This window comes from Acidobacteriota bacterium (assembly GCA_040754075.1).
GTDB lineage: Bacteria > Acidobacteriota > Blastocatellia > UBA7656 > UBA7656 > JBFMDH01.
The window spans coordinates 57,672-114,023 of sequence record JBFMDH010000020.1 but is presented as its reverse complement, the minus strand read 5'-3'; the positions used below and the strand labels follow the sequence as shown (position 1 = coordinate 114,023).

Annotated in this window: 60 protein-coding genes and 1 pseudogene; 18 read left to right on the top strand and 43 right to left on the bottom strand. The window is 49.5% G+C overall.

The window, feature by feature from the left end; all coding sequences use genetic code 11:
* Positions 1-164 precede the first annotated feature (164 nt).
* The 3 genes from AB1757_20275 to AB1757_20265 form a co-directional block, all read right to left on the bottom strand.
* The gene (locus AB1757_20275) at positions 165-779 is read right to left on the bottom strand and encodes a lytic transglycosylase domain-containing protein (GenBank protein MEW6129388.1); all 615 of its coding nucleotides are present in this window, start codon (positions 777-779) and stop codon (positions 165-167) included.
* A gap of 19 nt (positions 780-798) precedes the next feature.
* Positions 799-1,824: a hypothetical protein gene (locus tag AB1757_20270; GenBank protein ID MEW6129387.1), complete on the bottom strand. Its 1,026-nt coding sequence runs from the start codon at positions 1,822-1,824 to the stop codon at positions 799-801.
* A 114-nt stretch (positions 1,825-1,938) separates the two neighbouring features.
* Entirely contained in the window at positions 1,939-2,721 is a 783-nt protein-coding gene (locus tag AB1757_20265) for an IclR family transcriptional regulator (GenBank protein ID MEW6129386.1), read from the bottom strand.
* A gap of 288 nt (positions 2,722-3,009) precedes the next feature.
* Here AB1757_20265 and AB1757_20260 point away from each other — a divergent pair, with 288 nt between their 5' ends.
* Together AB1757_20260 and aceA are read left to right on the top strand one after the other, a co-directional pair.
* The gene (locus AB1757_20260; protein MEW6129385.1) at positions 3,010-4,560 is read left to right on the top strand and encodes a hypothetical protein; all 1,551 of its coding nucleotides are present in this window, start codon (positions 3,010-3,012) and stop codon (positions 4,558-4,560) included.
* Between the two features lie 59 nt (positions 4,561-4,619).
* Positions 4,620-5,924: an isocitrate lyase gene (aceA, locus tag AB1757_20255; protein ID MEW6129384.1), complete on the top strand. Its 1,305-nt coding sequence runs from the start codon at positions 4,620-4,622 to the stop codon at positions 5,922-5,924.
* 183 nt (positions 5,925-6,107) lie between these two features.
* Here aceA and AB1757_20250 read toward each other — a convergent pair whose 3' ends face one another.
* From AB1757_20250 to AB1757_20205, 10 genes are all read right to left on the bottom strand, one after another.
* A complete protein-coding gene (locus AB1757_20250) occupies positions 6,108-7,124 on the bottom strand; it encodes a CsgG/HfaB family protein (protein MEW6129383.1) in 1,017 nt (338 codons plus the stop codon).
* Between the two features lie 31 nt (positions 7,125-7,155).
* Entirely contained in the window at positions 7,156-8,832 is a 1,677-nt protein-coding gene (locus tag AB1757_20245) for a VWA domain-containing protein (protein ID MEW6129382.1), read from the bottom strand.
* A gap of 41 nt (positions 8,833-8,873) precedes the next feature.
* The gene (locus tag AB1757_20240; GenBank protein ID MEW6129381.1) at positions 8,874-9,323 is read right to left on the bottom strand and encodes a hypothetical protein; all 450 of its coding nucleotides are present in this window, start codon (positions 9,321-9,323) and stop codon (positions 8,874-8,876) included.
* A gap of 89 nt (positions 9,324-9,412) precedes the next feature.
* Complete coding sequence (locus AB1757_20235) at positions 9,413-9,784, bottom strand: hypothetical protein (protein MEW6129380.1); 372 nt, start codon at positions 9,782-9,784, stop codon at positions 9,413-9,415.
* A 196-nt stretch (positions 9,785-9,980) separates the two neighbouring features.
* Complete coding sequence (locus AB1757_20230; protein MEW6129379.1) at positions 9,981-10,352, bottom strand: hypothetical protein; 372 nt, start codon at positions 10,350-10,352, stop codon at positions 9,981-9,983.
* Between the two features lie 101 nt (positions 10,353-10,453).
* Positions 10,454-13,345: a CHAT domain-containing protein gene (locus AB1757_20225; GenBank protein MEW6129378.1), complete on the bottom strand. Its 2,892-nt coding sequence runs from the start codon at positions 13,343-13,345 to the stop codon at positions 10,454-10,456.
* Positions 13,346-13,390: 45 nt separating this feature from the next.
* Positions 13,391-14,065, bottom strand: coding sequence for a hypothetical protein (locus AB1757_20220; GenBank protein MEW6129377.1), 675 nt, complete (start codon positions 14,063-14,065; stop codon positions 13,391-13,393).
* Between the two features lie 37 nt (positions 14,066-14,102).
* The gene (locus tag AB1757_20215) at positions 14,103-14,939 is read right to left on the bottom strand and encodes a sigma-70 family RNA polymerase sigma factor (GenBank protein MEW6129376.1); all 837 of its coding nucleotides are present in this window, start codon (positions 14,937-14,939) and stop codon (positions 14,103-14,105) included.
* A gap of 51 nt (positions 14,940-14,990) precedes the next feature.
* Positions 14,991-15,947, bottom strand: a complete 957-nt coding sequence (locus AB1757_20210) for an ornithine cyclodeaminase family protein (protein ID MEW6129375.1) — start codon at positions 15,945-15,947, stop codon at positions 14,991-14,993.
* Between the two features lie 134 nt (positions 15,948-16,081).
* Entirely contained in the window at positions 16,082-17,164 is a 1,083-nt protein-coding gene (locus tag AB1757_20205) for a VWA domain-containing protein (GenBank protein ID MEW6129374.1), read from the bottom strand.
* Positions 17,165-17,366: 202 nt separating this feature from the next.
* Between AB1757_20205 and AB1757_20200 the strand changes: the two genes are divergently transcribed.
* Together AB1757_20200 and AB1757_20195 are read left to right on the top strand one after the other, a co-directional pair.
* Positions 17,367-17,822 carry a peptidylprolyl isomerase gene (locus tag AB1757_20200; GenBank protein ID MEW6129373.1) on the top strand — a complete coding sequence of 152 codons (456 nt, stop codon included), beginning with the start codon at positions 17,367-17,369 and terminating at the stop codon, positions 17,820-17,822.
* A 12-nt stretch (positions 17,823-17,834) separates the two neighbouring features.
* The gene (locus AB1757_20195) at positions 17,835-19,964 is read left to right on the top strand and encodes a hydantoinase/oxoprolinase family protein (protein ID MEW6129372.1); all 2,130 of its coding nucleotides are present in this window, start codon (positions 17,835-17,837) and stop codon (positions 19,962-19,964) included.
* A 226-nt stretch (positions 19,965-20,190) separates the two neighbouring features.
* Here AB1757_20195 and AB1757_20190 read toward each other — a convergent pair whose 3' ends face one another.
* The 6 genes from AB1757_20190 to AB1757_20165 form a co-directional block, all read right to left on the bottom strand.
* A complete protein-coding gene (locus AB1757_20190; GenBank protein ID MEW6129371.1) occupies positions 20,191-20,601 on the bottom strand; it encodes a hypothetical protein in 411 nt (136 codons plus the stop codon).
* Positions 20,602-20,662: 61 nt separating this feature from the next.
* Entirely contained in the window at positions 20,663-21,031 is a 369-nt protein-coding gene (locus AB1757_20185; GenBank protein MEW6129370.1) for a VOC family protein, read from the bottom strand.
* A 38-nt stretch (positions 21,032-21,069) separates the two neighbouring features.
* Entirely contained in the window at positions 21,070-21,552 is a 483-nt protein-coding gene (locus AB1757_20180; protein ID MEW6129369.1) for an SRPBCC family protein, read from the bottom strand.
* A gap of 173 nt (positions 21,553-21,725) precedes the next feature.
* A complete protein-coding gene (locus AB1757_20175) occupies positions 21,726-22,109 on the bottom strand; it encodes a VOC family protein (protein ID MEW6129368.1) in 384 nt (127 codons plus the stop codon).
* A gap of 121 nt (positions 22,110-22,230) precedes the next feature.
* On the bottom strand, positions 22,231-23,019 hold the full coding sequence (locus tag AB1757_20170; GenBank protein MEW6129367.1) for a hypothetical protein: 789 nt from the start codon (positions 23,017-23,019) through the stop codon (positions 22,231-22,233).
* A gap of 72 nt (positions 23,020-23,091) precedes the next feature.
* Positions 23,092-23,550: an SRPBCC domain-containing protein gene (locus AB1757_20165; protein ID MEW6129366.1), complete on the bottom strand. Its 459-nt coding sequence runs from the start codon at positions 23,548-23,550 to the stop codon at positions 23,092-23,094.
* 101 nt (positions 23,551-23,651) lie between these two features.
* Between AB1757_20165 and AB1757_20160 the strand changes: the two genes are divergently transcribed.
* Positions 23,652-25,403, top strand: coding sequence for an NAD(P)H-hydrate dehydratase (locus tag AB1757_20160; GenBank protein ID MEW6129365.1), 1,752 nt, complete (start codon positions 23,652-23,654; stop codon positions 25,401-25,403).
* A gap of 200 nt (positions 25,404-25,603) precedes the next feature.
* Here AB1757_20160 and AB1757_20155 read toward each other — a convergent pair whose 3' ends face one another.
* Positions 25,604-26,104: a GNAT family N-acetyltransferase gene (locus AB1757_20155; GenBank protein ID MEW6129364.1), complete on the bottom strand. Its 501-nt coding sequence runs from the start codon at positions 26,102-26,104 to the stop codon at positions 25,604-25,606.
* 221 nt (positions 26,105-26,325) lie between these two features.
* Between AB1757_20155 and AB1757_20150 the strand changes: the two genes are divergently transcribed.
* Positions 26,326-26,805, top strand: coding sequence for a DUF1203 domain-containing protein (locus tag AB1757_20150; GenBank protein ID MEW6129363.1), 480 nt, complete (start codon positions 26,326-26,328; stop codon positions 26,803-26,805).
* Positions 26,806-26,865: 60 nt separating this feature from the next.
* Here the strand turns inward: AB1757_20150 and AB1757_20145 are convergent, their stop codons facing one another.
* The gene (locus AB1757_20145) at positions 26,866-27,759 is read right to left on the bottom strand and encodes a hypothetical protein (protein MEW6129362.1); all 894 of its coding nucleotides are present in this window, start codon (positions 27,757-27,759) and stop codon (positions 26,866-26,868) included.
* A 96-nt stretch (positions 27,760-27,855) separates the two neighbouring features.
* Here AB1757_20145 and tsaE point away from each other — a divergent pair, with 96 nt between their 5' ends.
* Complete coding sequence (gene tsaE / locus AB1757_20140) at positions 27,856-28,275, top strand: tRNA (adenosine(37)-N6)-threonylcarbamoyltransferase complex ATPase subunit type 1 TsaE (protein ID MEW6129361.1); 420 nt, start codon at positions 27,856-27,858, stop codon at positions 28,273-28,275.
* A 112-nt stretch (positions 28,276-28,387) separates the two neighbouring features.
* Here the strand turns inward: tsaE and AB1757_20135 are convergent, their stop codons facing one another.
* The 8 genes from AB1757_20135 to rplM form a co-directional block, all read right to left on the bottom strand.
* Positions 28,388-29,284: an ROK family protein gene (locus AB1757_20135; GenBank protein MEW6129360.1), complete on the bottom strand. Its 897-nt coding sequence runs from the start codon at positions 29,282-29,284 to the stop codon at positions 28,388-28,390.
* Positions 29,285-29,320: 36 nt separating this feature from the next.
* On the bottom strand, positions 29,321-30,712 hold the full coding sequence (sthA, locus tag AB1757_20130) for a Si-specific NAD(P)(+) transhydrogenase (GenBank protein ID MEW6129359.1): 1,392 nt from the start codon (positions 30,710-30,712) through the stop codon (positions 29,321-29,323).
* 291 nt (positions 30,713-31,003) lie between these two features.
* Positions 31,004-31,564: a ribosome recycling factor gene (frr, locus tag AB1757_20125; GenBank protein MEW6129358.1), complete on the bottom strand. Its 561-nt coding sequence runs from the start codon at positions 31,562-31,564 to the stop codon at positions 31,004-31,006.
* Positions 31,565-31,637: 73 nt separating this feature from the next.
* The gene (gene pyrH, locus AB1757_20120) at positions 31,638-32,378 is read right to left on the bottom strand and encodes a UMP kinase (GenBank protein ID MEW6129357.1); all 741 of its coding nucleotides are present in this window, start codon (positions 32,376-32,378) and stop codon (positions 31,638-31,640) included.
* A gap of 61 nt (positions 32,379-32,439) precedes the next feature.
* Complete coding sequence (gene tsf / locus AB1757_20115; GenBank protein MEW6129356.1) at positions 32,440-33,114, bottom strand: translation elongation factor Ts; 675 nt, start codon at positions 33,112-33,114, stop codon at positions 32,440-32,442.
* 105 nt (positions 33,115-33,219) lie between these two features.
* Positions 33,220-34,170 (bottom strand): 30S ribosomal protein S2, encoded by a 951-nt coding sequence (gene rpsB, locus AB1757_20110; GenBank protein ID MEW6129355.1) that lies wholly within the window; start codon positions 34,168-34,170, stop codon positions 33,220-33,222.
* A 177-nt stretch (positions 34,171-34,347) separates the two neighbouring features.
* The gene (gene rpsI, locus AB1757_20105) at positions 34,348-34,743 is read right to left on the bottom strand and encodes a 30S ribosomal protein S9 (protein ID MEW6129354.1); all 396 of its coding nucleotides are present in this window, start codon (positions 34,741-34,743) and stop codon (positions 34,348-34,350) included.
* 103 nt (positions 34,744-34,846) lie between these two features.
* Positions 34,847-35,281, bottom strand: a complete 435-nt coding sequence (rplM, locus tag AB1757_20100) for a 50S ribosomal protein L13 (protein ID MEW6129353.1) — start codon at positions 35,279-35,281, stop codon at positions 34,847-34,849.
* A gap of 143 nt (positions 35,282-35,424) precedes the next feature.
* On the opposite strand from rplM, the gene ffh reads away from it, so the two are divergent.
* The 11 genes and pseudogenes from ffh (at position 35,425) to AB1757_20045 (ending at position 44,027) form a co-directional block, all read left to right on the top strand.
* Positions 35,425-36,855 (top strand): signal recognition particle protein, encoded by a 1,431-nt coding sequence (ffh, locus tag AB1757_20095; GenBank protein ID MEW6129352.1) that lies wholly within the window; start codon positions 35,425-35,427, stop codon positions 36,853-36,855.
* Between the two features lie 92 nt (positions 36,856-36,947).
* The gene (gene rpsP, locus AB1757_20090; protein ID MEW6129351.1) at positions 36,948-37,208 is read left to right on the top strand and encodes a 30S ribosomal protein S16; all 261 of its coding nucleotides are present in this window, start codon (positions 36,948-36,950) and stop codon (positions 37,206-37,208) included.
* A 124-nt stretch (positions 37,209-37,332) separates the two neighbouring features.
* Entirely contained in the window at positions 37,333-37,578 is a 246-nt protein-coding gene (locus AB1757_20085) for a KH domain-containing protein (GenBank protein MEW6129350.1), read from the top strand.
* Positions 37,578-38,126, top strand: coding sequence for a ribosome maturation factor RimM (gene rimM / locus AB1757_20080; GenBank protein MEW6129349.1), 549 nt, complete (start codon positions 37,578-37,580; stop codon positions 38,124-38,126). Before AB1757_20085 ends, rimM begins: the two co-directional genes overlap by 1 nt.
* Before the next feature lie 45 nt (positions 38,127-38,171).
* Positions 38,172-38,906: a tRNA (guanosine(37)-N1)-methyltransferase TrmD gene (trmD, locus tag AB1757_20075; protein MEW6129348.1), complete on the top strand. Its 735-nt coding sequence runs from the start codon at positions 38,172-38,174 to the stop codon at positions 38,904-38,906.
* A gap of 95 nt (positions 38,907-39,001) precedes the next feature.
* A pseudogene (gene rplS, locus AB1757_20070) lies at positions 39,002-39,340 on the top strand (50S ribosomal protein L19).
* Positions 39,341-39,594: 254 nt separating this feature from the next.
* On the top strand, positions 39,595-39,906 hold the full coding sequence (locus AB1757_20065) for a tetratricopeptide repeat protein (protein MEW6129347.1): 312 nt from the start codon (positions 39,595-39,597) through the stop codon (positions 39,904-39,906).
* Between the two features lie 188 nt (positions 39,907-40,094).
* Positions 40,095-42,080, top strand: coding sequence for a S9 family peptidase (locus tag AB1757_20060; GenBank protein ID MEW6129346.1), 1,986 nt, complete (start codon positions 40,095-40,097; stop codon positions 42,078-42,080).
* A gap of 108 nt (positions 42,081-42,188) precedes the next feature.
* A complete protein-coding gene (locus tag AB1757_20055) occupies positions 42,189-42,485 on the top strand; it encodes a helix-turn-helix domain-containing protein (GenBank protein MEW6129345.1) in 297 nt (98 codons plus the stop codon).
* Entirely contained in the window at positions 42,485-42,904 is a 420-nt protein-coding gene (locus tag AB1757_20050; protein ID MEW6129344.1) for a PIN domain-containing protein, read from the top strand. The genes AB1757_20055 and AB1757_20050 overlap by 1 nt, the downstream gene beginning before the upstream one ends.
* A gap of 388 nt (positions 42,905-43,292) precedes the next feature.
* Positions 43,293-44,027: a hypothetical protein gene (locus AB1757_20045; GenBank protein ID MEW6129343.1), complete on the top strand. Its 735-nt coding sequence runs from the start codon at positions 43,293-43,295 to the stop codon at positions 44,025-44,027.
* Here AB1757_20045 and nagA read toward each other — a convergent pair.
* From nagA to AB1757_19975, 14 genes are all read right to left on the bottom strand, one after another.
* Complete coding sequence (gene nagA / locus AB1757_20040; GenBank protein MEW6129342.1) at positions 44,004-45,206, bottom strand: N-acetylglucosamine-6-phosphate deacetylase; 1,203 nt, start codon at positions 45,204-45,206, stop codon at positions 44,004-44,006. The genes AB1757_20045 and nagA overlap by 24 nt on opposite strands.
* A gap of 49 nt (positions 45,207-45,255) precedes the next feature.
* Complete coding sequence (locus AB1757_20035) at positions 45,256-45,690, bottom strand: hypothetical protein (protein MEW6129341.1); 435 nt, start codon at positions 45,688-45,690, stop codon at positions 45,256-45,258.
* A gap of 71 nt (positions 45,691-45,761) precedes the next feature.
* Positions 45,762-46,193 carry a hypothetical protein gene (locus tag AB1757_20030; protein MEW6129340.1) on the bottom strand — a complete coding sequence of 144 codons (432 nt, stop codon included), beginning with the start codon at positions 46,191-46,193 and terminating at the stop codon, positions 45,762-45,764.
* A gap of 72 nt (positions 46,194-46,265) precedes the next feature.
* Entirely contained in the window at positions 46,266-47,174 is a 909-nt protein-coding gene (murQ, locus tag AB1757_20025; protein ID MEW6129339.1) for an N-acetylmuramic acid 6-phosphate etherase, read from the bottom strand.
* A 139-nt stretch (positions 47,175-47,313) separates the two neighbouring features.
* On the bottom strand, positions 47,314-47,853 hold the full coding sequence (locus AB1757_20020; GenBank protein MEW6129338.1) for a redoxin domain-containing protein: 540 nt from the start codon (positions 47,851-47,853) through the stop codon (positions 47,314-47,316).
* Between the two features lie 25 nt (positions 47,854-47,878).
* Positions 47,879-48,853 (bottom strand): homoserine kinase, encoded by a 975-nt coding sequence (thrB, locus tag AB1757_20015; protein ID MEW6129337.1) that lies wholly within the window; start codon positions 48,851-48,853, stop codon positions 47,879-47,881.
* A 2-nt stretch (positions 48,854-48,855) separates the two neighbouring features.
* A complete protein-coding gene (locus tag AB1757_20010) occupies positions 48,856-49,506 on the bottom strand; it encodes a hypothetical protein (protein MEW6129336.1) in 651 nt (216 codons plus the stop codon).
* Between the two features lie 84 nt (positions 49,507-49,590).
* Entirely contained in the window at positions 49,591-50,622 is a 1,032-nt protein-coding gene (locus tag AB1757_20005) for a ThiF family adenylyltransferase (GenBank protein MEW6129335.1), read from the bottom strand.
* Between the two features lie 152 nt (positions 50,623-50,774).
* Complete coding sequence (locus AB1757_20000) at positions 50,775-51,659, bottom strand: class I SAM-dependent methyltransferase (protein ID MEW6129334.1); 885 nt, start codon at positions 51,657-51,659, stop codon at positions 50,775-50,777.
* Positions 51,660-51,742: 83 nt separating this feature from the next.
* Positions 51,743-53,641 (bottom strand): asparagine synthase (glutamine-hydrolyzing), encoded by a 1,899-nt coding sequence (gene asnB, locus AB1757_19995; GenBank protein MEW6129333.1) that lies wholly within the window; start codon positions 53,639-53,641, stop codon positions 51,743-51,745.
* Positions 53,604-54,236 (bottom strand): hypothetical protein, encoded by a 633-nt coding sequence (locus tag AB1757_19990; protein ID MEW6129332.1) that lies wholly within the window; start codon positions 54,234-54,236, stop codon positions 53,604-53,606. Before AB1757_19990 ends, asnB begins: the two co-directional genes overlap by 38 nt.
* Positions 54,237-54,299: 63 nt before the next feature.
* Positions 54,300-54,956 (bottom strand): hypothetical protein, encoded by a 657-nt coding sequence (locus tag AB1757_19985; GenBank protein ID MEW6129331.1) that lies wholly within the window; start codon positions 54,954-54,956, stop codon positions 54,300-54,302.
* Complete coding sequence (locus AB1757_19980) at positions 54,940-55,398, bottom strand: hypothetical protein (GenBank protein MEW6129330.1); 459 nt, start codon at positions 55,396-55,398, stop codon at positions 54,940-54,942. The genes AB1757_19985 and AB1757_19980 overlap by 17 nt, the downstream gene beginning before the upstream one ends.
* Positions 55,399-55,451: 53 nt before the next feature.
* Entirely contained in the window at positions 55,452-56,336 is an 885-nt protein-coding gene (locus tag AB1757_19975; protein ID MEW6129329.1) for a UbiA-like polyprenyltransferase, read from the bottom strand.
* Between the last annotated feature and the right edge of the window lie 16 nt (positions 56,337-56,352).

Sequence of the window (56,352 nt, the reverse complement as noted above, 5' to 3'; positions counted from 1 at the left end):
ACGGGCTGATTTTGCTTGGATTTAGTTTTTGATAAATCTGAAAACCTCTGTGCAACCGGAATTTTTATCAATCACCGTAACTTTTCATTTGAGGAAAAGGGCAAACGTCGGAAGTTTTTCAGAAGATTGAGGAAAAAATCTCACTGCCTATTCGGATAGATGAGTTATTTAAACGCCTTGGCTTGTTTATAGTTGCTGTAGCGTTCGATGATCTTTTTTACATAATTGCGGGTGACCGGAAATTCAATCCGTTCGATGAAATCTGTCTGCGAGAGTTTGGTAAGCTCCGCGTCATTTGCCCAGCGGTCAACATTCGAGGGACCGGCATTGTATGCCGCAAGCGCCACCGCAAGGGTTGCCGATTTATTGCGGTAGCGATTCAGCAGATTTTGCAGATACCAGCAACCGATGTGCATATTGATTTGCGGATTGATGAGCGCTTTTTCAAGTTGCGGGTCGCGCTGATTTTTATACTGGTCGGTAATGTTGGAAAGCGCGTCTGAGAGGTTGCGCGAATGGGTCGAATCAATCCATTCCTGAACCGCTATCGAGGTGACCTGCATCAGACCTATGGCATTTTGCGAACTGCGGGCTTCGGCATCGAAAAACGACTCTTCGTAAATTACCGCTTTGACGAGTTCGGGTTCGAGTTGATATTTCGGAGAGATTTCGGCAATCAGTTTGTCATAACGATGGGTGCGATAATAAAAAAGGCTGAAAGCCACAGCGATTGCAATGACTATCAGCACAACCAGAGCGATCAATATTTTGCGAAACATCGTGGGGCGTACTCGCGACCTATTTGAGTTTGAACAGTTCGGCAGATGCTTCCTGAGTAAAAGCCAGCGCCGTGGGGTCGGAAGGCACAAGTGAATCTAAATCCGTCGAGCGATACTTGTAACTGATTTTTCCATCGGCTGACAAATACAACCGCAAATCGCCTTGCTGCATATTCCCCGGCGCGGCGCTTAAAACAATAGTCTTGCCAACTTGACGGGGTTTGAATAACCCTTCGGCATTGCCCGCAATCACAATGTCGGCTTGCGGATTTTCGTTAGCCAGTTGCATCGCCGCAGCCATTTCAGCATGTGCCAGTATGACCAGCACATCGCAGCTTTTTCTTAGTTGCGGAAGATAACGGCGCGCCGTTTCAAACATACTTTTCACCGTCGCATCCATCATCCCCGAACCCACCCTGAGAGGTTCGGCTAAACCGAGAAAGCCGATTCGCAAAGATTTTTTTGCGCCCTTGATTCTTGCTCCCCGCACCTCTTTAATCAGGTAAGGGGCTGGCGGCGCGACGTTGTCTGCAAACACTCCATTGGCGCTGACCAGATTCTTGAGCATGGATAATTTAGCCGTTCTTTCCTTGATGCCATCACGCCCCAGCAGGCGATTGGCAAACAGCAAATCATAGCGTCCGAGATTGATCACATCCAATCCCCAAAAACTGTACGCCTGCGCCACCTGTTCGTTTTGCAGCACGATATAAGGGGTTTGGGTTTCACTGTTGTACCAGAATTGACCGACATCAACATTGAGCACAGGGGTTTCTTTAAATTTGTTTTTGAAGGCTTCGATATAACCGATGCGTCGCGCCAATCCGCCGCGCGGCACATTACAATCACAGAGTTCAAGATTGCCGCGCATATTCGCGCCAAAGAGTAGCGCCATCGCCGCGCCGTCGTCTGTGCCCAAACGCTCATCAAAACTCTGCGCTTTTGCGGTATCAATCAGAATGTCGCTATAGAGCGGCGCTTGCGCCAGTGCGCTTACCAGAAAAAAGGTCACAATAAAAAAACTGAAGAATAAATTTCTCACCATAAAATAAAGCCTATAAATTTATTTGCCTTGTGCGCTTTGATAGTTTGAATTCGCAATCACGGATTGTAAAGCCTACAGAGATTTTTGCCGCTGGAAAACGCCGGTTGAATAACCCTATCCTGTAACCGAGGTATGATAACCCAATTTGGCGGAAGCTTTTTCGGCGGCATCTTTAACCAGTTCGACGATTTTTGTAATCGAGGCTTTATTCACCTGTGCCGTGGTGCCGCTTACGCCGATTGCCGCAACCGCATTTCCCAAGCTATCAAAAACCGGTACAGCCACACACCTCGCGCCCAAACTGTTTTCCTCATCGTCAATCGCGTAGCCTTTGGCGCGCACCTTGTCGAGTTCGCGCAAGAAACTACTTTGTACGGTGATGGTTTTCACCGTACGTTTTTTCAAACCGTGTTGTTTAATGATGGCTTCGACTTCAGCAGGTGAAAGATATGCCGCAATGGCTTTGCCAACCCCCGTTGAGTTGACCTGCATACGTTTGCCGACCCAGGTATCCATGCGGATGAAACTGCGCGGTTCGACCTTGGCGATATAGACCGCTTCGCCGTGGTCGAGAACCGCAAGATGCGCCGTGAGGTTGGTTTTTTCAACCACTTTTTGAATGACCGGCAATGCCGCCTCTTTAACATCGGTGCCAATCTCGACGCGCTGCCCCAGACTCATCACTTTCAGTCCCAGTCGATATTTTCCGGTCGCCTGGTCAAGATTTAAATAGCCGAGATTTTTCAAGGTTCTTAACAGGTAACTTGCGGAACTTTTGGGAATCTCCAACTGGCGGCAGATATCCGAAAGCGTCAATCCGCTTTTACGCGCCGCAATCGCTTCAAATATCGCCATCGTCCGTTCAATCGCCGTTGACGAGGTCTCTTCTGTTTTCATTATCACCTCCGTTTATTTGTCCATAAGCCGAACAAAGATTTTAGCCGTTCATCGCCGTTTACAAAAGGCGGTAGACCATATTTTGAATTTTTGTTCGATATGTTGAACAACTCGAAAAAAGTTGTAGATTTGCCCCGGTCTGTACGGTATATTTTTACCCGTTCAAAATGTTATCTACTTGTTCGGTATATTGAACAGCTTATCAGATTATAAATTTTGCAAATGAGCAAAGCCTGATTGCCAAAGCGGCTTGATACCAAACAAGGCTCCGGCAGTAAAGGAAGGGTTATGGCAGATAAACGAATCAATTGCGCTCCGGGCGGCATTGGACTGCCGAACGGATTTCTGGAATTTTTATTGCCGCTTCATCGCGAGTTTACCCCGCGTCAGCAGCGACTTGCGGCAAACCGCAGTGAAGTGCTTGCCCGCGCGCATCAGGGTGAATTGCCCGATTATCCTCCTCTCTCCCAAGCGCGAACCTCTGATTGGCAAATCGCATTGCCCAAGTGGTGCAACGATCAACGCAATCAAATGACCGGTCCCGCCGATGACAGCGAACTCGTGGTCAAGATGTTGAATTCGGGCGCGCCCGGCGTCATGCTCGACCTCGAAGATTCGATGGCAAACACCTGGGATAACCTCTTGCTCGGCTTTGCAAATATCTTTAAAGCTCTGGACGGCACCCTCACCTATTTTGACAGTAAGCGCAACCAAACCGTCGCCATTAAAGAAAGCCGCACGGTCATCTGGTTGAGAGTTCGCGGCTTGCACCTCAATCAAGCTGGACTTTTCCCAGACCCTGACGAATTGATGTCGGCTTCGCTTTTTGATGCAGCGCGCCTCGTTTTTGAAATCGACCCCGCGAAATTAAAACACCCGCTGGCGTTTTATATCCCGAAATCGGAATCCGCAGAAGAAGCCCGGTGGTGGCGCGACCTTTTTCAAACGTTAGCCGGAGCCAGAGGTTTACCGGCTGATTACATCAAGTGCATGGCGCTGGTGGAATCGCACCCGATGGCTTATGAAATGGAAGAGTTCCTCTTCAATTTGCGCGATCATATACTGGGTTTAAATCTGGGGCGTTGGGATTACATGGCGAGCCTGATTCATTTCAATTTGCAAAATCCCGAATGGGTGTTGCCTGATAGAAATACCATTCCCCACGACATCGCTTTTTTTCAACGCCTGCGCGAATCTCTGGTTGAAACCTGTCATAAACATGGACTGCTGGCGATTGGCGGCATGACCGCGCTTTATCCAAGCCGCACGGATGCGGAACTCAATGCACGCGCTTTGAAAGTTTTGGCACAGGACAAGCGCAATGAAGCAAGTTGTTTGATGGACGGCGCGTGGACCGGACACCCGGACCAGAATGAAATCGCCGTCGCGGAGTTTCCTTTTCCCAATCAAATCAATGCGCGAAAACCCAATGTTGATGCGCACCCGGATTTGCGCCCTGTGGCAAAAGGCATTGGCAAACAGACGCTTGCCGGTACACGCGCCGCCGTGCGCACGGTGATTCGCTATCGCAATGGGGTATTGAACGGCAAAGGCGCAAGTCTGCTTGACGGTTATATGGAAGACCTCGCCACCGACCGCATCTATCGCTTGATGATTGCGCAACGCATCTTGCATCGCGACACAGTCAAAATTGTTGATGATGAGGGCAAAGCGATTCGTCACACGCCGGAACTGGTCAGCGAATTGTTTGATGAAGAGTTGAATCGAATTATCAGAGAACTCCCCGCGAATACAGACGAAGCAACGATTGAAAAATATGTTCAGGCGCGACGCATCAGCGAAGAGATGATTGCGCGCGGCGAATTTAATCCCATTTAAGGCAAACTCCCTAAGGTTTGCAAATTTCAAAATAAAAATATTCAGGAGGCTTTCCCGTTATGAACTTCGATGGCAATACTGCCTTAACAATTGCACATTCCTGGCGAACCGACAGCCGCTGGAAAAACATCAGGCGCGATTACACCGCAAATGATGTAGTGAAATTGCGCGGCTCCATCACCATTAAACATACGCTTGCAGAAATCGGTGCCGAAAGACTCTGGAAATTGCTGCACACCGAAAATTACATCAACGCGCTTGGCGCGCTCACCGGCGGGCAAGCCGTGCAACAGGTGCAGGTTGGACTCAAAGCGATTTATGTGAGCGGCTGGCAAGTCGCAGCCGACGCCAACAGCAGTTGGCAAACCTATCCCGACCAGAGTCTTTATCCTGTGGATAGCGTTCCCAATCTGGTGCGTCGCATCAACAGTGCCTTGCAACGCGCCGACCAGATTCAATCAACTGATGGGAAATCCGACACCTACTGGTTTGCGCCGATTGTAGCTGACGCCGAAGCCGGGTTTGGCGGCAACCTCAACGCCTTTGAACTCATGAAAGCGATGATTGAAGCCGGCGCAGCGGGGGTGCATTTTGAAGACCAACTGGCATCCGCGAAAAAGTGCGGGCATATGGGTGGAAAAGTTCTGGTGCCAACTTGCGATTTCATTCAAAAGCTCGCCGCCGCAAGACTCGCAGCAGATGTTTGCGGGGTGCCGACCGTGCTGGTAGCGCGAACCGATGCCAACGGCGCGAACCTTTTAACCAGCGATATTGATGAACGCGACCGCGAGTTTTTAACCGGCAGTCGAACCAGTGAAGGATTTTTCGATGTGCGTGGTGGACTCGATTCGGCAATCGCTCGCGGGCTGGCTTATGCGCCTTACGCCGATATGATTTGGTGCGAAACCTCTGAGCCGAACCTCGAAGAAGCCCGCCGGTTTGCCGAAGCCATCTTGCGCGAACATCCGGACAAACTGCTCGCCTACAATTGCTCGCCATCGTTTAACTGGAAAAAAAAGCTTGATGAAGCGACGATTGCAAAATTCCAGCGCGAACTCGGCGCAATGGGCTACAAATTTCAATTCGTCACGCTTGCCGGATTTCATTCGCTTAACTTCGGAATGTTTGAACTGGCGCGCGGCTACAAAGAAAGCGGCATGACCGCTTATGCGCATTTGCAGGAGCAGGAATTTGATTCGGAAAAATATGGTTATCGCGCCACCAAACATCAGACGTTTGTCGGCACAGGATATTTCGACACCTTGGCGCAAACCATCGCCGGCGGTCAAATTTCAACCGCCGCGTTGAAAGGTTCAACCGAAGAAGAACAATTTGATGAAGAAGCTGAAGAAGCCGCCGCTTAAATTTGCAATCAGGTTTTAAACCCCCGCTGGTTATTTTTTCAACCGAGTTTCCGTTGCAGCCACAACCCGCCGACCGCTTATCGAATGTCCCAAAGCGGTCGGCATTTTTATCTATCTGTTGCGTGCCGACAGAAGAGGTCAGGGGTGAGAGCCAGACGATTTTTCTTAAAATCGCCCATAAATTTACGGTTTTTGCGGTTGCCCTTTGAAGCGCACCAGATGATTGCGTTTGATGCCTTCGCCTGTGAGAACCTCAGCAACCGAGTATTTCTCTTCAACCGTGACGATTTTGATGGTGGCCATTTTTCTATCCGGAGTTCCCAGCGTTTTGCCTGTGGTTGGGTCAATCAGCGGGTCTTGCGGTTCGTAAATATCGAACTCCATACCGGCACGGATACCAAAGTCCGCACCCACGTTGATATAGACCAAATCGTTACGCACATCGATCACCCGCCCTGCCCAAGGCGTCTTTTTGATTTGCGCGATGATTGCTGTCAAAGCGCCTTCAATCGCTTCTCGTGAAGCTTGACCGAGAGGCGTGTTTTCGTAGGATGAAATGCTGAACTCCTGATGATTACGGGTTAAATCGGCGCTCACGCCGGTCATAGCGGCTTTGCCCTCCGAGCGATGCGCGAAGGTGACTTCGCCGGTTGTCGCATCTATCAAGCGAATATCGAGCGCGACCATCGCCGTGACCCGTTCGGATTGCGCTTTGAGAATCTTTAAAGGTTTAAAGGTGCCGCCAAGACTTGAACGATTATAAGTGAATTCGGTAATGTCGCCGGTGATGAGCAATTCCGCGCCGATGATTTTACCTTTTGCGGCAGCCGTTTCTTTATTGACTCTGCCGGAAGCCCCGAAATCCTGTTCGCCTAACACCTCCCTGACTTTGGCGCGTTCGGTGATAATGAATCTGCCGGTGTTCAACAATTCGGTAGTCAGCATCTCCGTAAGCCCCAATGCGAATTCGGCAGGTGCCGGTAAACTCACAGTGGTCGTGCGCGAATTGCGGTCTCTTTGCGTGGTCTCTTTGAATGCTGAGCCTGAAAAATCCACCACGGCAATGCGCAGTTTCGGCGCATAAGTCAGGTTGGGTTGTTGTCTCAAGGCAATTGCCTGAGTTGGCGAAATCAAAAAGAATGAAAACCAAATCGGCAGAACTTGCAAAGGGAATCGTTTATGACCAGTGAAGCGTAACATTTTACCTCCAAGGAAATTTTCTGCGGCGCATTCATTTTTTAGCGCGCAGGACAACCGTTTGCTCTTGACCTTCGTGTACTTCAAAAATGATCGGGTTGTAATCGCCCTTTTGCTGCCATCCGCTAACCCTGTATCGCCCGGCGGTAAACGGATATTTCACCCCCGCGTGTCTGAAAATATTTTCATTGCCGCCCATTCGAGCGACAAAACATCGGTCGTTTTTATCCGGGCTGCCATCGGCTTTTTGATAAATGAATGTCACATAACCGACGGGAACGGAGATGTCGAAATGCTGAACTTTTTCTTCGGTTATGACAGTGCTCTTCTTGGTGTAGGCAGCCAGACGGTTAGGTAAAACCACATCATAGACGCCGGGAATAACCGTCGCGCCGTTTACCACGTGAATGACATATTTCTTTTCACCGTTTTGCCAGAGTTCGTAATTTTCACGAAACCACTCGCCCGAACCGGAAGCAACCATCTTCACGGTTACTTTAACGGTGTGGGTCATACCAAAAACGATTTCCTTATGGTCTCCGGCGGCAAAGGTTTCGCTTACCGACAAATCATTCGCCGCATTGGGACGGGCGCGAAATTCATAAGTGCCTTCATCGAGGTAAACTTCATCAGTCGGACGAAAACTGAAAACCACTTTTCCGTTTTGATAAGCGTGAATGAGCGAGCCGCTTTGCGTTTCACCTCGGTTGATAAAACGGGCACGAACCGACGGGGGGATTGCCGCCATAACTTTGATAAGTGTCGGTTCGCTGTCACGCATTTCAACTTTTTGTATGGTTGGTTTGTAGAGGTTGCCGTTTTGCGTCAGCACGCCAGCCGTCAACAGATAGGCGCCTGCTTGCACGGTGTTGTGGTGTTCGCTGCTGACCTTGTAAATTTCCTTGCCAGCGCGCGCCAGTATGCCGCTTACCGCAATGCTTTTGCCCGACGAATCAACGCCCTGCAAAATCAAGGAAGCGGCGACAGTTTCTTGCTGAATCTTGACCAATTCAGCAGCCAGCGCCGTTGCCGAGTGGGCATCGTGGTAGGCGGTGCCCGCGGCTTCGGATATACATCTGAGGGTTTCTTTCTCTTTGCTTGCAAGCCCGAAGCCGACGACGTGAACGCGGATTTTTACATTTTGGTTTTTCCATTCCCGAACCAGCGCGCAAGGGTCTGCCTGGCATGACTCAATGCCATCACTGATGAGGATGATTTCACCATTGCGGTCACCGAAATCCTGCAACGCTTGCGTAAGGCTGTAGGTGATCGGGGTTCTGCCAAGGGCGTTGATGCGGTTTATCTGCTTGTCCAGTTCGGCGACCACTTTGTCCGGCGAGTTAAATGGAATCAGTAATTGTGAATCCGTACAGTCTTCTTTATTACGATGTCCATAAACCCGTAGCGCCAATTCATACCCCGCGAATGGGCGCGCGACGAAATCCTTCAAGACCTGTTTGGCAACTTGAATCTTGCTGGTCTTATCGGGCAGTTGTGCCGCCATCGAACCCGAAGCGTCAAAAATGATATAGATGCCATCGGCTTTTTTCGCTTGTCCGAAAGCTACGATTGCCGGCGACATTTCACCGGATGGTTGATTTTTCGCTTCGCGTGAACCAGCCTCAGAAGATAAATCCGCAACCGGCGCACTTTGAACGAAACAACCGGTGAACGCGACGCAGAGAATTGCTAAAAAGTATTTCGATTTCATAGCTCGGTGATAATCCTTAGATGGAGTCAGGTAGAGTGTCGTCAGCGCGGATTCAGAAGTTTTTCAACTTTCGCTTTCAAGGCATCTATCTTTTTCTGGTCTTCTTCGAGTTGTTTTTGCGCTTCTTTGAGGCGCTCGCGCAGCCTGCGAATTTCAGGGTCTTCTCGGTGCGGTTGCTGTTCGATAGTCGGCAGCCTGCTTAACAACTCGGCTAACTGCTTTTTAAGATTATCGAGCCGTTCCTGAGCTTGGAAGATACACCTTTCGAGTTGTTTTAAGGTCTCCTCGAAATTTTTGCGTTCCTCTTCGGAGGCATTGACGGGTGGCGGTTGTAACTTATCAAGTTGGTCGGCGCAATAGGCTATGGCAGTGCGCGCATAACTGATGGCTCTTTCGAGCCGGTCAATATCCTGTTGCAGGTCAAGGCTCAAGGCAAAGCCGAGTGTTGAAAAGCACAAGATTCCCAAAATGCTGATACCAATCTTTTTCATGAATTCTCCTCTTTGGGTGAACAACCGGTTATTGCAAATTGCGGAGCCGCCGGCGATGAAGCGCCGCACAACTCCGCAGTTGTTTCTCCTCACAACTTATTGGTGAATTTCAGGTCGAGATAACCGTGGTCGCCGCCGTTTCCGGTTTTTAAATCGATATGGACATAATCATCTTTTTCCAGTGGCGGGGTGAATTCCAGGGTTGGCGAGGAACTGGTCTTTCCTTCCACGACCCGCCAACTGTTGTTTTTCACGCGACCGAATTTATTTTTGATTTCGACGCCCAGAATCTCCAACCCGCCCGTCCCTCGTTTTTCAATAATCTCTGCGTATTTTGCAGTATCTAAATTTTCATTCGTGCCGGTGGCTGTAGCGGTGCCGCTGAAAAATGCATAACTGGCGCTGACGCTCAAAAAAATTAGGCTGATGGTAATGAAACCAGCGAGCGGTTTTTTACTCATGATTTCGATTCTCCTTTACCTGTCAGATTGATTTGCACGATAACGATGGCGTGGATTGCCAAACCGCATTGTCGCATCCGACCGGACGAAACTTTACAGGCACATCGCTACCGATAGTTTTAGAGAGAGCAATCCAGGTTTCACTTACCTACAACAGACATTTTTTACGATTTGGCAGAACGAGAAAAAAAAGTTTTTAAGGCGTCAGCACGACCGTGCTGATATAAATTCCACTAGAGGTTGCCACCAGTCGGGCGCTTCCGGTAAACCTTGTAAGCTTGCCTCCTGCCATTGCTTCCGCCCAAGCCGTTGCCCGACACTTCGTCGTATCTACGGTCACACAATCCGCTTTGATAAGCACGGTTGCGTATCCTTGAGCGTCAGCCTGCGCTTTTGTTGGCGCGGTAGCGCAGGCGCAATCTTCGCCATCAATGGCAATGCTTATCGTTGTCCTTTCGCTAAAAACGGAATTTCCCGCGCGCACTCTGAAAGACTGCTCAAATGCAGTCAGCGAGGTTGCCGCAAACAGCAAACCGCCGAGCAAAAAGGTTAAAATCGAGACGCGCATGATTTCGCCTTCCGTCCTGCTTTCGGAGAGATTTCTGAAAATGTTGTCCACTAAGTTTCAACAGACATTATGATTTTTGCGATGACGGATTGAGAAAAATTTCAGCGATAATTGCCGACCAGGATAAACGGCGACCAGTAACGCGGGTGGGTGAGCGGGCGATTGCCGTGATTTTCAACCACCGTGAGGTTGCCTTTGAGCATGGCTCTTTGGGTTTGCGCCAGAGCTTCGGCTTTATCAAGCGAGCGGAGATTTTGATAAAAGGTTTTCATAAATTCGGCGGTCGGTCGGTCACTGACGGGCAGCAGACTGGCAAAAACGCTGTTGGCTCCGGCGCGCAAAAACGCATCAATCAGCCCGATGCGGTCGCCATCGGCAAATTCATTGCCGCTTGCAGAAAAACTCTGTCCGGTTTGGCAAGCGCCCAGCGTAACCAGTTCGGCTTGCAATCCCAGTTCAAAAATTTCTTTCACCGTCAAATTGCCGTCGCTATCAGGCGAGCTGTGTAATTTAAGCCTGGATAGCAGCGGCATTTGGGGTTCAGAGACCGCGTGTGTGGCTAAGTGCAGATACTTGAAATGGGGCGCAAGTTGCGCCAGTTCACTCTCGGTTGCCGCCTTGCCGATGCGCGTTTCACCCTGAAAAATTTGCGCGACCGCTTCCGCTTCCTGAGCGGCATAGGCAAGCGGCAGCAATTCCGGTTCATCGGTTTCATTGAGTCCGAAACTGAGCATTGTCAAACTCTGCGGCAATTTTTGCGTTGGCGCGCGCTGCAAGGCGTCAGCTAAAAAGGAGCCGGTCGGTGTTTGAAACAGGGTGTAATCTTCAATCAAAAATTGCTGATGCCGGTTATCCATGCGCAGCAACGCCGCAAACGGCAGATCATGCATAGCGCCGAAAGGAATCAATCCCAAACGAGTGGTGTCGGCAAGCTGTCCGGTTTGTTCAATCGGCGTAATCAACGCTTGACGCAAATCTATGGCTACCGGTTGCCAATCATCTGCCGCAAGTTGCGGCATTGAAGGTTGCGTAGGCGAATCACTGAGCAACAGGGCGCGAAACAATCTGATTTTGGCAGAGAGATTGACTTTGGTAATCGGTAATTGCAGCGCGCGAACGGCGGCGCGGGTAATCACTAACGCATAGGTGCGATTGCCGATAAAGAAGTACTGTAGCAGTGCGGTTTTTTCATCCAGACTTTGACGAACTTCTTTCAAGGTCAGGGGTTTGGCTTCGCGTAGCAAGCGATATTGCGGATTGTTGAGTTCGTTTTGCAACAACAGGTCTTCGTATTCGCCATAAGCCTTATAGAGTTCTTGCCGTAGCGCGGCGCTGGCTTCGCGTTTTAGCTTTTCCGCCAGTCGCCGGATTTTCAAGACGGCTTGCTGTTCTTCGCGACTTTGCAATGGAGCATTGGTTTTTCTGCCGCTCATCTGTCTGACAAAATTTTTCAGCGAGCGGTAACGCAACTGTTCAAGAAAACGAAATGTCAGTTCTTCGGCTGAGTACGGTTGAGGCGTTATTTTGGACGCCGTTGTGGATTCAAGCAGCAGATTGAAGATGACATCGTAAGTGTGTTGATTTTGTCCGACAACCGGCAAGGCATCTGAGGTTCTGAAAATCCGCGCGTCAATCTCGGCAGCTTCGGTTAAATAATTGAGCGCTTCGCGACGACGCTGCTGCTGATTCATTAGCTGGGCTTTTAACACCGTCAGGTTAATTGACCGACCTTCCTCAAGTTCCGTGAGGGTGAAGCGGTCAGCTTCTTCAACCAAAGCAGATGCCTCTGCTAAATTGCCAAGTTTCAAGTGACACTCGCCCAGCAAAGAGATAAGGGTCACAACAAAGCGCTCATCGCTTGAGCCGGCGGCGCGTCCGATTGCCAGCGCCCGCTCCAGATAGGTTTTCGCGGCTTCGACATCGCCGTTTAACAAATGGGCATAACCGATGCGCGCGACCGTATATTTATAAACTAAGGATTTTTGGTCTTCGCTTTCCAGAACGCGGTTGAGCAATTCCAAAGTTTGCGCGTAATCGCCGGTTTGCAGAGAGATGGCGGCAATCAAAGCTTCTTCAGCAGGAATCAGTTTGTAGCCGCCTGCCCGACTCAAAGCAATACTCTGCGAATAAAATTCACTGGCTTTTCTCGGATTGCCCCAATCATTGTATGCCTGACCGAGAAATGCATAGGAATCGCATAATCCCGCCCAGTCGCCGATGCGCCGTTTGAGTTCGAGGCTCTCGTTTTGCAATTTTAGAAATTCAAAAAAGTCTCCCTTGTAGAGATGAATCAACGAGATGTTGCAAAGCGTAATAGCGGTGCCGCGCAACTGATTATGCCGCCAGTAAATTTGCAGAGCCGGTTCGTAGTAGGTGGTCAGGGGATTTTCGAGTTCGCCTTGAAACCACCATTTAACCGCGCCGATGTTGCGCAAGGCGTCAGCCTCTATGAGTTCGTCATTGAGGGCGCGACCCATTTCCAGCGCCTGAGTTAAATAGTCCAACGCCTGTTGCGGTTCGCCTTTGAGGTGATAGATTACCCGCCCCCAATCTATCAGTATCTGAGCGATCAATTGGCGGTCAGCCAATTCTTGCGCCAATGCCAGACTGCGCGCCTGACTTTCAATTGCCGCTTCGGCTTCACCGGTATTGAAATAGTTGACGCCCAGGGCATTCAACCAACGCGCCTGTAAAGCGGGGTCTTCGAGGGCTTCGGGCGCGAACGCCGCCAAGGTCTGTCGCGCTTCGATAAAATTGCCTCGCTGTTGCAGGCACAAAGCTTTTTCAAGTCGGGCGGCTGAGAAATTTTGATTAAGGCTCAAAGCTCTATTGAAATGGCTGATGGCGACATCAAGCTGCCAAAGGCGTTTGGCTTGCAGTCCGCGATTGAAAAAGAAAACGCTCACCGGAGCGCGCAAAGTTAAAGCGATTGCGGTAAGCAGAATGAGCGCAACACAGAGTCCGGCTATGCGGAAAACCGATTTTTTCCGCAATCGCAAGCGCCTTAGGGTATCGCGCCAATGTGCCAATTTTGCCTCTCAGTTTTCGCGTTCAATTGTCAGAGTAAATTTGCCGACCGGCGATTCTGCGGTCATGCCAAACGCCGATTTCGCCCCGACATACCAGTAATAAACCTGCGCGTCTCGTAGCGCGGCTTCGGTTGTTGACAAGCGCAACTTGCCTTCGCGGGTCGTGGATTGGAACAGGATGTCGCCTTTATCATTTAAGAGGGTAAACAGATAATGGTCTGCGCCTTCAACTTCAGACCATTGAAATTCGATGGTTGTGGTGTGGACAACCGCTCCGTTGACGGGGGCAAGCAGCAACGGAGAAGCGAGTAACGACGCTTCTTGCCGCCAAGTCTCTTGCGGCGACGCGGGTTGATGAGTCGGGCGAAGAATAAAGAACCACGCTAAGCCCATAATCACAATCAACGATGCCGCCACTGCCAACCCGCGTCGCCAATCCCCTGACCAGATCGCAGCAAATCGATTTTTTTTATTCGGTAAAACTTGCGCTTGCGCTTTTAACCATTCGGGAGCGCGCAGTTCATCAGGGGGAACTTTCGACAACTCCTGTTGCGCGACCAGCAATTGACGACACCCGCCACATAAACTCAAATGCTGTTCGATGGTTTCGCGGATTGCGGGCGAACCTGCGCCTGCAAGAAAATTCCGCAATTCCGCTTTCGTTAAACATTGGTTGCCAGACATAAAATCACCCTGTTAATCATCAACAGACAAAAACGAATTACTTCAACGCTGTCGCAAGTTTTTTCAACGCGCCCCTCAGACAGCTTTTGACTTCACGGTCACTGATCTGTAGCAACTCGGCTATATCTTGATGGGTTCTACAGTCCTCAAAGCGCAATTGAATCGTCAGTCGTTCTCTTGCCGTCAGTTTTGTCAACGCCTGATCCAAATGTTCCTGCGTTTCTTTGTATATCAACGCTTCTTCGGGGCTGGCACCGGCGAAAACCGGTTGAATGCCGATGCCGCTTTCGCTCTCGTTTTCCTCAAGCGATACGACGCCGCGCTGTCGCGCCAGATTACTCAATAATCGCCAGAGTTTTTTCTGGCTTAATGCGGCAAAAATTCTTTCCAACGCTTCCATCACTTCGACCAGTTCAATCGCTTGTTCACGCTGCAACTCTTCCTGGATTGCCGAAGGCAACAGACCTTTCCAGAAATACAGTTCAAAAATTCGTTGGTCACGCGCCGGTAATTGTTTGATGGGTTTCAACAGGCGTTTTCTGCCCTCTTGAGACCACACCCAATTGATGGAAAGATTTTTAACTACTTGCCTGAGCCAGGGAATCAAATCGCCATGCGTACCCGCATACCGCACCCCTTTTAACCGGCGAAAATCATCTTCGCAAAGTTTTTCGCAAATGTAGATGAATCTGTCCATTGCCTGGTCATAATCGAATCCGAGATAGCGCAGTGAGGAAAAGATGGTATCGGCATGGCGGTCAATGAAAATCCGCCAGGCAGCGTCCGCATCCTGATGAAACATTTCAAGTATCTCGGTATCCGAAAACGATACCGACACCAGGTGCAACGGGCTATCGCGCTTATCCGATTTCATCTCAAATGAGGAGAGGCCTTATCAATTTGAATTTCCAAACTTTTCAATAAACTATTGCCATAATCTGATTTCTTCGCCGATGCCGCGCGCTTTTGCCAACTGATAAACGCGAAGCGCCGTGGAAATATCTTCAAGAGCGATGCCGTTGGATTTAAACAGGGTGATGTCTCGCTCATCGTTTCGCCCTTTGATGTGACCGGCAATGAGGTGCCCGAGTTCCGTAACGGCGTCCCAGCTAATCACGCCGCGTTCGATTGCCGGCAGCAAATCGCCCGCTTCGATTTTCGATTGCTCGATGGAATCAACCGCGATGAGGTTGGCGCGACGCACCGCTTCCGTATCAATTTCAGCTTTCGATAAAAAGTTCGACCCTGCGGCATTGATGTGCGCGCCTTCACTGAGCCATTCACCAAGCAAGACAGGTTCGCGCCCCGAGGTAATCGTGATGATGATGGATTGACCGAGCGCCGCGTCTGCGGGCTTTTCAACCGGAATGACTTCAACGCCAAGCTCGGCAGACATCTTTTCAGCGAATGCCCGCCGGTTTTCCGGTTTGCGACTATAGGCTTTAACCGATTTGATTTTTCTAACGGCGCAGACCGCCGCAAGCTGACTTTCTGCCTGCCATCCGGTTCCGTAAATGCCAACCGTGTCGGCATCCTCGCGCGCCAGGTATTTGGTTGCCACGCCCGATGCCGCGCCGGTGCGCATCTGTCCGAGCTTGTCGGCTTCCATCATCGCCAGCAAATCGCCGGTCTCCGATTCGTAAAGCAAGACGAGAAAGCGCGCGCCTTTGCGCGATGCCGTGTAAGTTTTCAAGCCGTAAATTTTCTGCTTTCTATCGCCTGCCGACAAAACGTGCAACTGCGAAGTCGGCATGGCAACTCGCGAGCGCGGGCGATTGGTGGCTTTGCCTTCGGCTTGATTGCGCAAAACGCTTTCAACCGCTTCAAGCGCCGTTTGCATATCTAATAATTCGGTGATGTGGTGTTCTCGAAGTAGTAGCATAAGAAGTCCGGTGTCTGAAGTCTGGAGTTCAGTGTCCGCGATTAAATCCAGAGGGCTTATAACTGCGACGATGAAAAATTCGTTGCTCGATTTCTGACCCCAGACACCGGACTCCGGACTCCAGACTTTTATTTCTATTTCGCCCAGTAACCGCTGCGGGCGCGAACTGTGCCGCCTTTTTTCGATTCGACTTTGATGGCTCGCCAGGTGCTATCGTGTTTATCATTGGTTGGGTAATAGCCGATGGAATACTGCGCGCGCAAATCGTCAGCAACCTGTTTGTAAACGCCCGATAAATCATTCAAGGTGCGCACCGGGTATTCGCGTCCGCCTGTGCGTTCGGCGAGTTCTTTCATATCGCGCCGCGCAATTTTATACAAACCTATGTTGATTTTTTCTTTCTCTTCTTTGGGAAGCAAATCACGCGGCAGATGTTTTTCCATCGCTTCGGGCGCATATTCATCATAGTAGCGATTGATTTGACCTGGCGAAAAATTCAAATACGCAGGGTCAGCTTTATCTTTGAGTAAATTGGCAAGCGTCGCGGCTTCGGTATTGAGTTCGAGAAAGTAGACCGACGCTTCGGATTTTTCCACCAACTGCGAGATGTCTGCGTAATCCATCTTGCTGGTCGAATCGACGCCATCCGACATACAGACAATTGCCTTGCGCCCTTCGATGGTTTTCATCGGGCTGTCTTCGACGGCTAAAAACATTGCGTCATAAAACGAGGTGCCGGTTTTGGCGCTGAAACGGTAACCTTCCGGTGAACTGACCGGCGCGAGTTTTTCAATGGCTTGCAAGACCGACTCGCGCGAATCTTTGAAATCGGCAATCAACTCAACTTCACCGCTGAAGATGATCACCGCGACTTTATCCTGTGCGCGCAGTTCAGCGATGAAATTTTTAGCCGCCTGTTTGATTAATGCCAAATCGTTTTGCGTCGAACCCGACAGGTCTAACAGCAACATCAAGGTGAACGGCTCGGCGGTTGACGCGAAATGTTCGATGCGTTGTTTAACGCCGTCTTCGTAAATCGTGAAGTCATCGGCTTTGAGCGATTTCATTACCCGACCGGTACGGTCAATGACCGATGCCGTGACCATCACCAGATCGCTTTTCAGTTTTATCGGTTCGTCTTGCGGGTCTTGCGCTTGGACCTGACTCGCAAAAAATAGAACCGCGAAAAGTAAAATGGCTATGTTGAATTTGAACATCCGAAATCCTCTTGAAAAGTTCAACGAAGCAATCGTAACGCGGTTTCAATATCCCTGCCAAGAAAGTCAAAGACAAAACCGCCTGACGAATGCGATAACGGTATGCTATGGTGTTTTATTAAGCATCGAGCGGCTAAAAATTTGATTATTTCAAAAGTGATATGCCGCAAACATTCACACATTATCCAGCGAAGGAGAAATCATGTCACAAGTCAAAGAAGGCGACACCATTTCGGTGCATTACACAGGAAAGCTCGATGATGGAACGGTGTTTGACTCATCACAAGGCGGCGCGCCGCTCAGTTTTACAGTCGGCGCACACGAAGTAATTCCGGGATTTGAATCGGGCGCAGTCGGGATGGCAATTGGCGATACAAAAGAAATTGTTATTCCCCCCGACCAGGCTTACGGGCAATATCATGAAGAACTGGTCAAAGTGATTCCGACGGCGGCTTTTCCGCCAAACGTGACGCCGGTGCTCGGTATGGCGTTCGATATTCAATTGCCGTCGGGCGAAGCGATTCCGGTTCGGGTGATTGACATCGAAGGCGATGAAGTAACCATTGACGCCAATCATTTGCTTGCCGGAGAAACCTTGTTTTTTAATGTTGAGTTGGTCAGCATCGATAAAATGGCATCATCAATAATCATTCCTTAAAAGAGAAGCGCATTGGTCGAGCAAATCCGAATCGGCATAGATACGGGCGGCACCTTCACTGATTTTGTCATCACGCATGGCGCAACCATCGATGCTTTTAAAATTGCTTCAACGCCAGATAACCCCGCAGAAGCGATCCTTGCGGGAATTCATCGCGTGCTTGCAGAGACCGGCAAGTTGCCAGGTGAAATCGTTCATGGCACCACCGTGGCAACTAATGCCCTGCTTGAACGCAAGGGCGCGCGCGCGGCGCTTATAACCACAGCGGGTTTTGAAGATGTCATTGAAATCGGCAGGCAGGCGCGTCCCGAAATTTATAATTTTCTCGTGACACGACCTGCGCCGCTCATCGCCCGCGAACTCCGTTTTGGCATTGAAGAACGCCTTGCGCCCGATGGCACGGTGCTCACCAAACTCAATCAATCGCAACTAAAAAAAATCATCGCAAACATCAAGCGAAGTTCCGCCGAATCCATTGCCGTCTGTTTACTCTTTTCATTTGCTAACCCGGCGCACGAACAACAAATCGCCGAGGCTTTGGCAAAGCTTCACATTCCGGTTTCGCTCTCATATAAAATCCTGCCCGAATATCGCGAATACGAACGCACCTCGACGGTTGCCATCAACGCCTATTTAGTGCCGAAGATGTCGAAATATCTGCAATCATTAGAGTCTGGAGTCCTAAGTCTGGAATCTGAAGTCGGCGCGCCACTGAACACAGAAAGTTTTGCGAATATAAATTCAAATTCGATTCGTTCAAAAGCGAATCAGCAACATAGGTCTCGAAGTCAAAGACTCCAGACGCCAGACTCCGGACTCCGGACTTCCCTACGAGTGATGCAATCAAATGGCGGGTCGGTTTCCGCATCGACGGCGGCGAGTGAGCCTGTGCGGGCGATTTTGTCGGGTCCTGCGGGTGGCGTGGTCGGCGCTTTGCGCGTCTGCAAAGCCGCAGGATTTTCCGACCTCATCACCTTTGATATGGGCGGGACATCGACGGATGTGGCGCTGTGTCGCAATGAAGCCGGAACCACGAATGAGGCTATGGTAGCCGGTTTGCCGGTGGCGGTTCCTCTCATTGACATTCATACGGTGGGCGCGGGCGGCGGTTCGATTGCGCGATTGGATGAAGCGGGCGCTTTGCGCGTCGGTCCCGAATCGGCAGGCGCAGACCCGGGTCCCGCGTGTTACGGCAAAGGGGAAGCCGTGACCGTCACGGACGCCAATCTGGTATTGGGGAGATTTGCAGGCGGCGGACTTCTGGGTGGCGAGATGAAATTGGATATTGAGCGGGCGCGATTTTATTTAGCGAAACTCGCAAGCGAAATGTCGAAGGTGAGTCGCGAACGAGTTTCCGTTGAACGCGCCGCCCTTGGTGTGGTGCGCGTGGCGAATGCCAATATGGAAGGCGCGCTTCGCAAGGTTTCGGTTGAACGCGGGCAAGACCCGCGACTATTTTCGCTGGTGAGTTTTGGCGGCGCAGGTGGTTTGCATGTTTGTGATTTGGCGGCGGCGCTCAGAATTTCCCGGGTTATCATTCCGCGTTCGCCCGGTACACTTTCGGCGCTTGGGGTGTTGCTCGGTGATGTCGTGAAAGATTATTCGCGTACCGTGATGATGAAAACCGCAACCCTCAAGAAGGCAAAAATTGAAAGTGAATTTGTGGCGCTTGAACGCGACGCGCAAAAAGATTTACTACGAGAAGGTTTCGCAAAAGACCAACAGCGGTTGGTTCGTGCCGTTGCGATGCGCTACGTCGGGCAATCTTTTGAGATAGATGTAAATTGGCATGAGCGGTTTGTGCAAAGGTTTCATGCATTGCATCAAGAGCGTTACGGTTATGCGGATGAAACGCGCCCGACGGAAATTGTATCCCTTCGTTTGAAAGCCACAGGCGTGACCAATAAACCGAAACTGAGAAAATCAATAGTGAAAAAATCATTTAAGCCGGTGCCGGTTTACCAGGCGAAAGTGTTTCTCAGCGACCGCGCAAGCGAGGTGCCGGTTTATGAGCGCGACAGTTTGCAAGCGGGCGCGACCTTTAAAGGACCAGCGATTGTCACCGAATACAGTTCGACGACACTGATTCCGGCGCGTCAAAATGTGATAGTAGATGCGTGGTTGAATTTAATTATCGAATAAATGAATTGAAGGGGTAGTTTGATAGCGTTTGATGGGCAGAGCGTTGCGTGAAAACACTTGTTCTCGCCCTTGGTTTACCAAAACGCAACGCCCCACAAAATGATTTTTAGTCTTTGTGATTCAGCCCTTCAGTCGATTGATTTCTATCCTCGCTGTCAAAGACCGCTGGTTCAACGATTCATATCGAATGTGCCTCGTTAATCGACAATGAAAGCTTCGGTGTGCTTCAAGCCAATCGCAATCGAGTTTGCGATTTCTGGCTTTGCTGTTTCGCCCTTAACCATCCACCGAACATATTTGCCGGAATCAGCAAGCCCATAAAAATAATGTGATACCAGATTGGCGCCATATCCCAGAATTGAATCGTCGCCATCAACCCCATTGCAAATTGCAAAAGCCCTAGAAAAAAGGCGTGTTTGAGTTCATCACGCTTCGCCAGGATACCGGTCACAAAACCACCAAGAACCGAAAAAGACAAACTGTATAACATCATCAGCAGTAACACGCCGATCTTGTCGGTCTTGCCTTCGGCGGTAAACCAGTGCGGGAAAAAATTTAAAATCAACTGGTCGGTGCCAAGCGCGGTAATCATCCAGGTGACGCTTCCGGCGATGACAGCAAGGATGCTTCGTATCATGTCAATTCCTCCGTGAATGTGAAAACGAGCGGCGAACCTTTATTCCACCGCTCGTTTTGGATTAATTTTCGGTGCCGATGACGAAACGGTTGCCATCCACATCGACGAAAACCGCGTAGGTTCCCCAGCTTTGTTCAGTTGGCGGTTCTACGAATTCGACGCCGCGTTCCTGCAATTCGGCATAGGTTTTTCGCACGTCGGCGCTCGAAAAAATAACGTTTGAAAAGCCGCCGACTTTGTCATCTTCGCTATGCGGCAAAAGCAGGGCGACGCGGGTGTCGCCTGCGGGGGTAGCGACTTCAATCCAGCGACCGCTTGCCCCCATCGGCGCATCGGTTACGACTTTGAAGCCGAGTTTTTCTGTGTAAAACGCCAAAGCGCGATCCTGATCTTTGACGGTAATGCTGACGATTTTGACCTGTGAAATCATGGTGTGTCTCTCCTTGTTAACCGGTTTTTGGTTTGCTTTTATTTGGCTGCGGCAAACGCATTGCTGTGCATTTGATAAGGTGAACTGTTTTCGGCGACCTCTTTCAACTTGCGCATCTGGCGATCAAGAATGCGGCGCGTCAGTGGCGCAAAAAGTTTGGCAAACAGTTTCATGAAGAAATTGCCGCCGACCATTGTTGCCGAATAATCCAACCACGTCCATTCGCCTTTTGCGCTGAAGCGGTAATCGACCTGCATGGTGAATTGTTGATTGCCGATGATGATTGCCAGATGCGTGGGATTTTCATAAACCAACACTTCGCCGTCATATTCGGCGATACGACGACCTTCGCGTATGCGCTGTTTGAATTTCGTGCCGACCGGATTTTGGCGATTGAGGCTTTCGGGATAAATCGTTTCTTCGAGTCCGTCCATCCACAGTTTGAGATTTTGTTCATCATCGACCAGCGCGAAAACCTTTTGAATCGGCGCGTTGATTTGCAGATTATAGGTGAATTGCATCGCTGTTTTTCCTTTCTGTTTACGGCAAGGCTTAGTGAAAAGCCAATGATTGCGTATCGCAGTTTGTCGAACTGCCAATTGCCGGCGCTGGTTGTGGAACGCCTCAGACAACTTCAATAGCGGCGGATTGGCACGACAAACGCGCTTTTCACTTTTTACATTTGCCTTGTTACTTATTTTGCCTGCGAAGTGTCCTGCATCATGCCGAAAATATTACCTTCGGTGTCTTTGCAGTAAGCGAGAAAGCCGACACCGGGAATTTCCTGTTTCGGCAAAGCGAGTTGTCCGCCAAAACTCAGTGCCTTTTCAACCGCTTCATCAACCGATTCAATATCGACGGTGCAGACATAAGCGATTACGCTTTGTCCGTCGATGGTTCCTTGTCGGCGCATCAAGCCGCCATTGATGCCGGGTTTATCGCTGTCGCCGGTAGAGATTAGCCAATAATCCCAGGGACCTTCCCAACGGTGGAATTGCCAGCCGAAAAGGTTTTGATAAAAGTTGATGGCACGCTCAGGGTCTTCGCTGTGAATTTCAAAATGAATAACTCTTGGCATAGTGGTTTCTCCTGTTCAGAAATTTTTTTAAATTATTGGGTTAGATTTTCCTGCTCACTCAATGACTGTCTGATGAGTTGAACCCTGCTTCATCAGACTGTCGGGCTACCTGGTTCAGGGGTTATAAACCTTCAGGCGGTTGCCAAAGTTCCAAACGGTTGCCTTCGATATCCATCGCCCAACCGAAACGACCGAATTCACTGTCTTCGATACGGTCATCAACTTCGACACCTGCGCTGCGTAAATAAGCTAAAACGGCATCGAGATTTTCGACCCGGTAATTAATCATGAAAGGCTTGGTGCTGGGGTTTAGGTACTGCGTGTCGTGTGAAAAAATTGACCAGATGGTCGTGCCTTTGCGTTCCGTGTGTACGGCATCGCGCCACTCGAACATGGAACCGCCAAAACTTTCAAGCTTGATGCCCAGATGAGTCTTGTACCACTCGCGAAGTTTGACTTCGTCCTGTGCCTTGAAAAATATGCCGCCAATGCCGGTCACACATCGAGCCGTTGATTCACTATCGCCGGTTTCGATTTTTGCATCCACTTTTTCAAGTGGCTCCGCAAAGGTGATTAAATTGCCATTGCAATCGCTGATGGCAAATTCCCGAAAGCCCCAGGGTTTTTCCGCAAGCGCGCCGTTCGGATGAATGACTTCGGCGGCTTGATATTCGGCATAGAGGGGTTCAACGTTTGTGACTTGAATGCGGCAGCCGGTGTTTTCGGCAATGTGCCGGTCATTGCATAACCAGAAATGAATCTCGATGCCGTCGCGCTTTACGCCTGCGTAATCGTTCGTCTGAATGTGCGGCGTAAACTTCAATCGTTCGGCATAAAATTCAAGCGTTTTTGCGAGGTCTAGTGCTGCAAGCACCGGAATGGATTTTGTGAGATTGGTTTCGTTATTCATAACATCCTTTGGGAAATCTGGTCGATAAATATTGCTTAGCTGATTGAGCCTTCAAAAAAATGATTGCGAGAGTCAGTAGGTTAAACCATGTTCGACATAAAATTTCATCAAGGTCAAAGCTTCGCCCCAGCCACCTGCGCGGTTTAACATGTTCTGCAATTTGTCGGCGTTCTCTTCATAACCGTATTCGATTAAACGAACGATAGTTCCTTCGTTTGCCGGTTCAAAATCGATTTCAACTGTGGTGAGATAATTGCCAATATCGACGGGCCATTTGAAGGCAAAACGCTTGCCGCGACGGGCTTCCAAAACCTTACCGTGACTTTCACCTGTGTAATGTTCAACGCCCCAATTTTCCCAGCGCAAAAAGAGTTTTCCATCTGGCGCTTCGATGAGTGAATCAGCCGTAAACCAGCCGTTTAATCCTTCACGGGTCGCCATTGCATCATAAACCCGTTCAGGCGTGGCACGAACGAGAATCTGGAAGCTGACTTTTTCATCGGCATTTTTTTTCAAGACAGTCATTTCCATCGCTCACTCTCCTGTTAAAAACCTTAGACCGTGGGGCTACTGGGCTGGGCGCTTGTTTCAAACGCGCAACACTGTATCACGAAATTTTTTACGTTGCAAGTATGAAACATTGTTTCTTGAGAATTTTACAAAAATTTTCGGTCGGTTCACCGACTGTGAAGCAATTTCAGGTTGCTCGATTTTTTGTCTATCAAGGTTCGGTGAATCTGGTAAAGCTTGCTGCTTTGACACGATTCCAGGACTCGCCTATCATCGCCTTGATGAAGATACTCACAGCCGCCGAGATGCGTGAAGTTGATCGCCTGACAACGGAGCGTTATGCGATTCCCAGTATATTGCTGATGGAAAACGCCGCGACGCGAATTGTTGAAGCAGTAGAAAAAAAATTCGGTGTGGCGCAGGGCAAACGCGCACTCGTAATTTGCGGTAAGGGTAACAATGGCGGCGACGGCGCAACCATAGCCCGTTTGTTACACACCAAAGGTTGTGCAATAGTTGGGCTGTTGCTCGGTCGCATCGAAGATACCAAAGGCGATGCGCGAACGAATTTCGACGCGGCAAAACTTCTGGCACAAGGCGCTGATGATTTCACATTCATTGAAATTCAAAGCGAAGAAGCGTTCACGCAATATGCAACCGCTGAAACTTTTGATTTGTTTTTCGATGCCATTTTCGGAACCGGTTTGACTCGTCCGGCGACGGGACTCTTTGAACACGCCATCAAGTTTTTGAATCAACAAAAACCGGTCATTGCTGTAGATATTCCATCGGGACTCAATTCCGATTCATTCGATTTGATTGGCGCGGCAGTGCGCGCAGATTTAACCGTTACCTTTACCGCTCCAAAAATTGCCAACCTTTTGCCGCCCGCTTCAGAAAATAATGGTGCGTTAGTTGTTGCACCGATTGGCTCGCCTGCCTCGCTCATTAATTCATCGGGCGCGAATTTAAATTTAGTCGAACGAGGAATGATTGAAGCCTGGCTTGCGTCTTCGCGGCGCACGTCCATTGCGCACAAAGGCGATGCCGGTAAAGTTTTAATCATCGCAGGTTCGCGCGGTAAAACCGGCGCAGCCTGTCTTGCGGGCGCATCGGCGATGCGCGCCGGCACGGGGTTGGTGACCATCGCAACCGCCGCATCAGCGCAAACCGCAGTCGCTTCGCAGGCGATTATCGAATGTATGACCGAACCGCTTGCCGAAACCTATTCGGGAACGGTTTCGCTTGACGCGCTCAAAAATGCCCTGGCGCTCGCCGCCGAACGCGATGTGTTGGCGATTGGTCCGGGGCTTGGCTCAAATGAATCGTCAACCGTTGAATTTGTCCGCGAATTGATAACCCAGAGACAGCGCCCAGTTGTGATTGATGCCGATGGCTTGAACGCGCTCGTCGGTTGGGCGGAGCATTTGCAAGGGAGCGCGGATTTGCCATTAATTCTCACACCGCATGCGGGCGAGATGGCAAGGCTCGCGGGCATATCTGCTAAAGAAGTCGTTGATCATCGCCTTGAAATTGCCAGAGATTTTGCCACTCAGCATCAAGTCATTTTAGTTCTAAAGGGCAGTCGGACATTGATTGCCGCGCCTGACGGTGAGGTTTATGTGAATCCGACAGGCAATGCAGGGATGGCGACGGGCGGCACCGGCGATGTGCTTACAGGCATTCTTGCCGGACTCATCGCGCAAAAAACCACAGATGCGCTTGGCGCAACCCTGGCGGCAGTTTATCTGCACGGACTGGCGGGCGACCTTGCGGCTGCGCGTTTCGGTACACGAGCGATGATTGCCTCAGACATCACCGCGCATCTTGGCGAGGCGTTTATTGCCGTTGGCGGCGAAGCAGAAAAGCCTTAAAGGTTGCTGAGCGATTTTGCAGGGATGAGTAGAAAATTGATACAGAAAGATTTGGTGAATAGAAAAGGTTGATACGGAAAAACCACCGCTTTACTCATCAAATTGAATTTCCCGATCCGGGAATAGCTCTCCACAGTGAAAAGCGGACGGAAGGTTTTCCATTAGAGAATTCCACAAACCTTCACTGATTTGTTTATTCATCAGGCAAACAATTTAACCTCTGCTTCACCGTCGACCAATTGCACCATTCGTTCAAACTTCAATCCGAGTTTTTCCAGCACCTTGATTGAACCGTAATTATCAGGGCTGACCACCGCGACAACGCGATTTAACCCATGCATATTTTTCCCGTAATTTAAAACTGCCGATGCCGCTTCAAAAGCGTAACCTTTTCCCCAATGCGCGGGCAGATACGCATAACCGATATCGACATCGTCCAGCGCTTCTCGCTTCAAAAGCCCGCAAAGCCCAATGGCAGTGGCGGATTCTCTTAGCTCTACGAGATATAGCCCGAAACCAAATTTTTCGTAACTCGCCACCGGCCCCGTCAAAATATACTGGTGGGCATCATCCAGCGTTCTCACGCCCCGGTCGCCGATGTTTTGAATGAATGAAGGCTGATTGAGAAGTTCAACGATGAACTCACCATCATCAATCGTCAGTTGCCGCAAATTTAATCGCTCGGTCTGGAGAATAATCATCTTGGGTTGCTTTCTGCTTTCTGCTTTAAACCGTTGGAACAGGTATTAAAAATTCCTTTCTACGGTTCCAGTCTACCGGTTATTCAGCGCATAAAAAAGTGGCTTCGCTTAGTGCAAAAGCGACTGTTGAACCGAGTAACTTCTAACCGCCCACTCGACTGAAATGAGGTGTCCGTTTTCAGCCAGACATTTTTCCTGCATCTGACTATGCTTGATGCATTATGACAACCAACGACAAGTTTAAAATCATTTCTATACCCTCCGAGGTAGCAACTAAAGCACGCGAGTCGCAGCGTGATGTCTTTGATAATTTACTAGCGGTGCTCCGCGATGGTGAACGACACCAGTGCCGTGTCTGTCTCAAACTGTCGCAACCGGATGAAGGGGTCATTCTCATGGCGCACCAACCGTTTCTATCCAGACAGCCCTATGCAGAGGTTGGACCGGTTTTTATTCACGAGCGGTCGTGCGAGCCTTATGCGGATATAAATAACTATCCGCCCGAATTTCCTCGTAGAGAGGTGGTACTTCGCGCCTACAACGCTGAAGACCGGATTGTTGATGCACAAGCGGTAAGAGCGCGACAGGTAGAAGAGGTTATTGCCGAAATGTTTACGAACTCAGAGATTGCTTACCTGCACGCGCGAAATCTGGGCTATGGCTGCTATATGTTCCGCATTGAACGACCTGGGTCTTATTAAGACATATGTATCATAAAAGATTGATTGCCAAAGCTGGTATTGAATTATTTGAATCATCGTTTATCCGGCAAATTCATAATACCGACCTTTCCAGATATACGTCTCGCGCACGAGGCGATGTTTGCGCGGTGTGTAAACATAAAAACGCGGCGCAAGGCTTCTATTCAAAATGATTTTAGGCGGTTGCCAGCGATTGGCTAAATGAGCGTCTCTACCGGTAAACAGATATTGGTCAAAGCGGAATTCATTAGTCAATTTGCTATTCTCTTTAAAAATTTTTTTCGGCACGGCGCGATGCGTGCGTGAGTTGATGGTGTAAACCTTGAAGGTCGTAAATAAATCCGGCGGCATCATTCCATCTGAGGTGTTGGTGGTGACAAACAGCAATCGCTCACCCTGATGTTCAGCCACATCCAAAGCTAGTGCTGCGTCAATGCGCGTGTAATAAGCGTTTAAAATTTGAGTGGCGAAAACCTGTTCACCGACGCGCTCTAAAATATAGGTATTGAGTGTGCTGTAGCTGTAATGGATGCAAGGGTCAACGACAGAAACCAGTCGCGTTTGTCCATCGCCATACAAATGAATATTCATCTCGAAATCATCGCCTTCACTTTTAGTTAAGGCACGCGCTTCTTTGGCAATGGCGCAGGCATTTAACTGTTCAACCGATGTCGCCCACCAGGCTTTGTCGGCGAAGTTTGATTCAATCGCTTGCAAATATTCCTGCATTGCCTTGCGGCGTTCCAAACTTTTTAAATCGTCTTCTTCGTTACCGATGCACTCGTATTCCAGTTCGGGCATTTCGATGATTGAATCCAATGCCGCCTGAGTGCAGCGCAGGTTCGGTGATGGCTTTCGTTGCCCGGATATGAAATGCGCGCCTTGCGTAGATGGCAAAATGATGCAAACAACGGATACCAGCAGGAGATAGATTCCCAAGAGATGTTTAATCACTCGCAGCGTCTCCTTTCAACCGACAGTCGATTGACGAATTTTTTCAAGCCTACAGTATGACAGCCGATTAACAAAAAGTTTATTATCAAGTGACCAATGAATATCACAGGTGAAATCATCACGCATGGCGAAGAAGAGACTTTTGCGCTTGGCGAACGCCTCGGCGAACAAATTAACCGGCGAGCGATTGTTCTGCTAAGCGGCGACCTCGGCGCAGGCAAAACGGTTTTTGCGAAAGGCTTGGCTGCGGGACTTGGCATTGACCCTGTGGATGTAACGAGTCCGTCATTTACCTTAATCAATGAACACGAAGGGCGGCTACGGCTTTTTCATATTGATTTGTACAGGCTTGATGAACAGGCGTGCGTCGGGCTTGGACTGGAAGAAATTCTTGAAAAGCCTGCTGCGGTTGTGTTGATTGAATGGGCTGAACGTTTAGGCTATGTGCCCGAAGGGGCGATTAAAATTCATATCGAATATTTGAACGAGTCAGAGCGCAAAATTGTTATTGAGTAAGCCAATCAGTTGAACGTCAAATAAAAATCTCCACCAGGCTTTGAAACTGTAGTTTGCCGTTCGGCATCAATTTGAAGGTAAAAAAAACGTTTTACGCTTTCGCCGCTACTATTCAAACCTGACCATTTGCCAGCAATGCGCTATGGGCTGCACCGATGATGGCAATCTCTTCGGTCGTCGAGACGGTTTCAAACGAACTGCCCTGCAACGAACTCATCTTCACCATTTCATACAAATATTCTTGCAGTAAATTGACGCTCACGAATTTTGCGTTAGGACCGGAAATATAAAATTTACCCGCGCCATACATATGAATGCTGGATGCGGTTGCCGCCGCCAGCGCGCGATGCCAGAGTTTTACAAACTCGACGCAACGTTCATCGCCCTGCTGAGCTTCTGCGAAAACTTCTTCAGGTTCGAGGTCTAAAAATCTGAGACGCATGGCGCGATAGCCCATAATGCCTTCGAGGTGACCGATGCCGCCGCAGCCGCAAAAGTTTTCTTTCGGGTCGAGGGTCACAACCATGTGACCTTCTTCCATGACCTCTCCAATCAGCGGATAATGTCCGCAACCGACGCCATTGCCTAAAAACCAGATGCGAATCAATTTGCCAACCTCGCCTTGTTCGACGGCGATGCCTGCGGCAATCGCATCCGCATCATTGAGTAGCGAGACCTTGGTGTTGAGCTTGGCGTCACGCAAAGCCGCTGTGAGCAAGGCGCAAATATTATATCCTTTGACCTGGGGAATGTTCGGGCATTCTTGTACGACATCGTTTTGAATAAAACCCGGAAATCCAAGACCGACGGCGGCAATCTCTTGCCCGCCGCGCACCGCTTCGATTTGCTCGAAAATTTTCTGCACGATGTCTTCGGTAGGTAAACCTTCAAATATATCTCTGCGATGACTGGCTTCGGGATAGGTATGAATCGAGCCGACCAGTTGGTCATTCTCTACAAGCCCGGCAACAATATTTTCGGCTGCCAGAACGCCAATCGCTAATGGCATAAGCTGACCTCTCTTCAAAAAAGCGAACGCCTAATCTCAGGCAAAGCGCGCCAGTTTATTGATGCCGTTAAAGGCGGCGGCTTTGTAACATTCGGCAAGCGTCGGGTAGTTGAATACGGTGTTGACGAAATAATCGACGGTGCCGCGCAATGTCATAACCGCCTGTCCGATGTGCAACAGTTCGGCTGCGCCTTCGCCGATAATGTGAACGCCCAGTATTTCTCTGGTTTCACGATGAAAAATAATTTTCAAACGTCCGGTGGTATCGCCGCGAATTTGCCCGCGCGCAATCTCGCGATAATAAGCGACTCCGACTTCATAGGGCACGTCTTCATCGGTGAGTTGTTCTTCGGTTTTGCCGACGAAAGAAATTTCGGGAATCGCATAAATACCATAAGGGTAATTCGCCGGGTCGCTTTGCAATTTGATATTAAAGGCGTGACCGACCGAAAGCCTGCCCTGTTCCATCGAAACCGACGCGAGTTGCGGAAAGCCGATGATGTCGCCCACTGCATAAAGGTGAGCTTGCGCGGTTTGATAATTTTCATTGACGCTGATGCGCCCGCGCTCGTCCGCTTCAAGTCCGGCGGCGGCGAGATGCAAATCTTCCGTGTTGCCTTGTCGACCGACCGAATACAGCAACGCATCACCGGATATTTTTTTCTTGCTTTTGAGATTGGCGACCACTGTGCCATCAGGATTTTCTTCGACGCTTTCCACTTCTTCATTGAGGCGCAAGGTCACGCGGTTGTCGCGCAGGTGATAACACAATGCCTCAATCATTTCCTGGTCGGCAAAATTCAATAACCGACCCTGCTTTTCGACGAGAATCACCCGCGACCCGAGCACCGCGAACATCGAAGCGTATTCGACGCCAATCACGCCGCCGCCAACGATGATTAAAGTTTTAGGGATTTCCGGCAAACAATAAATCTGGTCACTGTTGATAATGTTTCTGCCGTTAATCGGGACTTTGGTGGATTCGGCGGGCTTCGTGCCGGTGGCAATGATAATGAAATCGGCGGTGTATTCAGCTTGTCCGCGAGAATTTTCAACCCGCAAACGATGTGGGTCTACAAAACTCGCGCTGCCGGTGAGCATATCAATACCGTTGCGCGATAGTTGCGCGTTGATAATGTCGATTTCGGTTTTAATGACTTGTTGAACACGGAAAGAGAGATCGCCGACGGTAATTTTTTCTTTCACGCGATAATTCATTCCATAGATGCCGTGATAGCTATAACCGGACAAATGCATGACCGCTTCACGCATGGTTTTACTGGGAATCGTTCCGGTATTGATGCAGGCACCTCCGACGACTTCGCGTTTTTCAACCAGAGCGACCCGTTTCCCGATTTTTGCGCCTTGAATGGCGGCGCGCTGTCCCGCCGGTCCCGAACCGATGACAATGAGGTCGTATTGATTCATCTTCAATCTTCCGCCTTATGTGGAATAGGCAAGCCACCGCCACTAGCGCCGTGACTGGAACTGTTTTTGCTCTGGAGCGGAGGAGGAAGCCCACAGGCTGCTCCTGAAATGAACCATTGGTATTAGAGCGAAAACCGGCTGGTCGCGCAACCCCAAGTTAAAATGATGGGCAACAAGTCGGTTAAATTTTTCGCAACTTTCCGGGTCGAGAGTGAAAAAATGAAAAAGCAGAGAGACCTGCAAAAGTCCCTCTGCCTGGCGAAGGTGATGAATCAGCAAAAGGTTTACCGCTTAAACGGTCAGAATGTCTTTTTCTTTCTGGGTGGCGACTTCGTTGATTTTGGTGATGTGCAGGTCTGTGAGTTTTTGCACCTGATCGAGCGCATCACGCTCATTATCTTCAGAAATCGCTTTGTCTTTTAAGAGCTTTTTCAAATGGTCATTAGCATCGCGACGCACATTGCGAATAGCTGTGCGATGTTCTTCGGCGACTTCGTGAACCACTTTCACCATCTGTTTACGGCGTTCTTCGGTGAGCGGCGGAATCGGCACGCGAATCAATTTGCCGTCATTTGACGGATTGAGTCCCAAATCCGAAGCGCGCAAGGCTTTTTCGATACCGTTCAGTTGGGTTGGGTCGAAAGGCGCAACCGTGAGCATGGTCGGTTCGGGCGCGTGAATCGTCGCCACCTGATTGAGCGGCATGGTGGCACCGTAATATTCAATGGTCACGTTGTCGAGTAAATTAACCGAAGCGCGACCGGTGCGGACGGCTGCCAGTTTCTTGCGTGCATCTTCAACTGCGCTATCCATTCGTTTGCGAGCATCATTGATGATGTCTTTAGCTTCCATAAATATCTCCAACGGTTGAATTCAGGATTAAGATTTTGAATTTTGCCAGTAAATAATGCAAGCTTTGCGAAACTTATTCGTAAGCGCAAACAATCGTGCCGATTTTTTCGCCCTTCACGACGCGCGCAATGTTGCCCGCTTTATAAAGGTTGAAAACATGAATCGGCAAATTGCGTTCACGACACAAGCTGATGGCTGAGGTATCCATCACTTTCAAATCGCGTTGAATGACGTCCATGTAAGTCAGGCGGTCAAACATGGTCGCCGTCGGGTCTTTGGTCGGGTCTGCGGTATAGATGCCATCAACTTTCGTAGCTTTCAAAATCGCATCGGCGCGAATTTCCAAAGCGCGAAGCGCGGCGGCAGAATCCGTCGTGAAATAGGGATTGCCGGTGCCGGCGGCAAAAATTACTACGCGACCTTTTTCCACATGACGAATGGCGCGGCGACGTATGAAGGGTTCGGCAATCTGGTGCATTTCAATCGCCGTCATCACCCGCGTGAAAACTGCCTGTTTTTCGAGCGCGTCCTGCAACGCGAGCGAGTTCATCACGGTCGCAAGCATTCCCATGTAATCGGCAGAAGCTCTATCCATGCCTTTGGTGGAAAGCGCCACGCCGCGAAAGATATTGCCGCCGCCAACGACGATGGCAACTTCAACGTTGAGCGCGTGAACTTCTCGGATTTCACCAGCAATGCGGTTAATGGTATCCGGGTCAATGCCGTAGCCGCGGTCGCCCATCAAGGCTTCACCGGAAATTTTTAACAGGACTCGTTTATAAATCGCTGTGGGGCTGGGTGTTGATTCTGACATCTTTTTGTTTCACCTTACAAAAAAAAGCCTCTCACGAGGAGAGGCTTTTAAGAAACCTGAATTATTCGTTGCCGCCGAGCAACTCCTGCACTTCGGCGCCCAAATCGGATGATCGCTTTTCGAGACCTTCGCCCATTTTGAAACGCACAAAGCGGCGAATCTTGACGTTCTCGCCGGTCTTTTGGGTCATTTGCGTCACCAGATTGCCAACCGTGATGTCCTGGTCTTTGACATAAGGTTGTTCGAGCAGACAGGCTTCCTGATAGAACTTATTGATTCTGCCTTCGACGATTTTTTCAAAAACCTGTTCAGGTTTGTTGGCGTTTTTCGGGTCGGCTTTGGCGGCAGCGAGGGCGATTTCACGTTCTTTCACCAACACCTCTTCGGGCACCTCTTCTTTGCTGACGAAGCGCGGTTCCGAAGCCGTGATGTGCATGGCGACATCATGAACGAAATTGCGGAACTCTTCGCCGCGCGCCACGAAATCGGTTTCGCAGTTGATTTCAACCAACACGCCGATTTTTCCGCCCGCGTGAATGTAAGAATCCACTAAGCCTTCGGCGGCGGCGCGACCCGATTTTTTCGCTGCCGTGGCGAGTCCGCGTTTGCGCAACACCTCGATGGCTTTTTCTTCGTTGCCTCCGGCTTCGGTAAGCGCCGATTTACATTCCATCATGCCTGCGCCGGTCTTTTCTCTTAATGCTTTAATTGCTGCCGGTGAAATTGCGTTTGACATTTATAATACCTACCTCTCTTGTAAAAATCTTTGTTGAATGGTTGTTATAAACGAAAGGCGGAAGGATGAATCTTCCGCCTTTTGATGTCATCCTGACTGATGAAGTTATTCAGAGGCTTCCGCGCTCGGTGCCGGTTCGCTTGCTGCGGGTGCAGCCTCTGCGGCGGGCGCATCACCTGCCGCTGCAGTTGCGGCTTCAGCCTGAACCGGAGCCACGGTGTCAATTGCCGCAGCGACTTCGGGAATCGGTGGGGCATCAGGCGGAACATAGGTGGTGCGAACTCCGCCTTTGCGTCGGTTCTTGCGGTCACGTCTCGGCGCATCGCTTTGCCCAGCGTCAGCATCTGCCGCCGCTTCTTCTTCGGGAACATCGGCAGCGCCCTCTTTGGCAATCTGCTGACCTTCGATGATGGCATCCGCCATTTTTGAAGCGAACAACCGAACCGCTCTCAAGGCGTCATCATTTCCCGGCACGATGTAATCAATGCCATCGGGATTGCAGTTGGTATCAACGATGGCGACCACCGGAATGCCAAGTTTGTTGGCTTCGGCGACGGCAATCTCTTCTTTATTTGAATCAATGATAAAAATCACGTCCGGCAAGCGTTTCATATCGCGAATACCGGAAAGATTTTTGCTCAAGGATTCGTGTTCGCGGTCATATTGCAGACGTTCTTTTTTGGTGATGGAATCGTAACGTCCATCTTCGCGCATGGCTTCGATGTCTTTCATCTTTTGAATTGATTTCTGTACGGTCTGGAAGTTTGTCAGCAGACCACCGAGCCAGCGTTGATTAACATAATATTGGTTGCAGCGTTTCGCTTCTTCTTCAACGGCGTCTTGTGCCTGACGTTTGGTGCCGACAAACATGAAGGATTTGCCATCCATCGCGATTTGCGAAACGAATTTGACTGCGTCTTTGAAAAGTTTCTGAGTTTTTTGCAGGTCAATAATGTAAATGCCGTTGCGTTCACCGAAAATGTATTCTTTCATTTTCGGGTTCCACCGCCTGACCTGATGTCCGAAGTGAACACCGGCTTCAAGCAGTTCTTTCATCGTTACTGTTGTAGCCAAAACTATCCTCCTACGAAAATTGGTTTATGTACTCACCAGCCTGCGTTCCGGTTGGAACAACCAATCACAAAAGCTGGCAATGGAATTATCAATTGCGGATTGCAGAATTCGGAGTGCAAACAGATTTCTACAATCCGCAATTTGCAATCCGCAATTTGATTAGCGTTTCGAGAACTGGAAGCGTTTGCGAGCGCCCTTTTGTCCGTATTTCTTGCGCTCTTTCGCACGCGGGTCGCGGGTGACGAAACCGGCTTTTTTCAAACGTCCGCGAAGTTCCGGGTTGAGTTCCATCAAGGCGCGGGTGATGCCGTGACGCACGGCACCTGCCTGACCGGACATGCCCCCGCCATCGACATTGACGAGAATGTCGAATTTCGCGGCGGTATCCGTAAGGTGCAACGGTTGACGAATAATCATCCGATGCATTTCATTCGGGAAATACTCTTCAAACTTGCGTTTGTTTACGGTGATGTCACCGCTGCCGGGTTTGATATAAACCCGCGCGGTCGCGCTTTTGCGCCGACCGGTTCCATAATTGTACGTCGTATCTGCCACTATTAAATCTCCTATGAAATAGCGTCTCTTCCTAAAATGCTTTTGGCAAAAGCCTTGAACGCGAAAACGGGGCTACTGGCTCACTTAAATCAACGGGGTTGAACTAGACTTGATAAGGTTCCGGTTGCTGCGCTTGATGCGGATGGTCTGTGCCGACATAAACTTTCAGTTTTTTGCCCATGTGACGACCAATCGTATTTTTCGGAAGCATACCTTTGATGGCGGCTTCCAATACGCGCTCCGGATGAATCTGCATCTGTTTTTGCGCCGTCACTTCTTTGAGTCCACCGGGCCAACCCGTGTGATGACGATAAACTTTGTCTTGCAGTTTATTGCCGGTAAAGACCACCTTGTCGGCATTGATGATGACCACATGATCCCCGACATCAATGAACGGGGTGAAACTCGGTTTGTGTTTACCCATAAGCAATTTCGCAGCTTCCGAAGCCAGGCGACCGACAGTTTTGCCGTTGGCGTCGATCAAATGCCATTTGCGAGTCTGCTCAAGATTCTTGCCACTCGGTATATATGTTGCCATGATGCGAATCCTCTATTTATCCTTAAAGAAAACGAACTGACAGGATACGAAACCAGCATTGTTATTGTCAAGTCACATCTTTTCTTGACAGATGACAACGCGGCATATACCCTAACTGTTTGTCTTTATAGGCGGGTAGTGTCATGTTTGAAGCGCTTTCGGACAAGTTAAGAAAAGTAATAAAAGACCTGCGCGGGCAGGGGCGACTCACAGAGGCTCACATCGAAGCCGCCATGCGTGAAATTCGCATTGCGCTTTTGGAAGCCGACGTCAATTACAAAGTCGTCAAGAGCTTTATTGACCGGGTGAAAGAAAAAGCCCTCGGTCAAGATGTGCTTGGTTCGCTGTCGCCCGAACAGCAGGTTGTCAAAATTGTTTACGATGCAATGGTCGAAATGCTTGGCGGCACGTCGACGCAAATCATTTTCACCAAACGCACACCAAACGTGATTATGATTGTCGGACTTCAAGGTTCCGGCAAAACCACAACCACAGGAAAACTTGCCAAACTGTTAGCCGAAACCCAGAATCGCCGCCCGCTGCTTCTGTCAGTTGACGTCTATCGTCCGGCAGCCCGCGAACAACTTGCGATCATCGCCGATGCCATCAAACAACCGGTCTTGCGGCTGCCGGAAATCACCGACCCGCTTGAACTCGTCCGCCAGGCGATGCGCGAATGTCAGCTGGTCGGCTACGACACTTTATTAATTGACACGGCGGGTCGTCTTCACATTGATGAAGAGTTGATGACCGAGCTTGATCGCATCAAGCAGGAAACCCAGCCCAATGAAATTCTGTTCATCGCCGATTCGATGACCGGTCAGGACGCAGTTAATTCGGCGCAACAATTTCATGAGCGCATCAACCTGACCGGCGTCATTCTCACCAAGATGGACGGCGATACGCGCGGCGGCGCGGCGCTGTCGATTAAAGAAGTCACCGGGCAGCCGATTAAATTCATCGGCGTCGGCGAAAAATACGACGCCCTTGAACAGTTTTACCCGGACCGCATCGCCCAGCGAATTTTAGGTATGGGCGATGTCCTCTCGCTCATTGAAAAAGTTCAATCCGAAATCAATGAGCAAGAAGCGCTGGAGATGCAGAAGAAATTGATGCGTGACCAGTTTACGCTCGAAGACTTCCGCAATCAGCTTCGTCAGGTTCGTCGTCTAGGTTCTTTCGACAAACTTCTGGACATGCTGCCGTCGGGACTGTTTGGCGGGTTTAGAATGACGCCCGAACAGAATGCCGAAATGGAAGCCAAGCTCAAAGTCACCGACGCCATTATCAATTCGATGACGCCACAAGAGCGTACCCATCATCAGATTCTCAACGCCTCGCGGCGCAAACGTATCGCGCGCGGCAGCGGCACCTCGGTTCAGGCGGTCAATCAAATGATTAATGAGTACGAGGAGATGCGTAAAATGATGCGCATGATGACTTCGGGCGGGATGGGCAGCATGCTTGGCGGTTTAGGAAATTTGGGTGGACTTGCAGGCGGGATGGCTGGCGGACTCGGTGGGGGATTGCGCCGCAAAGCCACCAAGCGCAAGAAGAAGAAAAAGAAGCGTTAGATTTGCCTTCTGAGGTATAATCGCAGTTCGATTTTGCGGGAATAACCGAAACATCTAATTATAAGTTTTTTTTGTAATCACACGGAGGTGACATTTTGTTAGCGATTAAATTGACAAGGATGGGCGCGAAGAAAAAGCCCTTTTACAGAATCATAGTTGCCGAAAAACGTTCCAAACGGGACGGACGATTTATCGAATCCATCGGTTACTATGACCCTTGCCGCAACCCTGCCGATATTAAACTCGACCTGGAACGAGTGAATTATTGGCTGAAATGCGGCGCACAGCCGACTGAAACAGTGCAAAGCATCATTAAACGCACTGCCAAAGCCGGAACAGAAGCAAGTGCGTAAATGTGCTACCGGCGATTGCGCTTGTGTAGTCGAACACGCGCAAGCTGATGTTTGAACGCTTTTCTTTGGTCGCGTTATCCGGGTCTTTGACTTCTCGAAACCACAACCTGAAGGAGGAGCTGTTATGGCAGATGGTTCATTGAGAGATGTTATTGAGACTATAGCGAAGGCTCTAGTTGATAATTCCGAAGAGGTCTCGGTCAAAGAGATTGACGGCGAAGCCACAGTCGTTTTGGAACTGCGGGTGTCGCCACAGGACTTGGGAAAGGTGATTGGCAAGCAGGGACGCACGGCTCGCGCAATGCGAACCATATTGCGGGGAGCCGGAATGAAACTCAAAAAGCGTTTTGTGCTTGAGATTTTGGAATAGTGCAGAAAGCGACCGCTCATAAATTAGCCGATGATGATGTGGTGATTGCGCGCATCGCGAAGGCTCGCGGCATTCGCGGGGAAGTTGCCTGTGATTTGGAGACCGATTTTCCCGAACGCTTTCAAGACCTCGAAGATAAAGATGTAACGGTTGTGATGCCCAACGGGTCGCGGCTGGTGCTGAAACTTGAACACCACTGGTTTCATAAAGACCGGGTGATTCTAAAATTCAGTGGTACAGACACCATGACCGACGCCGAAAGGCTGGTGGGTGGTCGTTTGGTTATTTCTCAAGATGACACCATAGACCTCGAAGCGGACGAGTTCTATGAATACGAACTCATTGGACTTGAAGTCATAACGGTTGACGGCAAGCGCATCGGGCAGGTTAAAGAACTGTTGCAAACCAATGCAACCCAACTGCTGGTTGTCGAAAGCGAAGAGAAACGCGACATCCTGATTCCGTTTGTCGAAGATATTTGCACAGAGGTTGATGTGGAACGGGGACAAATCCTCATCAATCCTCCCGAAGGTTTATTGGAATTGTAGATTGCGGATTGAAAAAAGAATTCGCAATTCGCAATCCGCAATCAGATGATGAAGTTCGACATCATAACGATTTTTCCTGAAATTTTTCGCGGGGTCTTTGAATTTGGCATTATTCGTCGGGCGCTTCAAGCAGGTCTCCTGGAAATCAATATCCACGACCTGCGCGATTTTACCGCCGACCGTCACCGAATGGTTGATGACCGCCCATTTGGCGGCGGCGCAGGGATGGTGATGAAACCCGAACCGCTGTTTCGCGCCATTGAAGCTATAACCCACCACGCGCCTGAAACCCGCGTGGTGTTGCTCACGCCGCAAGGGCGACTGTTTAAGCAGGCGGTTGCCGAAGAGTTGGCAAGCCTTGAACAGGTGCTTTTGATTTGCGGGCGCTACGAAGGCATTGATGAACGGGTTGTTGACGAATTAATTGATGATGAAATATCCATCGGCGATTATGTGCTGTCGGGCGGCGAAATTCCGGCGATGGTTGTCGTTGATGCCGTAACTCGTTTGCTTCCCGGTGCGCTCGGATGCGAACAATCTGCCGAACAGGATTCGTTTTCCAGCGGCATGCTGGATTATCCGCATTACACGCGACCGGCTGAATATCGCGGATTGAAGGTGCCGGACGTTTTACTGAGCGGTCATCATCTGGAGATTGAAAAATGGCGACGCGCCAAAGCGTTTGAAAAGACCCGCAAGCGTCGCCCTGATTTGCTTGAACAACAGGATTCAGGATGCGGGATTCAGGGTTCGGGCAGCGAAGAACAAGGTAAAAATTAAGCCGGTTGTCGGTTGTGAAATTTAGAAAAGCAAGCGGTCACTGACCGCGATTGATACCGGGTTTTTAAGAGATTATTTAAAGCGAGGAAATAAAAATGAGCTTAGTTGTACAATCAATCGAGAACAAACAGTTACGCACTGATCTTCCCAATTTTAAATCGGGCGATACGATTCGCGTTCACGTAAAGATTAAAGAAGGCGATAAAGAACGAATTCAGGTTTTTGAAGGCGTTGTCATTGCGCGCAAACATTCGGGGGTGCGCGAAAGCATCACGGTTCGCAAAACCAGTTTCGGCGTTGGCGTCGAGCGCATCTTCCCTTTGCACGCCACGGTTGTGGATAAAATCGAAGTCATCCGTCGCGGTCGCGTGCGTCGCGCCAAACTGTATTACCTGCGTAACCTGCGCGGTAAAGCGGCGCGTATTCGCGAACTCGATGTGCGTGGTCAAAAAGGTGCAGCCGCGGCAAAAGCTGCAACCGCTGCCGCAGCGTCGGAAACGACCGAGAGCACCAACGAGTAAGCGATTGATTCAAGCCAGATTCACAATCAATCATTTGTAGTCAGCGATTTGCTAAAGCGGGCGAAGTGTGCGAAGTTGTCGCGTGAATCGCCGGAAATTTAAAATTTGTAAAGGGCACAGAACATTTTCATCTGTGTCCTTTATTTTCTTGAGGAGTTAAGGGTGTTATGAAATCCCGCAAAGAGATGTTGGAAGAATTTTTAGCCGCTGATCCGAACGATTCGTTTTCGCGTTATGCGCTGGCGCTTGAACTGGAAAAAGCCGGTCAATTGAATGACGCTATGAATCAACTTCAGGAAGTCATCCGTCGCGATGAAAATTATGTCGCGGCTTATTATCATCTCGGACGAATGCTCGCTAACACGAACGCCGAAGCGCAGGCGCGTGAAATTTATCAACGTGGACTCGCGGTTGCTGCCAAAGCCGGCGACCAGAAAACCCGCAATGAAATTCAGGAAGCCATCGCGGCGCTCGATTAATCGCGCGCGCGCCCACCGCGCCTTGAAGCGCTTTCCGAACGCTATCCAACATCCGCACTCACCTGAAAAACCCCTGACATTTCTGAATTTTTCTGCAACATCAACCAGGCTTTTCTCACCCACTCATTGTTCGCAGCAGTGTGTTATACTGCGCTCCCAGCAACTGAAACTTATCAAAGAGGGATGTCATGAAAACATTGATTTCTGCTTCGCTTCTGGTTTTCTCACTGGTCTTTTCGGGCTTTGCGCAAACGCCAACCATTGATCAATCGCTCAGTATGAAAAGCGCATCAAATCCGCGCATTTCGCCCGACGGTCGTTTCATCGCTTATCAGGTTCAAGAGGTCAATTGGACGGACAATGCCTGGGAAACCGAAATCTGGATTGCCAACCCCGCAACCGGCGAACGCTTCCAACTGACCAACGCGAAAAAATCGAGTTCCGCGCCACAATGGTCGCCTGACGGACGCCGCCTCGCTTTCGTTTCAGACCGCAACGATAAACGCCAACTCTATCTGATTTCACCTGTGGGCGGCGAAGCCGTGCAACTGACCAATGTTGAAACCGGTGTGAATGGCTTTAGTTGGTCGCCCGATGGACGGCGCATCGCTTTTACGATGGTTGACCCGAAATCGAAGGCTCGAAAAGAGCGCGAAGAAAAATATGGCGAGTATGAAATCGTCGAAAGCGATTACAACTTTACACACCTCTGGATGATTGATGTCGCCGATGAAATCAAAACCCCGCCGGAAGCCAAACGCCTCACCGAAGGCACAAGTTTTACCGTAGGCAGTTTCAACTGGTCGCCCGATGCCACGCGCATCGCTTTTTCAGCAACCAGAGACGCCGATTTAGGCTCATCCCATACGGCAGATATTTATGTTTTGAAGGTTACTGATAAAGCGGTCAAAAAAATTGTCGAAACCCTGGGACCCGATAACAACCCCATCTGGTCGCCTGATGGAAAACAGATTGCCTTTGAAACCGCCAACGCGCAGGAGTTTTTCTATTACCTGAATTCTTATCTGGCGGTTGTATCGAGTGATGGCGGCGCGCCGCAGACTTTATCCGCGAGTTTTGATGAAATCCCGCGAATGCTTGCCTGGTCACCCGATGGCATCTATTTTTCCGCACAACAACGGGTCTACGCATCGCTGTTTCGTTTGAACCCCTCAACCAAAGCCATCGAGCAAATGAGCAAATCGCAAATGACTGTCGCCCAGGTATCGTTCACCAAAGATTTCAAACAGGCGGCATTCATTCAGGCTGCTGCCAACCAGTACCCGGAAATTTTTGTCTCCGCCGTGAAACCACTCGAAGGCAAACGCCTCACCGCGATGGGCGAACAGTTCAAAGATTTTAAACTCGCCACCCGCGAAATCATTCGCTGGAAATCGACAGATGGCACGGAAATCGAAGGCGTATTAATCAAACCGGCGAATTTCGATGCGTCGAAAAAATATCCCTTACTGGTGGTCATTCACGGTGGACCCACGGGCGTTGATACACCCGTGCTCAATGCCGACCGCACCTATCCGATTGAAATGTTTGCCGCCAAAGGCGCAGTGATTTTGCGCCCCAATTATCGCGGTTCTGCCGGTTACGGTGAAAAATTTCGTTCGCTCAATGTGCGCAACCTTGGTGTGGGCGATTACTGGGATGTCATCTCAGGCGTCGATTTTCTGATTGCCCAAGGCTTGGTTGACCGCGACCGCGTCGGTTCGATGGGCTGGAGTCAAGGCGGCTATATTTCGGCATTCATCACCACATCAAGCGACAGATTCAAAGCCGTATCCGTAGGGGCAGGAATTTCCAACTGGATGACTTACTATGTCAACACCGACATTCATCCGTTCACCCGTCAATACCTGAAAGCGACGCCCTGGGACGACCCGGAAATTTATCGCAAAACCTCACCGATTTCTTATGTCAAAAGCGCGCAAACCCCGACCCTTATTCAACACGGCGAACTCGATAGACGGGTGCCCATACCCAATGCTTATGAGTTGTACCAGGCATTGAAAGACAAAGGCGTGCCGGTGAAACTTGCAGTCTTCAAAGGCTTCGGTCACGGCATCGACAAACCCAAACAACAACGCCAGGTGATGGAACAAAATTATGAATGGTTCAGCCGCTACATCTGGGGCGAAAAACCGAATGAAGAAGGGAAATAATTCTACACTGTTGCGCTTGATTCTTGCTTATCATCGAAAGTGAATTGAGTATTTGTGTATGCTAAGATAAATCCGCTAATGCGATAGAGAAAAATCGAGGTAGCCAGTATGAGTCAAGTAATAACCGCATCCGAAGTATTAACCCTTGAAGAGGTAGCTGACTACTTGCGATTGCCCGTAGAAGTTGTGGAACGGCAAGCCGCGCAAGGGCGAGTTCCTGGGCGAAAAATTGAAGAGAACTGGCGGTTCCTTAAAGCGGCGATTGATGATTGGCTCCGCGCACAAGATAAACGTGCCAGAATTTTGCAGATGGCTGGCGCGTTTGCCGATGATGAAAATATGGCGGCGTTGCGGACTGAAATTTATAAACAGCGCGGACGACCTGAAGTTGAAACGGATGAATAATGTATCTGCTCGACACCGATATACTCACTCATCTTCAAACCGGGCAGCCGCAGGTGATTGGTAAATTTCAGGAACTTGCAGAAGATGAAATTGCAACAACTGTCATCTCAATTATTGAATTGATGCAGGGGCGGTTTAGTTTTGTTTTGAAAGCCGCGACCGGCACGGAACTTTTACGCGCTCAGCATTGGCTTGATAAGACGGAAGAATTCCTTGCGCAATTTATGGTGATTCCCTTGAATCAAGCCGCCTGTGAATGCTTTGATCAATTGCGCGCAGTTTCTGTTTATCGCAAAATCGGGCGCGCAGATTTGTTGATTGCCAGTATAGCCCTTGCCAGCCAGGCAACATTAGTTACCAGAAACGTCAAACATTTTAGACAAATTCCAAATCTGAAAGTTGAAAATTGGATGAGTTGAGGTTTCTTCAAAGGTTTCGGTCACGGCATCGACAAACCCAAACAACAACGCCAGATGATGGAACAAAAGCCGCTACATCTGGGGCGAAAAACCGAATGAAGAAGGGAAATAATTTAACCGACTTATTTCGTGGTTCAGCGTTCATAATTTTCATCAAGGCTTTTGGAACCATCTGAGCGATGAATTGATTGATGCCCGGATTGATTCCGGCTAACCAATTTCACTTTCGCAAAAAGTTAGCTAAGATAGCCGAGGTCTGGTTGATGGGGGAATTTCTTGATTATCTATGACCGATTCTCCCACATTCACTTTATATCTTGAGTAGGAAGAATTGAAAAATCATCCTCAAGTAACAATTCTTCAATTCGGGCGAAAAGAAATTAAATGGTTGTCTATCATCTTGATTGCCGCCAGTTTATTTCTGATCGTTTTGAATTATCTGTTGACCATTGCGACAGCGCCGCTAACCTTACATCAAAAACCGTTGCTGGCGTTTATCAGCCAGCAAGTGGATTTGCGAAACGAGGCGAACCTTGCCACCTGGTACTCCAGCGCTATTTTGTTTCTCGCGGCAATCGTTGCCTGGTTGAACAGTAGAACAACTTCGCCGTTTACCAAATTGAAATGGACGCATCGGCTCGCCTGGTTATTGATTGCCGCAGTGCTGATGGCAATTTCCATCAGTGAGACCGCAAAGATTCATGAAAATCTGGTGGCGGTATTAAATCGCCAACCAATAGGCCAATTGCAAAATTATTTTCAGGAAGGCGCAGGCGATTGGATTTTCGTTTTACTTCCCTTCATTATTGCAACCGCTTTGGGGATGTTCACCTTTTTCATTGCGGCGTTTTGGCGCTGCAAAAAAATCATGCTGCTTGCGCTAGCCGGGATACTTTGTTGGAGCACTGCCATCCTGTTTGAAGCGATTGAAGGGAACTTTATAAAAGTAATCCTGTCACGGAATGTTCGCGGGTTTATCGAAGAAAGTTGTGAAGTGATAGGAACGACGTTTTTGCTTATCGCCTTCGTTGAATATTTCAAAATAAGGAATGCCGCAGATGTTCAGGCAGACCAGAATGAGTTGGAAGATAGCCCCGCTCTATCGTTGGTCGAGAGCAATTGAGCCGCCGAGGCTTGCAAAACCAATAGTGAAATTTTCGTCAAAAGCCATCAGGTCGGCGCGTTTGCCTGCTTCGATTGCGCCGTAATTCAAAGCCACACCTGCCGCAACAGCCGGAACGTATGACGCCATACGTGAGGCTTCGTAAATCGGAATATTTAAACTCGCGATATTTTTCAAAGCGTCGCGCATGGTGATGACCGAACCCGCAATCGTGCCTTTGGCTGCGCCTTCCATTAAAGCCGTGATGCCGCCCAGAACTTCGATTTTATCGCCCCAGACCGTGAATTCACCTTCGCCGAGTCCCGCAGGGGCGATGGCATCACTAATCAAAGCCATCCGCTCTGCACTTTTCGATTTGTGCATCAGTTGCAGCATCAAGGGATGAACATGATGAAAATCGGCAATGCAATCAAAGGTCACTTCGGTATTTAAAAGTCCCCACGCGACGATGCCGGGTTTGCGATGGTGCAACGGTTCAAGAGCGTTGGGGAAATGAGTAATGTGATGCGCGCCGGCGCGAACCGCTGCGTCTAAAATTTCAGGTTGCGCGGTGGTGTGACCGATAAACGAGCGAACATCTTTGCTGGTGAGTTCGCTGATCAAATTCAACCCGCCTCTCAGTTCCGGCGCAAGCGTCATCAATCGTTTATAAATTACCGGTGAATTCGTGGGATGGGTGAACACGCGGATGGTGTCGGGGTTTCCGTCATAGGTTCTGAAATGCTCGCGTTGTAATGCGCCGCATTTTTCTTCGCTTACGAAAGGTCCCTCAAAATGTATGCCGAGAATTCGCGCGCCGTTTGTCTGACCGTTATCCTGATTTGCAATGTAAGTTTCAATTTCCTGAATGGCTCGTCGATACCCCGCATCATCGGTCGGCACAAAGGTCGCAAAATAACCGGTCACGCCTTCACCAAGTAAAAATTGAGAAAGTTTTGCTAAACCCTGCTGGTCGGCGTTCTGTACATCAATGCCTGCGGAGCCGTGAATGTGAACATCAATCAAGCCGGGCGCGAGAAAGCGATTTTGTAAATCAAGTTTTTCATCAGCGGCGAGTCCCACAGGCGTATCCGCATCGGTAAAGACCTCGGCGATGCGCCCTTCACGAATTAACACGCCGCCCGGTTGGACGCGGTCTTTAAGAATAATTTGGGCGTTATGTAAAAGCAGTTGAAACATCTTTATCAACCCATTTAACCCGTCCGCTAAGACAGGCGGTACTGACCGACTATTCAGCCATGATGAAATTCAATGTTTCGTGCCACACCGTGGGATTGCCTTTGTTGCTCGATGAACCGAATAGCTCAACCCGGTCTTCGCCAAACACATAGGTGTTTTCGATACTCACATCATCGCTGACGTCCATCTGGTAGTGAAAAACCTTATTAAACAGATAGCCTTGTCCGCTGGTCGTTTTGCCTTCGTAAGCGATGGTGACTTCAAAAAACGGAAAGCGCGTGAAGGTGAACCTCACCGTCGAATGTTCTTCATAAAGCAGCGAACCGTCTTCTTTGAAAAAGACGCGCCTGGTTATTTGGGCTTTGGTGTCGCCTTCATCCATGACCGTGAATTCACTGGTGAAATTGCCTGCTGCGGGTTTGCTGTCGAACCACACGCCCGCGCCTTTATAGCTTCCATTTTTGTAGGGGATGAATAACGACATACTAAAAATCTCTTCGGCGCTTATCTCAACACAGAGTATGAGGGATTGCTTCTAATAAAAAGGTAGTTTTATCACTTGAAGGAATCTTTTCCTTGCACTACCACGGTTTGCAGGTCGCTTTCCGACGACTTTTTGAATCGTATAATGAGATCATTTTCTCTATAAATTAATACCCCTTCAGCATAGGTCTTTTTAGTTCGCAAACTCGCATGCCCCATTCGTGATTGGTTATAGCGTTCCACTTTAGAAAACAACATAACAATCATATTAGGCTCCGAATACTTCGTTCTGAATTGGGTCATCAAGCTACGCAGCTTGGGTTCTGTAAAATCTTCTTCATCAAGCAAAATATCAACTGTACGCATCACCGAATCACTTGTGTCTGAAACAATAAAATAACAAACTTTATCCTCCTGAACACAATGAGCAAGTGCTAAATGACCGACGCCCCCCAAAGCTACAATTAAAGATATGGCTTTAATAAAGAGTTGCTTTTTTGACATTATGAGGTTCAATTCCATGAGTGGATAATATTTTTCTTCATTCGCATTTCAGCAATTAAAAGACTTCGCTAGTTAGTTCTCCGGTAATATAAAACTATCTAACGCCCGGCGCACCGAGCCGTTGAATTTTTGCAAAGTCGTTTCGGCGTCTTCGCGTGACAAATTAGCGCGGGTCATCAATAGAGCGATTTTCAAATCATCACCTGCCTCAGCAAAAATGCGCGCCGCGGCTTCTTCACTTAAACCCATTTCTTCGGCAAGTATCGCTCTGGCGCGACGACGCAACTTTTCATTGGTCGCTTTCAAATTCGACATCAGGTTGCTGTAGACCAACCCCAGACGAATCATGGTCGCCGTCGAGAGCATATTCAAAATCATCTTTTGCGCCGTACCGGCTTTCATTCTCGAAGAACCGGCGATGACTTCCGCGCCAACCACCGGCACGATTGACACCTCGGCGATTTGCGTCATCTGCGACCCTTCGTTGCAGGTAATTGCAATCGTCGCCGCGCCGAGTTCCTGCGCGAATTCCAACGCGCCAAGCGTATAAGGCGTATTGCCGTTTGCAGAGATGCCAACCACTGCATCTTTTGCCGAAACCCCAATGGTGTGCAAATCAATTGCCGCCTGATGCAAATCGTCTTCTGCGCCTTCGACAGCATTTCTTAAAGCGGTGTCTCCACCCGCGATAATGCCAATCACCAGTTCCGGTGAAACGCCAAAGGTCGGCGGACATTCCGACGCATCCAACACGCCGAGCCTGCCGCTGGTTCCGGTGCCGACATAAAACAACCTGCCTTCGTTTTCCAAGCGTTCAACAATCATATCAACGGCGCGGGCGATTTGCGGCAATACGCGGGAAACCGCTACGGCGACCTGTTTGTCTTCTTCGTTGATGAGTTTGACGATTTCCAGGGTCGAGCGTCTATCGATGTCTCTGGTATTCGGATTGGTTTGTTCGGTGAGAGGCTTGGGATTCATAAGGATTCAGGATTCGGGATTCAGGATTCAGGGAAAGGAAAGTATGAAGTAGGAACGATGAACGATGAACAACTGCAAAACGCTTTCTGTTCATCGTTCATCGTTCCGCCTTCATCGTTTCTTCTCCCCTGCATCCTCACTAAAGCAATTTCTTAATATCGTTTTCAAACACGTTGTAAGGGCGCACCCCAACATATTTCTGAGCGACTTTGCCATCGCGGTCAATGATGTACGTGGTGGGAATGCCTGAACCCATTTGATAAGGACCCAGCGCACTCATATCAGTTACCATCCAGATGTTGTAATTGATGCCCATGTTTTTCATAAACGGAGCGACCGCTGCCGCACCGCCGCCGCGCTGGTCAATCGGGTCAACCGAAACTCCGACCACAGCGAAACCTTGCGGGCCATAGAGATTTTGCAATTTGATGAAATCCGGTATTTCAACGCGACAGGGTCCACACCACGTCGCCCATAAATCGAGGATGACGACTTTGCCGCGATAAGCTTCAAGGCTTTGCGAGACGCTTTGCACCGTCAAGGGTTCCGGCGAAACCGCAAGGCTTGGGGTGGTCGCCTTTTTCGACATCAATGAATACCCGCCAAAGCCAATCAGGGCGATGATGACGACGCCCGCAAACAACGGCAATTTACTTTTGTTACTCTTTTTCTTAGCCATAAACTTCTCCAATTAAAAAATCAAATTAACTCCGGGTGATGACCCGCCCTGTGGTATCCACCGCCACAATGTGCGCTTTGCACTCAATGCCGCGTGACGCGAAAACCGCCACCAGAGCCTGTTTCACGCCTTCAAAGTCGTCATTTGCCAGAGCGAACACGGTCGGCCCCGAACCGCTGAGTGCCACCCCTAAAAGCCCCTCGACATTTTCGAGATTTAAAATCTCTGCCAGTCCCGGAACCAGCGGCGCGCGATAGGGTTGATGCAAACGGTCACGCATGGCTTCGCGAAACAAATCATAACGCCTGGCGGCAACGCTTGCGACAAACATCGCGGCGCGTTGAATATTAAAGACCGCATCTTCGCGTGACAGATTCAACGGGACGACCCGGCGCGCTTCTTCAGTTCGCACTTTGAAATTCGGAATCACCACGATGGCGCGAACCGCTTCAGGAAAATCGACTTTTGCCGCAAAAACTTTTCCCCTCTCGTCAACAGAGCTTACCACGAAAGCGCCCAGCAATGCAGCCGTGACATTGTCGCTGTGGTGTTCCATCTCAGTGGCGTAATCCATCAGCTTCTGTTGTGAAAGTTGTACACCGGTGACGACTTCAAACGCCGAAAAGCCCGCGATGATGGCTGCCGCCGATGAGCCAAGCCCGCGCGCCAGAGGAATTTCATTGGTGACGTGAAAGCGAGCGGGGCGAAGTTCGACGCCTTCGCGTGCGGCAATAAATTTCATTGCCTGAAAAATTAAATTGTCTTCCGTCGAAGCGTTGAGTTCGGCTGCGCCTTCACCGGAAAATGTAAATGTCATCTCTTCAGCCGGTTCGACATCAAGAGTTAAATAAAATTGCAGGGCGAGTCCGAGCGAATCAAATCCCGACCCTAAGTTAGAGGTGGATGAAGGAACGCGAATGCGGGTTGATGCTTGTGTCATGACGTTAAAAAATTGTTGTTTAAAGTCTTGTCTTATTAAGGCGGCTTTGCCGCAAAACATTTTTAATAAATCCTCTTGCGTTCACGAACCCGCACACTGCTGGAAAAGCCGTGCGCTTTTTTCTCTTTCACACGCACGCGCTGTGCGCCCGATTCGCGGCGCTCAAGAATGATTCTGCACAAGACGAGCGCAAACAGCCTATGCATAAATCGCGCTTCCCATTTCATCGAATGCTGCACCTCAATACGCGCAGTGGTTTGTGAGCGATGCCGGGCACTGAAGCGAAAGACCAACAGGTGCGAATTATAAAAGCGTTTGTTGACGACAAAAGATTGTTCCGAACGCAGACGACTATCTAAAAATCTGAGCAAGCGAAAATTATCGCCTTCTGCCATCTCCAAACGAATCCCGGCTTTATTTGGATTAGCGCGCGAACGTTCAATCAGATGCGATTCTTTGTCATCCTGCGCGACGATGGAAATGCGTTTGCCGAAAGCCGAAACCGTGATGTCAAATTGCAATCCATCGGCTTCGTAAACCGCCCGGCGCATGCCAATCCAGCGCAACCGTCCGATGGTGCGCTTGCCAACCGTCAGCGTATGCCGCGCGCGACTATGCCCTTCGCGTCGCACGATGACTTCGCATTCGCCGATGAAATCCTGCTCGAAAACATCGCCGGTTGAAGAGGTTAAATAATTTAATTTCGCTTCCATGATTTTGTACTTCGATTTTGTACTTCGATTTTGTACTTCGTGCTTTGTACTGTGCAACCAACTACAAAGTACGAAGCACAATTTTTAGACTCCGATATATCGCGCATACAAACCGCGCGCGATGTTGATGTCGTTTGTGCCTTTAATAATGCTGCGGGCGTCTGCAAAGACCGTGATGTCGTAACCCTCGACGCGAAAACGCAACAAAAAATCATTGAACACGACTTCGCCCAGTGGTCGCAAGCGTTCGGCGAGGGTTTTGAAATCAAGCTTCGCCGCCTTCGACCGGGCAATCTGCACCGCATTGCGCCCGCAAAGCGACACGGCGACCTGCCTTCCTGCGCCCTGCAAAAATTCAAACTCGTCTTCGGCGCACACCGGGCATTCAGTTTGCCCTGCGAAATTCGCGAGATTCGTGCGGTTGATTTCAAAATCCCACACGTCAACACGAATCAGCGAACGGTGCAATTTATCTTTCTGGTCGGTGAGGATTTTTAATGCCTCTGCGGCTTGAATCGAAGCAATGATAGAGATAATCGGCATCACTACGCCAGCCGTATCGCAGGTCGGACCCGAACCCGGTTCGGGCATCTCTTCCAGCATGCAACGAAGGCACGGCGTTACTTTCGGCAAAACCGTCATCGTCAGTCCATAAGAACCAACCGCCGCGCCGTAAATCCACGCAAGCTTATTTTTCACGCAAGCATCATTAATTAAATAGCGGGTCTCGAAATTGTCTGTGCCGTCGAGCACCACGTCAGCGCCCGCGATAATCTCTTCGATGTTTTCGTAGTTGATATCGGTCACCATCGGCGTGACTTCGATATCGGAATTGACGCGGGCAATGCGACGCGCGGCGGCGATGGCTTTCGGTAAACGCTCGCGGGCGTCGGCTTCTTCAAACATAATCTGGCGTTGCAGATTGGACGATTCGACAAAGTCGCGGTCGACCAGAACGATGTGCCCGACACCGGCGCGTGCCAGGGTTTCAGCCTGCACCGCGCCGAGCGCCCCGCAACCGATGATGACGGCGCGCGATGCAAGCAGTCGCGCTTGCCCCGCTTCGCCGATTCCTGCAAATAAAATTTGTCGTGAATATCGCTCGTTCAAATACATACCTCAGTGAAAATCAGGAGTCAGTATAAAAGAAACGATGAAGGCGGAACGATGAATGATGAACAAATAGAAAAATCTTTCTGTTCATACTTCATCATTCATACTTCATACTTTTGTGATTCTGACTCCTGAATACGGACTGCTTTCCTCACTTACTTCTTCGCCATAATCCACAAATGCCAGCCGATGCGATGCGCTAACGCTGTTTCAACGCCGCGCGGCAAGATTCGTCCGAACACAGGAATCCAGCGTTTGTTTAAAAAATGCGCTTCGGTGCGCGCTTCACGGTAACGCGAAAATAATTTTAGCGCCTCGCGTCGCGTGTAAGCGCGCGCCAAGGGGTTTCCCGCGCCATCGGTGTTTTGATTCAAAAATTCTTCGCGGGAAAGCATTCGCGATTTATCGCCTCGATAAAGCTCTTGCAATTCGCGAAGCCGCGTTTCATCTTCGCCGGTCATCGCGTGAACGAACGGCACGCCCCAATCAAATGCCAGAAGCCGCGCGCCAAAGCGTCTGAGCAACATGATATTGACATGATAGTTGTAAGAACTTTTGTGATAGAGCATCACCATCGCCGTGCCAGCGGGTTTTAAGACGCGATGCGCTTCGTTGATTGCCTTTTGCGTGTCAGGCGTGTGATGCAAAACGCCGTGTGAATAAATTAAATCGAAGGTGTTATCGGCAAACGGCAAATTTTCAGCATCGGCGACGCGCAAATCACCGCTCAGATTTTCATAAGCGAATCGCCTGCCGACCAGTTCAATCGAACGTTCGGTCAAATCGACGCCGGTGTAATGCGCGCCAGCACGGGCAAAATTAATCGCGTCGGTTCCAAGCCCGCAGCCGATTTCGAGCACCTGTTTATCGCGCCACTTTTCAAACTGCGCGACTTCGGGAATGTGCCATTCAGTCGCATAGCGGTGCGCTTCAATCGCTGCAAAAAATTCGCGCGAGCCAATCTGCATTTCGGCAAACTTCGCCCCACAAGGGTTGGCTTGCCAGAAATCATGCACCCGCGCTTTCAGTTCATCATTCATAAAGAGTCTGGAGTCTGGAGTCTGGAGTCTGGAGTCCGAAGCCACAAAAGACTCCAGACTCCAGACCCGCGACTCCAGACTGATCAATCAATAAATTCCCGGTGCCAGAGTTCGAGCGTCAACAGTTGGAAAACTTTCAAGCTGTTGTCTTCGCGACCTGCGAGGTTCGCATCAATCAAACGGCGCACTTCCGGGTAATCGAAATAACCGCGCCGTCGGATGTTCGATTCCGAAAGTAAATCTTCGACCATGTCGCGCAAATCACGTCTGAGCCATGCTCTCAAAGGCGCGCTAAATCCGGCTTTTTTGCGATAGATGATGTTGCGCGGAAGCCACGATTCGGCGGCTTTTTTCAAAATGTATTTGCGCGTGAGTCCCTTGATTTTCAGTCGCGCCGGGATGCGCGCCGCAAGTTCTACGAGGTCGTGGTCAAGCAGCGGCACACGCACCTCAAGCGAATTCGCCATGCTGGTTTTATCGGTGTAGGTCAAGTTCAAGCACGGTAAAAAAGTTTTCAAATCAATGTAGAGCATCTGGTTGACGAAGTCTTCACCGGCAACTTTGTCGAAATATTTTTGATGCGCGCGCATGGCGTCAAAGCCGGTTGTTTTCTCGCGCATTGCATTTGCATACAAATCCTGTTTTTCGGTTTCGTTGAAATAGGTTCCGAAACCTAAGTAACGTTCACGAAGTGGCAACTCTGCCGAACGCGCCAGTTTTTTGGTATTGCGAAAGACCGCGTTGAATTTGCCGGGAACCGATGCAGGCATCGCCGCAACCAGCGGACGCGAGATAAATGACGGAATCAGGTTGTAAGCATCGGCAAGGCGAACCGCGAGGTGGCGCGGATAGCCCGCAAACACTTCATCGCCGCCCATTCCTGACAGCAGTACGGTGAGGCGTTCACGCGCCGCTTTGCAGATTAGAAAACTGGTGATGACCGCTGGGTCAGCGACCGGTTCATCGAGGTGATAGACGAGTTTCGGTAAAAGCTCCATCACCTGCGGTTCAAAAAAATCTTCGTGATAATCGGTTGCAAATTTCGCCCCGACTTCGCGGGCGTATTTCACATCGTCTTCGAGAATATCGTATTTGAGGTCTTCGCTTTTGAAACCAAAAGTGTAGGTCGTGACCTTCTGCTCGGACATCCCGCACATCAAAGCGACGATTGATGACGAATCAATGCCGCCCGATAGGAACGCGCCGAGCGGCACATCGGCAATCATCTGCAAACGAGTGCTGCGTTCAATCTGTTCACGCACCCGCTCAATCCATTCCGGTTCACTCAGTGTATCGTCTTCGTGAAACGCTACGTCCCAATACTCGCGAACTTCGGTTTTCCCGTTTTTATAAATCAAGAAATGACCGGGCGGCAATTTCTTCACGCCTTGAAAAATCGTGTTGGGGTCAGGCGTCCATAAAAATGTCAGGAACTGGTCAAGGGATTCAAGGTCAACTTCGCGCTTGAAATTCGGGATGGTGAGCAAGGCTTTGATTTCCGAAGCGAAAGCAAACCCGGCGGGCGTATCGGCATAGTAAAGCGGCTTGATGCCCAAGCGGTCACGCGCTACAAGCAATGAATTGTCGCGCGCATCCCAGAGGGCAAACGCGAACATTCCGTTCAGTAGCGCAAGCGAATTCAAGCCCCATTCGCGGTAAGCGTAGATGACGACTTCGGCGTCACTATCGGATTTGAATTTATGCCCGCGTTTTTCCAGTTCTTTGCGGACTTCTTTGAAGTTATAAATTTCGCCGTTATAAGTGAGCCACAGTTCGCGGCGTTCATCGGTCATTGGCTCGTGACCGGCAGATGATAAATCGATAATCGACAGCCGGCGATGACCTAAACCTACGCGCTCGCCCTCGGCGGCGTCGGCAATGAAGATGCCTTCATCATCGGGGCCGCGATGCGCAATCGCTGCGAGCATATTTTTAATCAGTGGTTCATCGGGCGTGCCGACGATGCCGCAAATCCCGCACATAGTAAATAACTTCCCAAATCAACAAAGAAATAGATAGTAACAAAATACCTACGTGCCACCAATTTGCGCCATAGAAAATATTGTTGAGAGAGGTGTTCGGATAGATGTATTGAACGCCCAAGTCTGTTATTAATATGCGCGTTTGAAGAACCCAAAATAGATATTCAATCAAAATAAAGACTAAAGCCAGAATAGATAAAATAACGTGGTTCATTTTTCTAAAAGTAAAAGCAATGCTCAATAAAATCAAAATCTCCGCTACAAAACGTATTTCGGGTTCGGGCGTATCAAATGAAACCTCGCGATGGAACTGGTTGAGAATTTCAATAGGAACGAAAATCAAAGCTGATAATATAAGAGCGACCCAAGACATTCGCTTTGACCCAAGAGCCATTCCGCTAAAGAGCATCGCAAGAAATATCCGAAGATTTCGTTGCAGATAATCTGGACTGATATCTACCGCAAGCCCTGATTCAACTGCTTCATTAATTCTGCGACTTTGCTCAACTTGCTCAAAAATTATTAATGACAAAATGCCAGCTGAAATTAATAGAATGAAAATAGCAACGAGTTTAGGGTTTTTAGGCAATTTCATTATTGCCTCGAAAATTTAAGCTAGGCGCTCTTGGGAATGGAGGGGAGATTATCAGTCCATTATTTATGCCGCAACCGCAGCTTGGGTCATCACCAAGCCGCCTTTGATGTCATCATACAAGCCTGATTCATAAATCCATCGCAAAGCTTCATCATCCGATTTTTTTGCCCGTATAGTATCTTCGAGCCATTGGGAAATCAGGCGCTCGAATTGATACTCGCTGGCGGTTTCAAAAGTGAAAGAAGTTTTTTCTACATATTTTTTCAATAAATCGCTTACATTAACTTCATAATCGGGAGGTTTGTTTGATGCCGCCAGGGTTTCGTGCTTCCATAAGTAAAATTTGTCAGGCACAACCGCCAAAAGAAAGTAGGGGGTTTGCGGAACCCCGCCTTGAGCAATCAAATTATGATGAATAGTTTTTACCCAGCTTTTTAAAGAAGTTTTTTTGCCGGGCTTTTTTTTCACTTCAACGACAAGTTTTAATTTTTTATCGGGAGAGTATGCGGCTACGTCTACGCGAGGCAACACTCTCGCGCCTTGAATTTTCCACTCGCCGGTTCGCGCCTGTTCCTCAATGCAAGCGCCGCAAACGTTAACTTGTAAACGTCCGGGAAAGGTCCACACCGCAGTGATTGGTGCTGTTTCTCTGGCAACGCATTTATCGGTTTGAACTTCACAAACTCCATTAAAGATTACGCCGCTAGGTTCCACTTTCATTTCTCGACCTCCTGCCGGTTTCACTCAGCCATTGAATTAAGCGGTCTCTGGCATCTTCAATTAAATCTTCCCGGTCTTTTATGCCAATCTGCGTAAAGCAAGAAGCGTGAAGACTAGTTTCCGCTTCATCAATGAGGTTATCAGGAAAATCAAAGGTTCGCCGAAAACCCATCTCAAATCTCTGCACATGAGCCAGTTCATGAGCCAAACAGGCGACAATTGACATTCGCGCATTCGCTTCTATTCCGCTTCCCGGTTTAACATCAGCGCCCAGATAAACGCGATTTTCGTTCTCAAGGAAACGTGTTCGGGAAGAATGTTTATGCGCCGCGATGATCACAAGCTCAAGTTTTTTATTGCCACATAAAAATTTCCAGATTTGCTGGCAGCGTACAATTTCTATTTTTGAAAGCCCGCGCTGATTTCTTCCCGATAAAATCATGCAAACGGATTATAGCGAGGTTTGGCGAGAAGTTCACCGTCAGTTGATGCAGATTACTTATGCAGTAAAAGCGCGTCGGTTGCCATCGTAAAGAAAAGAATGATGCTCACAAAGGCATTGGTGGTGAAAAAAGCGGCGTTCATTCTCGAAAGGTCAGTTGCCTTAACGATGCTGTGTTGATACAAAAGCAGTGCGCCGGTGGCGATGACGCCGACCAAACCCAACCAGCCGAGGTTCGCTTTATAGAAAAACAACATCAACACTGCAAACATCAAGGCGTGAATGGCGCGGGCGATCCATAACGCTCTGGCAATGCCAAAATATTGGGGGATGGAATGCAGCCCCGCGCCTTTATCGAATTCATAATCCTGGCAGGCGTACAACACATCGAAACCCGCAGTCCACAGTAGCACCGCCATTGAAAGCAGAAACGGCACCATTGTGAGACTCCCGGTAATCGCAATCCACGCGCCCGACGGCGCGATTGATAAACACCAGCCTAAAATAAAATGTGACAAAGCAGAAAAGCGTTTGCAATAGGAATAAGCCAGGACAGAACCAAGCGCGACCGGCGACAGCAGAAGCGTCAGGCGGTTGAGGTTGTAAGCGGCAATTAAAAAAAGCGCCGATGAGACCATCGTAAACGCCCAGGCGAATTTTACATCGAGAAGCCCTGCGGGAAGCGCGCGCGTCGCCGTGCGCGGGTTCGCCGCATCGATTCGGCGGTCAGCGATGCGATTGAAAGTCATTGCCGCCGACCGCGCGCCAACCATCGCCAGGGTAATCCACAATATTTTCAACCCCCAGAAACTCGCGGGTTGCGCGGGCAACTCACGCGCGGCAAGTGTCGCGCCCAAAAAGGCAAACGGCAAAGCAAAGAGCGTATGCTCAATTTTGATCATCTCTAAGGTGATTTTTAAACGACTGACAAAACTCATATTTCCTATTTTTCTC

Excerpts from the sequence above, each read along its gene's own strand:
- AB1757_20150 (MEW6129363.1), top strand. The coding sequence starts at position 26,326 with ATGACAACCAACGACAAGTTTAAAATCATTTCTATACCCTCCGAGGTA.
- AB1757_20250 (MEW6129383.1), bottom strand. The coding sequence starts at position 7,124 with ATGTTACGCTTCACTGGTCATAAACGATTCCCTTTGCAAGTTCTGCCG.
- pyrH (MEW6129357.1), bottom strand. The coding sequence starts at position 32,378 with ATGTCAGAATCAACACCCAGCCCCACAGCGATTTATAAACGAGTCCTG.
- AB1757_19985 (MEW6129331.1), bottom strand. The coding sequence starts at position 54,956 with ATGAAAGTGGAACCTAGCGGCGTAATCTTTAATGGAGTTTGTGAAGTT.
- ffh (MEW6129352.1), top strand. The coding sequence starts at position 35,425 with ATGTTTGAAGCGCTTTCGGACAAGTTAAGAAAAGTAATAAAAGACCTG.
- AB1757_20205 (MEW6129374.1), bottom strand. The coding sequence starts at position 17,164 with ATGTTCAAATTCAACATAGCCATTTTACTTTTCGCGGTTCTATTTTTT.
- murQ (MEW6129339.1), bottom strand. The coding sequence starts at position 47,174 with ATGAATCCCAAGCCTCTCACCGAACAAACCAATCCGAATACCAGAGAC.
- tsaE (MEW6129361.1), top strand. The coding sequence starts at position 27,856 with ATGAATATCACAGGTGAAATCATCACGCATGGCGAAGAAGAGACTTTT.
- AB1757_20030 (MEW6129340.1), bottom strand. The coding sequence starts at position 46,193 with ATGTCAAAAAAGCAACTCTTTATTAAAGCCATATCTTTAATTGTAGCT.
- rpsB (MEW6129355.1), bottom strand. The coding sequence starts at position 34,170 with ATGAAAGAACTGCTTGAAGCCGGTGTTCACTTCGGACATCAGGTCAGG.
- AB1757_20275 (MEW6129388.1), bottom strand. The coding sequence starts at position 779 with ATGTTTCGCAAAATATTGATCGCTCTGGTTGTGCTGATAGTCATTGCA.
- AB1757_20175 (MEW6129368.1), bottom strand. The coding sequence starts at position 22,109 with ATGCCAAGAGTTATTCATTTTGAAATTCACAGCGAAGACCCTGAGCGT.
- AB1757_19975 (MEW6129329.1), bottom strand. The coding sequence starts at position 56,336 with ATGAGTTTTGTCAGTCGTTTAAAAATCACCTTAGAGATGATCAAAATT.
- rplM (MEW6129353.1), bottom strand. The coding sequence starts at position 35,281 with ATGGCAACATATATACCGAGTGGCAAGAATCTTGAGCAGACTCGCAAA.
- AB1757_20020 (MEW6129338.1), bottom strand. The coding sequence starts at position 47,853 with ATGGCTAAGAAAAAGAGTAACAAAAGTAAATTGCCGTTGTTTGCGGGC.
- AB1757_20065 (MEW6129347.1), top strand. The coding sequence starts at position 39,595 with ATGAAATCCCGCAAAGAGATGTTGGAAGAATTTTTAGCCGCTGATCCG.
- AB1757_20180 (MEW6129369.1), bottom strand. The coding sequence starts at position 21,552 with ATGCAATTCACCTATAATCTGCAAATCAACGCGCCGATTCAAAAGGTT.
- AB1757_20210 (MEW6129375.1), bottom strand. The coding sequence starts at position 15,947 with ATGCTACTACTTCGAGAACACCACATCACCGAATTATTAGATATGCAA.
- AB1757_20085 (MEW6129350.1), top strand. The coding sequence starts at position 37,333 with ATGGCAGATGGTTCATTGAGAGATGTTATTGAGACTATAGCGAAGGCT.
- sthA (MEW6129359.1), bottom strand. The coding sequence starts at position 30,712 with ATGAATCAATACGACCTCATTGTCATCGGTTCGGGACCGGCGGGACAG.
- asnB (MEW6129333.1), bottom strand. The coding sequence starts at position 53,641 with ATGTGCGGGATTTGCGGCATCGTCGGCACGCCCGATGAACCACTGATT.
- AB1757_20055 (MEW6129345.1), top strand. The coding sequence starts at position 42,189 with ATGAGTCAAGTAATAACCGCATCCGAAGTATTAACCCTTGAAGAGGTA.
- AB1757_20035 (MEW6129341.1), bottom strand. The coding sequence starts at position 45,690 with ATGTCGTTATTCATCCCCTACAAAAATGGAAGCTATAAAGGCGCGGGC.
- AB1757_20155 (MEW6129364.1), bottom strand. The coding sequence starts at position 26,104 with ATGATTATTCTCCAGACCGAGCGATTAAATTTGCGGCAACTGACGATT.
- AB1757_20240 (MEW6129381.1), bottom strand. The coding sequence starts at position 9,323 with ATGAAAAAGATTGGTATCAGCATTTTGGGAATCTTGTGCTTTTCAACA.
- AB1757_20215 (MEW6129376.1), bottom strand. The coding sequence starts at position 14,939 with ATGAAATCGGATAAGCGCGATAGCCCGTTGCACCTGGTGTCGGTATCG.
- frr (MEW6129358.1), bottom strand. The coding sequence starts at position 31,564 with ATGGAAGCTAAAGACATCATCAATGATGCTCGCAAACGAATGGATAGC.
- AB1757_20005 (MEW6129335.1), bottom strand. The coding sequence starts at position 50,622 with ATGTATTTGAACGAGCGATATTCACGACAAATTTTATTTGCAGGAATC.
- AB1757_20160 (MEW6129365.1), top strand. The coding sequence starts at position 23,652 with ATGAAACATTGTTTCTTGAGAATTTTACAAAAATTTTCGGTCGGTTCA.
- AB1757_20185 (MEW6129370.1), bottom strand. The coding sequence starts at position 21,031 with ATGATTTCACAGGTCAAAATCGTCAGCATTACCGTCAAAGATCAGGAT.
- trmD (MEW6129348.1), top strand. The coding sequence starts at position 38,172 with ATGATGAAGTTCGACATCATAACGATTTTTCCTGAAATTTTTCGCGGG.
- AB1757_20200 (MEW6129373.1), top strand. The coding sequence starts at position 17,367 with ATGTCACAAGTCAAAGAAGGCGACACCATTTCGGTGCATTACACAGGA.
- AB1757_20050 (MEW6129344.1), top strand. The coding sequence starts at position 42,485 with ATGTATCTGCTCGACACCGATATACTCACTCATCTTCAAACCGGGCAG.
- AB1757_20190 (MEW6129371.1), bottom strand. The coding sequence starts at position 20,601 with ATGATACGAAGCATCCTTGCTGTCATCGCCGGAAGCGTCACCTGGATG.
- AB1757_20265 (MEW6129386.1), bottom strand. The coding sequence starts at position 2,721 with ATGAAAACAGAAGAGACCTCGTCAACGGCGATTGAACGGACGATGGCG.
- AB1757_20235 (MEW6129380.1), bottom strand. The coding sequence starts at position 9,784 with ATGAGTAAAAAACCGCTCGCTGGTTTCATTACCATCAGCCTAATTTTT.
- AB1757_19990 (MEW6129332.1), bottom strand. The coding sequence starts at position 54,236 with ATGAAATTGCCTAAAAACCCTAAACTCGTTGCTATTTTCATTCTATTA.
- AB1757_20165 (MEW6129366.1), bottom strand. The coding sequence starts at position 23,550 with ATGGAAATGACTGTCTTGAAAAAAAATGCCGATGAAAAAGTCAGCTTC.
- AB1757_20220 (MEW6129377.1), bottom strand. The coding sequence starts at position 14,065 with ATGTCTGGCAACCAATGTTTAACGAAAGCGGAATTGCGGAATTTTCTT.
- thrB (MEW6129337.1), bottom strand. The coding sequence starts at position 48,853 with ATGTTTTGCGGCAAAGCCGCCTTAATAAGACAAGACTTTAAACAACAA.
- AB1757_20270 (MEW6129387.1), bottom strand. The coding sequence starts at position 1,824 with ATGGTGAGAAATTTATTCTTCAGTTTTTTTATTGTGACCTTTTTTCTG.
- AB1757_19980 (MEW6129330.1), bottom strand. The coding sequence starts at position 55,398 with ATGATTTTATCGGGAAGAAATCAGCGCGGGCTTTCAAAAATAGAAATT.
- tsf (MEW6129356.1), bottom strand. The coding sequence starts at position 33,114 with ATGTCAAACGCAATTTCACCGGCAGCAATTAAAGCATTAAGAGAAAAG.
- AB1757_20170 (MEW6129367.1), bottom strand. The coding sequence starts at position 23,019 with ATGAATAACGAAACCAATCTCACAAAATCCATTCCGGTGCTTGCAGCA.
- AB1757_20230 (MEW6129379.1), bottom strand. The coding sequence starts at position 10,352 with ATGCGCGTCTCGATTTTAACCTTTTTGCTCGGCGGTTTGCTGTTTGCG.
- AB1757_20060 (MEW6129346.1), top strand. The coding sequence starts at position 40,095 with ATGAAAACATTGATTTCTGCTTCGCTTCTGGTTTTCTCACTGGTCTTT.
- AB1757_20245 (MEW6129382.1), bottom strand. The coding sequence starts at position 8,832 with ATGAAATCGAAATACTTTTTAGCAATTCTCTGCGTCGCGTTCACCGGT.
- AB1757_20135 (MEW6129360.1), bottom strand. The coding sequence starts at position 29,284 with ATGCCATTAGCGATTGGCGTTCTGGCAGCCGAAAATATTGTTGCCGGG.
- AB1757_20260 (MEW6129385.1), top strand. The coding sequence starts at position 3,010 with ATGGCAGATAAACGAATCAATTGCGCTCCGGGCGGCATTGGACTGCCG.
- AB1757_20010 (MEW6129336.1), bottom strand. The coding sequence starts at position 49,506 with ATGGAAGCGAAATTAAATTATTTAACCTCTTCAACCGGCGATGTTTTC.
- aceA (MEW6129384.1), top strand. The coding sequence starts at position 4,620 with ATGAACTTCGATGGCAATACTGCCTTAACAATTGCACATTCCTGGCGA.
- nagA (MEW6129342.1), bottom strand. The coding sequence starts at position 45,206 with ATGTTTCAACTGCTTTTACATAACGCCCAAATTATTCTTAAAGACCGC.
- AB1757_20000 (MEW6129334.1), bottom strand. The coding sequence starts at position 51,659 with ATGAATGATGAACTGAAAGCGCGGGTGCATGATTTCTGGCAAGCCAAC.